Below are 57,671 nucleotides of genomic sequence, written 5' to 3' on the forward strand. Positions count from 1 at the left end.
TGGTCTATGCCTCACGCAAAGGTCAGCGTCTGGTGATGGAAAAACTGATTGAGCATCTGGTCGAGGGCTTACGTGCCCGGGCAGAAGGCCATCAGGGCTATACCATTTGAATTGTGCTTTCATGTTGAGCAGCCAATAAAAAAATCCAGCACTGAGTGCTGGATTTTTTGCTTTGAAATAAAGTGAGCGAATTAGATTTTACCCACTAAGTCAATTGAAGGAGCAAGAGTTGCTTCGCCTTCTTTCCATTTCGCAGGACATACTTCACCTGGGTGAGCGTGTACATATTGCGCTGCTTTCACTTTGCGAAGCAGTTCAGCTGCATCACGACCAATACCACCGGCATTGATTTCAACGATCTGGATTTTACCTTCTGGATCGATCACGAAAGTACCACGATCTGCCAGACCTTCAGCTTCAATCAATACTTCAAAGTTTTTCGCCAAAGTCCAGGTTGGGTCGCCGATCATTGGGTACTGGATTTTACCAATTACGTCAGAGGTATCATGCCAAGCTTTATGGGTGAAGTGCGTATCGGTTGATACACCATAAATTTCTACGCCCATTTTCTGGAATTCAGCATATTGATCAGCAAGATCGCCTAATTCAGTTGGACAAACAAAAGTAAAGTCAGCAGGATAGAAGAATACAACCGACCATTTACCTTTCATGTCCTGCTCGGACACTTCCACAAATTGACCCTTGTGGTAAGCAGTGGCGTTGAATGGTTTGATTTCAGTATTGATTAAACTCATGAGACCTTTCCTCGTATATTGGTGAGATTGTTCATTCGATGAAGATAGAATACGAAAATTTTTTAAATAGGTAAAACCGTAAGTTTTTATAAAAATAATCGCTTTTCTAGATTTAAGATTTCTATGAGAATTACTGATCTGATTGATTTGCTCAATATGGAGCCTAGAATTTTGAACATAAGCCGAGCAGTTGAAATATAATTTTTTGCAACTTAGATTAGCAATGATAAAGCTCTGAGCTCTATCCAAACTAAACAAAGCAAATTCAAGACATAAAAAACCCACCGGATTCAGGTGGGTCTTGGATGAAGATTTACCGTTCTGATAAGTTAAAACGGAAGATCATCATCTAAATCAGCTGCAGGCGCTGCTGTTGGTGCAGGTGCAGATTTCGGTGCAAAACCACTCGGGTTATTGTTGCCATAACCGCCACCCTGATTGTTGTTGAAACCGCCTTGCTGCGGCGCTGAACCATAACCCGACTGCGGATTATTGCCGTAACCGCCACTTTGGTTGTTACTCGCCTGATTATTGTTATTAAAACGTGGCTGGTTAAAACTGTTGTCGCCCTGCTCGCCTTGTGAACGATTCGAGTCCAGCATCTGCATTTGATCACCACGGATTTCCGTTGTATAGCGCTCCTGACCATTTTGATCAGTCCACTGACGGGTACGTAATGAACCTTCAATATATACTTTAGAACCTTTACGCAGATATTGCTGCGCAATTTCGCCTAAACGGTTATGCAACACGATACGGTGCCATTCCGTTTGTTCTTTACGTTCACCGGTACTTTTATCTGTCCACGAATCGCTAGTGGCGATCGAAAATTGAGTGAGAGAACCACCATTTGCAAAAGTTTTGGTTTCCGGATCTTTACCCAAAGTACCCACTAAAATGACTTTATTTACACCACGCATTTGCTGTTTACTTCCTATATATTTCTGTATTTTACTTTATAAGAGTTATGCTTAAATGGCTACCTCTTTACCTAACAAGTGCGTTAATTGTTGTCGCGAAGCATCATCAATCTGCTGTTTATCGACTTTTATATAGGCAACTTGCTGTTCAGCCATCACCACGACTTCTTCAATACCACGAATCGCCAAAAGCTGAGAAGTCCATTCGTCAGTTTGTCTGCTTTCCGGCAATCGCAGTACCAATGAGGACAGATAACGCGGCTGAGCCAGACCAAAACTCATCAGCAGCCAGATTATCGCGATCCCGGTCAGGATACTCCAGCCCATCGAGGTATTATTGAGCAGCAACAATTGACCACCGATCATCCCACCAAAGAAGGCACCCAAAAACTGGCTGCTGGCATTCACGCCCATTGCCGTCGCTTTAGACTGGATCGGTGCAGCTTTAGACAGCCAGGAAGGCAATAAGGCCTCCATCACGTTAAAGGCAATAAAGAACAGGCCCAGGCCAATGAGCAAGATATATTTGGATTCAAAACCAAAGACCATCACCATTAAACCCAGAATAATACCGCTAATCGCCACCAGAAAAATCGCGCGCATTTTGTGGTATTTTTCTGCCAGAATGATACTCGGAAAAGCAAAGAACAGACTTAGCACCAACAGGGGTAAATAGACCAAGCCATGACTGGAAAGCGGCAGATCTGCAAACTCGATCAGCTGCGAAGGCACATAAATAAACATGGCTGTGAGCAATAAATGCAGGGTAAACACAGATACATGCAGACGATTCAGATCGCCAATCTGGAGCACCTGTTTCAGTTGGGTCAGATAACCCTGTTGAAAGTTTTTATGATGCCGCGTGACTTTAGGCACCATAAACAGCATCGCAATGGCAGCCAATCCCATCACCGTAGTAACCCAGAACAATCCCGAAATGCCAACCAGACCTGTCAGCCAAGGCCCGAGACTAAATGCCACCACAAAAGACAGACCAATACTCATGCCCATGATTGCCATGGCTTTCATGCGGTTTTCTTCACGCGTGACATCGGCCAGCAAGGCCATGACGACAGCGGATACTGCGCCACCACCGGCAATGGCACGACCGATAATCACGCCATAAATGCTGTCAGACATGGCTGCAATCGCACCACCCAAGGCAAACAGCAGCAGTCCTAAAACAATCAAAGGCTTACGGCTGTAGCGGTCTGCAATCAGGCTAAATGGTATCTGTAATAAGGCCTGAGTCAAACCATAGACCCCGACCGCCAAACCGATCAGTGCAGGCGTTGCATCGTCATAGGCCTGCCCTGCCACAGAAAACACCGGGATAATCATAAACAACCCCAACATGCGCAGTGCAAAAATACTGCTCAGGGCAAAGGTTGAACGACGTTCTAAAGCATTCATCATAAGTTATGGCGATTGGGTTAATTAATCTGGAGCCCAGATTATAGGACATTCAGCTCAGGAAGAAGACATGAATTTTATTTGAAATAAAGATGATGCCGATCTAAAAATGAAAAAGCGCAGCCGGAGCTACGCTTTTCAATCAGGTACAGCGCTTTATTTTTCCAAGATGGCCTGACGCTTTTTATACTGGATTGAAGCGATCACTGCCCAGACAATGAAGGCGACACCGATCAGACCGGTAACCACTTCTGGTACATGCAGACCGGTTCCGCTGGCAATCATAATAAAGGCCAGTGCACCAATCGCATAATGCGCTCCGTGTTCCAGATAGATATAGGCATCCAATGTGCCCTGTTCGACCAGATAAATGGTCATGGAACGCACAAAGATCGCACCAATTGCCAGACCCAGCATGATGATAACCACGTCTGAGGTAATCGCAAAGGCACCGATCACGCCATCAAAACTGAATGAGGCATCCAGAACTTCTAAATACAGGAAACCACCAATACCGGCTTTCACTACACCCGTCGGTACACCATTTTCATCATGACGAATCGCATTGCCTTCTTCATCGACTTCCGGTTCACCGCCGAGCATATGACTGAGAACCTGCACCCCGATATAAATCACGATACCCCAGATCCCGGCCATGGTCACTGCCAGACGCTTGGCTTCATCGACATTGGCTGCCATGATTAACAAGGCCACCAGTGCAATAAACACCGACATCGCCGGCACATTGGCCAGATTGGACAGACGGCGTTCTACCCGTCTGAACCAGTGCGTGTCTTTTTCTTCATCCAGGAAGAAGTTCAGGAATACCATCAACAGGAATGCCCCACCAAAAGCTGCAATTTCTGGATGATGCGCCATGAGACGGGCTGAATATTCTTTTGGATCATTCAGGGCCAGACGTACCACTTCCATAAAGCCCAGGTCTGCAGTCACTGCTACAATGACCACCGGGAAGATCAGACGCATCCCGAAGACTGCAATCAGAATACCGACTGTCAGGAACAGCATTTTCCAGAAATGATCCCAACCCCGTAGGACTGAGGCATTAACAACCGCGTTATCAAAGGACAACGACACTTCCATAATCGCCAGAATAGCGGTGATGGTTAGCGCTGTGAGCATGGTTTGCAGGCCTGCTTCAGGACCATGGGTATAACCCCAATACGCAGACAAACCAAGACACACGATCGAAAATGCAATCGAGAAACCAAAATGTTTCAACATACACAACGACCTTGGATAAATTAAATAAATGTATGGCTGCGAAAGAGCAGCAATACGAATAGGAAAAGTTAAGCTAATTATGAAACTTTTAGCGCATAAACCAAAGCACTTCCTGAGCTGTTTTATCTTATTTTCTGTTTTTAAAATTTGCCGATCTTTTAAACAGCCCGATCTTTGCTATAGTGCCGCATGGTTTAACTTGAACTGCGAAGGATTTTCAGCATGAGTTTTTCACAAGAGCTATGGCAACGTAATCTCGGGCTTTATCAGAAGACCCTGGCCCTGCCCTTTAATCAGCAACTGGCGCAAGGTACTTTAAGCCGTGAAGCCTTTAGTCATTATGTAATTCAGGATGCGCATTATTTACTGGCCTATGGCCGTGCACTGGCCGTGTGTGCCGCCAAAGCTTTTGAAGCGGACGATGTGATCCAGTTTGCCGAGGCAGCCAAAATTGCAATTGTAGTGGAACGTAGCCTGCATGATGGCTTTATGCAGGATTTTGGTATTAGCAAAGAGCAGTTTGAAAATACCCCGCTAACTCTGGCATGTCATCACTATACCTCTTACCTGACTTCAACCGCCTGGTCAGAAAGCTACCCGGTGGTGCTGGCCTCGTTGCTGCCTTGTTTCTGGATTTATGCCGAAGTTGGTAAAGATATTGTCGATAACTCTGCGCCGAATAATCCGTATCAAGCTTGGGTGGATACCTATTCAGGAGAAGAGTTCCATACTGCAGTGCGTAATGTGATTGCGACCGTTGACCGTGTTGCGGCGCGTGTCGATGCCGATACACTAGAAAAAATGCATGCAGCTTATACCCATGCTGCCCGTCTGGAATGGTTATTCTGGGACAGTGCCTTTGAGCAACGCCAGTGGCCTGGTCTGGATGAATAAGACAGACGAATAAAAAAGGCCCTGTTTAAGACAGGGCTTTTTTTGTCATAGCCGTTCAAAAAAATTTCTGCTGTCATAAACCCATCATAAAAACGGCTTAGTCTGAAAAAACAAGGATAGAACGGGCTGGTACGCTAGATCTAGATATAAGCCCAAAATTGCCGAACAATAATTAAGAATAATTATCAATTAATAAAATCAAACCCGGAAAGAGGCAGATAATATGGACACTTTAGGCACCGAAGCGATTCGGGCATTTTTTACCCTGCAATGTTGCTGGTTCAACAATGAAGAAATCTATCTGGAACAAGGCTGTCCAGATTGTGGTTCGGCAGCGATTTATCTGATCTATCACACCAACACGCATATTCAGAAACATTTACTGAAATTTATTGAAAAGTATCGCTGTCATCAGGCGCAACGTAACGATTTGCTTGACCTGGATTTTTTCCAAAAAGACTATGAGGACTTTCTTTACATTCTGGAAAATGAAGTCAATTTTTATGCACGTTTGCATCATGATGTGCCACGTGACCGCTGCTTTGAAGAGATCGAGTCTATCTTTGAACGCCACTATACAGTGGCTTGCTAGGTATTTAGCTTGTACATGATGATTGTGAAGATTTAGACAATCGACTGTTGTGTTTCTTAATGTTGTGATGAATTGACCAATCACCGACATAACTTGACGTTTAAAATACTTTTATTTGCACTTGAACATTTTTCATCCGGTATCATATAAGGGTTTTTGATGAATATTCTAGGATCCTTGCATGAGCCAAAGCCACATCCGTATTCGAGGCGCACGTACCCATAACCTGAAAAATGTGAACCTTGATATACCACGCGACAAGTTTGTGGTGATTACGGGACTGTCTGGTTCAGGTAAGTCCTCGCTTGCCTTTGATACCTTATATGCCGAAGGTCAGCGCCGTTATGTGGAATCGCTGTCTGCCTATGCCCGCCAGTTCCTCTCCCAAATGGAAAAACCGGAAGTCGATTCGATTGAGGGCTTGAGTCCAGCCATCGCCATCGAGCAGAAATCGACCAGTCATAACCCACGCTCTACCGTGGGAACCATTACCGAAATTTACGACTATTTACGTTTACTGTATGCACGTGTCGGTACACCGTTCTGTCCGGAACATGACCTGCCAATGGTGGCACAAACAGTCACTGAAATGGTCGATGCAGTCAAAGCACTGGAAGAAGGCACTGCTCTGTTATTGTTAGCACCGGTCGTGCGCGAACGTAAGGGCGAATATACAGCCTTGTTTGAACAGCTGCAGAGTCAGGGTTTTGTCCGTGCCCGTGTCGATGGCGAGATCATGGAAATTGATCCACCACCAGAACTGGACAAAAAGAAAAAACATACCATTGAAGTCGTGGTCGACCGCTTTAAAGTCCGTGATGATCTGGGTAACCGTATTGCAGAAAGTTTTGAAACTGCGCTGCGCCTCGGTGGCGATATTGCGATTTTATCCTGGATGAAGGATGAACATGATGATCGGGTATTTTCTGCCAAGCATTCCTGCCCGGAATGTGACCGTGCTGTCGCCGAACTGGAACCGCGTTTATTCTCGTTCAATAACCCTTTTGGTGCCTGTCCGGTCTGTGATGGACTCGGCACCCGCAGTCATTTTAGTGCCGATAAACTGATTCCCAATCCTGAAGTCAGTGTCAGTCAGGGTGCGATTCGTGGCTGGGATCGTCAGCGTCCTTATTATTACGGCATGATCCAGAAAGTCGCCGAGCATTTTGATTTTTCTTTAGAAACGCCGTGGAATGAACTGGATGCCGACATCAAGAAAAAATTCCTGTACGGCACCGGCAAAGAAAAAATTGATCTGAGTTATATCGATGAGCGTGGCCGTCGTCATAATCGGGTGATTCCGTTTGAAGGGATTTTGCCGCATCTGGAACGCCGCTACCGTGAAACTGAAAGTAATTATGTGCGTGATGATCTGGCGCAGTATCTGTCCAATGCTGCCTGCGATGCCTGTGATGGTTCACGGCTGAATGAAATCTCGCGGAATGTGAAAATTCTGGACAAGACCATTGCCGACATTACCCGCATGTCGATTGGTGATGCCGAAAGCTATTATCAGGACATTAACCTGGAAGGCGCACGCGGAGAAATCGCCGATAAGATTTTCAAGGAAATCCGTGAACGTCTGCACTTCCTGGTCTCAGTCGGTCTGAATTATCTCAGCCTGTCGCGTTCTGCCGAAACATTGTCGGGCGGTGAAGCACAGCGTATTCGTCTGGCTTCCCAGATTGGTGCCGGCCTGATGGGCGTGATGTATGTGCTGGATGAGCCTTCAATTGGTCTGCATCAGCGTGACAATGACCGTCTGCTGCAAACCCTGATCCGTCTGCGAGACTTGGGTAATACCGTCTTGGTGGTCGAGCATGATGAAGATGCAATTCGTGCCGCCGATCATATTATTGATATTGGCCCGGGTGCAGGTGTACATGGTGGACATGTGATTGCTGAAGGGACTTATGATGAAATTCTGGCCAATCCTGACTCGCTGACCGGACAATATTTATCTGGCAAGTTAAAAATTGAAGTGCCGAAAAAACGGATTCAGCCACCTAAACCTGAAGAACAGATCAAGCTGATGGGTGCATCTGGGCATAACCTGAAAAAAGTCGATCTGACCATTCCTTTGGGCATTATGACTTGTGTTACCGGGGTATCGGGTTCGGGTAAATCGACCTTGATTAACCGGACATTGTTACCTTTGGCGGCGACCCAACTGAATGGTGCAACCACTTTAACATCGGAAAAGTTTGAATCGATTGATGGCTTGCAGTTCCTCGACAAAGTCGTCGATATTGACCAGAGTCCGATTGGACGAACCCCACGTTCCAATCCGGCCACTTATACCGGTTTATTTACCCCGATTCGTGAACTGTTTTCACAAACTCCGGAAGCCAAAGCACGTGGTTATGCTGCGGGTCGTTTCTCGTTTAACGTGAAAGGTGGGCGCTGTGAAGCCTGTGAAGGCGACGGCATGATCAAGGTGGCGATGCATTTCCTGCCGGATATGTATGTACCGTGTGATGCCTGCCATGGCAAACGTTATAATCGTGAAACGCTGGAAGTGAACTATAAGGGCAAGAATATTTCCGATGTCTTGCAGATGACCGTTGAAGATGCCATGCATTTCTTTGACGCCATTCCCGTCATTCACCGTCGTCTGGAAACATTGCATCAGGTCGGTTTGGGTTATATCCGTCTGGGTCAGTCTGCGACCACGCTTTCCGGTGGTGAAGCACAGCGTGTCAAACTGGCACGTGAACTGGCCAAACGCGATACCGGTCAAACCCTGTATATTCTGGATGAACCGACTACGGGTCTGCATTTCCATGATATTGCCAAGCTGCTGGACATCCTGCATCAGCTACGTGATAAGGGTAATACCATTGTGGTGATTGAGCATAATCTGGATGTGATTAAAACTGCTGACTGGGTGGTAGATTTGGGACCTGAAGGTGGTTCGGGTGGCGGTATGATTGTCGCGGAAGGTACGCCTGAACAAGTCGTGAAAGTGAAAGCATCACATACGGGTAAATTTTTGAAGCCGTTGTTGAAATAAGCTATACAAGATTTATCAGCCCTTCTTTTATCAAGGAGGGCTTTTTATTTTTCATGATCCTATTGAACGATATTTCTTCAGCCAATTGTGCCAATATTTGATCATCTACCTTTTTAGCATCATGAGATGAGATATAACCTTCATAGGCATCAAAATACTTATCTATTGAAGAATGAATTGGCTGCCAGTTTTCATGCGTCTTTTTAGTCTGATGCATTGGAAATAATTTGGCATGAACATGGTCAACTTAAGGCTAAAGATCATCCAAATTAAATCACATGACTGGCAACATGGATGTTGCCCGTTTGACTGTGCTAAAGGGACTTAGCATCATTCGAACAAATGCATTTGGCTACTTTTGTGCAGTCAAAAGTAGAGAAGGAATCTTTTAGACTAAACCTCAGCCACCACATTCCGTCCCTTCGCTTTGGCTTTAAACAAAGCATCATCTGCATTGGACAATAAAGCTATCCAGGAGCCAGCACCAATGGCAACCCCGATACTGACCGAAACCTGAATCTCGTCTCCTGCTGCAGTCACAATATGACGCTCAGCCACTTCAGCCCGGATTTTATCAGCCACAATCAGTGCCTGCTGCATCTGGATATTTTCAATCAATACCAGAAATTCATCGCCGCCATAACGCACCAACAAATCTGTAGCACGGACATTGGCCTGTAAACGCTCGGCCACCAGTTGAATCACCTGATCGCCAATAATATGCCCATATTGATCATTCACCTGTTTAAAATGATCAATATCAATAATCATCAAACAGGTCTGGCTCAATTGACCCGGCTGATTTTCCATAAAGCGGATATATTCTTCCAACGCAAAACGGTTGGCCAGCCCGGTCAAAGAATCGGAATGAGCAATATTTTTTAAACGGAATTCTAGCGCATCGCGTTCTTGCAACATTTGTTGCAATTTCTGAATGGCAGCGAATAAGGAATCAGAATGATTCACTTCACGCAGCCGCATATCAATTTTCTGACGACCCGAGTTTTTAGACAAACTCAACAACATGCGGCGTGCCTGAATAAGTGGCAAAAATACTTGTTTGCGTGCAAAGATCATGGTGGAAATCGCGGTCAGTAATGAAATCAACGATACCAACACGCTCCAGATCAAACGCTGCATATTGCTGTTCATTTCCTGAATAGCGGCATCTCTGCTGTATTGCAGCAGATAAGTTTGCAGGTCTACCACAGTCGCAAATTTATCTACGATCGCTTCAGTCAGCTCTGTTCCGCTCAAACGGTAGTCACGTTGCTCCAGACTGTCACTGATCAGCTCACTCACAATCGGTAAGCCTTGCTGAATAAACTCGGTTTCTACCCGCCGATGTAAACGGATGAATTCCTCAGTCTTATCTTGAACAGGTTGAATGGTATCAATCAAGGCCCACAAATAACGCACCTGATGTTGGGTCTGTAAAGAGCGGGTAATATTTTCAGTGGGAAGCGGAGCTTCAAAAGTCACATGTGCCATGATAGACGAGGCCACACGACCGGCCTGATCACGTAAATCTGATAAAAATAGAATCTGGCTAATATAGTTATTCAGAGGGGTCGATGAGCTATCTGAAGCCACCGCCACGTCACGCAAAAGTTCACGGCAACTTTCCCAGGCAGCAAACATCGCCAGAATCGCCTGATCAAGTTCCTGAGCACTGCGCAGCTGACGCGGCATCTGGGTATAAGCATCAACCTGTGCACGCCCTTTTTTCAAACTATTCTCAAGCTGTGAAAGTTGCTGACTCAGGTTGTTAAACCCGACCTCCGTCAAGACATCCGCGGTCTGGGACAATTGCCGATCCACCTGTTGACGATAGCTGATTAACTCTTGCTGATGCTGGGCAAATTCCTGCACCGAACTGGACATGGCTTTATTGGCAGGCGCACGCTCACGCGAAATTTTATTCGCCAGATCAGCGACCTGCTGTAAGGCATTCAATTGTTGATAAGTTTGTCTGGATTTTAAATAACTTTGACTGCTACTCACAATTAAGGGAATACAGATGCAAAGTAAACATAAAATAATAATCGACATCGACCAGTACAAACGTTTACTGATCCACTCAGAGCGTAAGGTATTCATGCTGTTGTATTACGCCCCAATATGACAAGCAAAGCTAAATAGATTGATTATTATACAAATAAAATGAAATACTCTTAAAGTAGGTATTCAACTTAGTTAATGTTTTTTCTATATTTTTTTGATTTTAATTTTTAAAAGCGCTACTTTTTAAATTCAGGCTAAAGTTTTATGGGTTTTATCCTACAAAAAATACAACACAAATACAGGACTTTTAAGCATTAAAAAAAATATCAAAACTTGCTTTCCGCACTATTTACACATGCAACAATTGGGTGCATAATGCACCGCATTAGGGCGAGTTAAATTATTCCTCAGCAGATATTTTAGTTTACCCGCAAATTTTGGCGAAAAAACCCCAGTTTTCTATGAAAACTGGGGTTTTTTTTAGTGCTTATATTTTTAGGTCATCTATTAATGAATTAATATGCACCATTTTAGTGCTTTATTTTTACTATTTTTATTGCTGAAGTTCATTGCTACAGAACAGTTTCTATCTTAGAAGATGAGTAGAAAGTAAATAAAAAGTGCGGATAAAAAAAAGCCCAACCTTGGGGAAAGCTGGGCCAATAAAAAAATTGTGGAGAATCACGTTAAATCATGATGAAACATCAACTTTAACCTGATACTGATATTATGTAAAAATCTATTAACAATGTAAAGCCGATTGGCCTAGTCGGAATTAAAAAGTATCACATTTTGGTTCAAAAAAGAGACACCTATTACAATTCTAGAGAAATTCTGCATTAAATTTGTACAATTTATAATAAAGCGTGATGAATTATATAATTCATCTTATATTTTTTGACATATTTATGAATTTATCTTTAAAACATAAATTGAATTTGGCAATAAAAGAAATCAATTCAATCGAATTAATGAATTAAATTATCCACACATTTTCTTCTTAATCTTTGACGTAGTGTTCTATTTTTAAGCTCTAGCTTTTTGTTATAAAACAAATTTTACATAAAATTCAATTTCAAGCTAAATAGATGAATATTACACAAAACTAATACATTATTTTAAGACGAAAAAATACTAAATTCGAAGTGGATTGACTTAATAAATTGTTACAATACAATACGTTCTATGTTGTACATCTTTTGTAACAAAATGGTAAATATCATGAAAAAACTAGGTTTAGCCACTGCTGTATTATTAGCGATGACCGGTGCTCAAGCATATCAATTCGAAGTTCAAGGTCAGTCAGAGTACATCGATAACACTGCAAATGACAAAGACTTCACTGGTGCTGTTCAAGGTACTTATTACTTCAAAGATGTAGATGCGTCTAAAGGTCCTTTAGCTGAAGCTGCTTTCCTAAACCAAGCGTCTAATGTTGCTCTAGCGTATAGCTATGGCGAAAATGGTCAAGAAGAAGCTGGACGTTCACGTACTGTAAATCATACTTACGGCGTGAAAGGTGAAACTTATATCCCAACTAAAGTTGTGCCTGTTTATGCAAGCGCTTCTTATAGCCATACAATTGCTGATAGCAAAACTGCTAACACAACTGACGATCAAGGCGATCGTTATGCTTTAGAACTTGGTGCTTTAGTTGCTCCTAACTTCTTGGTTGCTGTGGGTTATACCAGCGTTGCTGACCAGACTTCTTATGACGCTTTCAACATCGTTTCTAATGGCGTTGCTAAAGCTGCTCTTGAATCTGCAACAATTAATGAAGACCAAGATGCAATCACTGCACGTACTAAATACGTAGGCGCGATTGACGGTACAAACATGTCAATTGGTTTTGAATCTGGTTTAGTTTATGGTGAAGACACTGCCTACAACCTAGGTACTACGCTTTTCCTTAACCCACAGTTAAGCGTTGGCGCATCTTATATGGAATCTAGCTATGCTGGTTCTCCAGACAAAGCTTGGGGTGCGAACGTAAACTACTTCATCACTCCTGCTGTTGCAGTTGGCGCAACTTATGTAAATGCTAACTACGAAGCAAATCTTGCGCAAAATGCACAAGTACGTGACACACAAACTGTTGGCGTAAATGCTAAATTCCGTTTCTAATTTTTAATTAGATGCTGAATAGAAAAAAGGACGCTTGATGCGTCCTTTTTTATTATTGCTTGATTTTCAGATTTAGATACGCTTATTCCGGTGTACGTACCAGACTTAAGAAGTGCAAATGACGTTCATATTGGTCAATGATGTCCTGTAATAGATCTTCTTGCGTCCATTCCATCACATCATAGCCCTGCCCGCCTTCTCTTAAAAAGACTTCTGCCTGATAGGAATCTATGCCCGCATTCTCCAGTTCAGACATAAAGCTTGGACTTAAAGTCTGGGTGGCATTGACCTGATAGATAAAATTAATTTCATCCTGATGATCAACACGGAGCTGTATACCGTCTTCTAGCGGGCTAATCGCCACGTGTAATCGGCGCCGTTTCAATTCACTTTGAAAGCTGAGAAATGCCTTATTCACTGTATTGTGAATATACTGCTGCACCTCTTCCTGAGTGTGCGGATAATGCATAATCAGGCCTAATCGCTGTTGCCAGCTGCGTGGATTCTGGATTGCACGCGGGGTGATCCGTGCAGCTTGCAGCGCATGCATTTTGGTGACATCCAGATGTAAGGCTTTGATTAATCCCCAGCACATCAGCAGCATAATGAATGTAAATGGCAAAGCACTCATGATCGTGGCCGATTGCAAAGCCTCTAAGCCTCCTGCCAGTAAAAGGATGATAGCCAGTAAAGCCATGAGTACGGTCCAGAACAGACGCTGCCAGGTCGGTGAATTTTCACTTTTTGCTGTCAGATAATCAGTCACCAATGCTCCTGAATCGGCAGAAGTCACAAAGAACAGCATCACCAGTAAAGTCGCAATGATACTGGTCACTGAGCTGAAAGGCAGATTAGCTAAAAATTCGAATAGAGCCACAGAGGAATCACGTTGAACTGCTTCTAGCAAGCTGGTATTGGCTTCATGCATAATGCTATACAGCGCAGCATTGCCCATAAAGCCCATCCAGATCAGGGTAAAGCCCGTCGGGATCAGCAATACACCCACGATAAATTCACGAATACTGCGCCCTTCCGAGACCCGGGCAATAAACATCCCGACAAATGGCGACCAGGAAATCCACCAGGCCCAGTACATGATGGTCCAGCCCCCAATCCAGCCACTTGGCTGATAGGCATACAGATTAAAGGTCATACTGAACAGATTTGAAACATACTGGCCGGCATTCTGAATAGTCGTCTGTAACAGATAGATACTTGGACCTGCCACAAAAACAAAAATCAGCAACAGCAGTGCAAGTACCAAATTTAGTTCAGATAAACGTTTAATTCCTTTGTCTAATCCAAAAAATACGGAAGTCGCCGCCATGGCACTGACCACAATAATCAAAATGACCTGAGTACTGGGTGCCTGTTCAATGCCAAACAAATAGTTCAAACCTGAATTGATTTGGGTCACCCCGAAACCAAGCGTGGTGGCCACACCAAATACCGTACCAATGGTGGCAAAGGTATCGACGCCATCTCCAATCGGACCATAGATCTTTTGACCAATCAGTGGATACAAGGCCGAACGGATTTTTAAAGGCAATTGATGCCGGTAAGCAAAATAAGCCAAGGATAGGCCAACAAGCGTATAAATAGCCCAGGCATGTAAGCCCCAGTGGAAAAAGGTGACCCGCATAGATTGTTGTGCAGCCAGTACAGTTTCCGGTTCACCGGCAGGTGGCGTGACATAATGCATCACCGGTTCGGCCACGCCAAAGAACATCAGTCCAATCCCCATTCCTGCGGTGAATAACATCGCAAACCAGGAGGCACTGCTATATTTCGGCTGGCTATGGTCGGGTCCCAGTTTGATTTTGCCCATATCCGATAGGGCAATATAAACTAGAAGGATGAGAAATATCGCCACCGACAATACATAGAACCAGCTAAAGGAGGTGGTAATCCACTGGTTCAGTTGCTGGGTGAAAACTGAAAAAGCATCGGGTGCAAATACGACCAACGCTAAAAATATCGCAATAATGGCGACAGTACTAATAAAAACATTTGGATTGATATTGGCAAACCAGGATGGTTTTGTGGAAGGCATACCTCCTCCATTTTTTAAAAATTGGATCGACAAACAGCGTCAAATAATTATTGGTAAGGTCAAAATGATCAGACAGATTCAGTCTATGGAAGCTAGATCTCCTGCTATTTTAGGATGTTACACAAAATAAAGCCGTTAAGTTACTGTAACCAATACAATAAAAGGATGAACTTCATTACTCAGGCGGGTTTTCTCTATTTTTCACGTTCTTTTTATGAGGTAGACGTGCGATATATTGCAAGGCAATTAAGCGGGATACAATCAGCGCCAGATACATCACCCCGACAAACATCTGGATAATTGCCAGCATCCGTGCCAGCGGACTGACCGGCATCACATCCGACAAGCCCGTGGCGGACTGGACACTAAAGCTGAGAAAGATCAAATCCAACCAAGGCTGATGGGCTTGCAAGTCAGGATCTGAAAAGCTGTAAGGCACCCATAACTGGCAGACACTATAAAGAAAAGCAAAGCCCCAGGCCAGTAAGGTAAATACCGCTCCAGCTGCAAAGAGTTCATCTTTGGTAAGATAGCGGTCATGAAACATATAACGCAACAGGCCATAAGCAGCACTAAAATATGCACTGGCTTCAAACAGATTCGCCGTCACATAGACCCAGGTATAGCGCAGGCCCAAAACAATCAGTGAAGAAAATAGAATTGCGCCGGCCACAAAGCTGAGTCCTAAAATGGTAAACATCGGCGTCTGGCGAATGACCTTGGCAATGACCAGTAACACCAGGACACCGAGCATCCAGGTGATTGCCCGATAGGGCAGGTTTTCATAACTCAACATGGACAAGATCAAAATCAGCAATTGTAAACAAAGCAGCCATGCTGAGGGCAGATGGGTAAAGCTGTGCCAGAACTGCTGCAAAGATTGCTTCATACTACCCTTCTTGTTTGTCTAGTCATGCGCGCATGTATTATTATTTTATCAGGCTTAACATAGCATGATTAAAGCAGTATATAGCTGTACGATTTGTATGCAAAGATTGAAAAAATCAAAGCAAAATCTAGCGCACCCAAATTCAGTATGGCGCTTGCTCTAAAAAATTTGGAGCATAAGGGCATAAAAAAAGCCCCTGACGGGGCTTTTTTTAGCGTAGCGGAGATCTTAGTGATCCGATGCGCCTGAGATACCGATACCGGTTTGTGAACGTACAAACTGAGCATCAAAGGCTTTGCGTTCTGCTTGAGCCTGTGCTGAATTATCTGTCACAGAGAACAACCAGCAGCAAAGGAATGACAATGGCATCGCAAAAATTGCAGGGCCATTGAACGGGTTCACTGGCGTATCAGAAATACCCAAAGTATCGACCCATACTGCTTTAGACAGCACAATCAAGGTTACTGCGGTTACCAGACCTGCAACACCACCAATCACGGCACCACGTGTCGTCAAGCCTTTCCAGAACATAGACAGCACCAGCACCGGGAAGTTGGCACATGCCGCAACCGAGAATGCCAGACCGACCATGAACGCTACGTTTTGTTTCTCGAACAGAATACCGAGAATCATCGCGAAGATCGCAAGACCTAAAGTTGCAATTTTAGACATGCGCAGTTCAGATTCAGGTGTAGTTTGGCCTTTTTTCAAGACGTTGGCATACAAGTCATGCGAAATTGCTGAGGCACCTGACAGGGTCAAACCTGCAACCACCGCAAGAATCGTTGCAAATGCGACTGCAGAAATGAAGCCCATGAACAGATCACCGCCCACTGCATCAGACAAGTGCACCGCAGCCATGTTATTACCACCAACCAGCTCCAGCTTGCCAGTCAATGCCATTTTCGCAACATCAAGGAATTGCGGGTTGTTCGATACATATAGAATCGCACCAAAACCAATGATGAAGGTTAAGAGGTAGAAATAACCAATAAAACCTGTAGCAACCACCACTGATTTACGTGCTTCTTTGGCATCTTTTACCGTAAAGAAACGCATTAAAATATGTGGAAGACCCGCAGTACCAAACATCAATGCCAGACCTAAAGAAATCGCATCAATTGGATTAGACGCTAAACTACCTGGACCCATGATTTTGGTTGCATCGGCAAGACTCAGGTCATGCACTTTTGAATAAACACCAATTGCCTGTTCAAACATGTTGGTAAAGCTAAAGCCCACACCTTTCATGACCATAAATGCCATGAAGGTCGCACCGGACAATAACATGACTGCCTTGATGATCTGTACCCAAGTGGTCGCCAACATACCGCCGAACATTACGTAAGCCATCATCAACAAGCCAACGATCACAACTGCAATATTATAGTTTAGACCGAATAGGAGTTTGATCAGCTGACCTGCACCGACCATCTGTGCAATCAGGTAGAACGCCACAACGACTAACGAGCTCAAAGCCGCCAGAGTACGTACCGGTTTCTCCTGCAAACGGAAAGAAACCACGTCTGACAGGTTATATTTACCCAGGTTACGCAAACGCTCTGCGACCAGGAACAATACGATCGGCCAGCCGACCATAAAGCCCAGTGAGTAAAGCAAGCCATCAAACCCAGACAGGAATACCATCGCGGAAATACCCAGGAAAGAAGCTGCTGACATATAGTCACCGGCAATCGCCAGGCCATTCTGAAAACCGGAAATACCGCCACCGGCCGTATAGAAGTCTTTGGTGCTGGTGGTTTGTTTCGCTGCCCATTTGGTAATGAACAGTGTTGCACCTACGAAAATCACAAACATGATAATTGCAGGCCAGTTGGTTGGTTGCTGTTCTGCTGCACCCAAGTCAGGACCAGCGAAAGCCATACCTGAAGCCATAAGGGTGGTCGCCAGGGCAATAAGAGAATTCCATTTCATCTTAACGTGGTCCTTTTTCATGAGCGATTGCTTCAACTTCACGGATTGCTTCTTCGGTCAATTGATCCAGTTTGTTATTGGCAATGTAGGAATACACACCACACAAGAGAAACGACAAAACAATGATGCCCAGACCGAGTGGAATACCCCACGTGGTCACACCACCTGAAAGTGAAGACAATAGAAACTCTTTGTTATAGCCGACCAAAAGCATGAAGCCGACATAAACGAATAACATGATTGCCGTAAGCGTCCAGCTAAGACGACTTTTCTTGGCAACCATTTCTTTGAATTTTGGATTTTGTAGAATGCGATCTACTTGTACCTCATCCATAATTACTCTCCTGAAGCCCAACCTTGGGCTGCCTATTTTTTAATTCGAATTATCACTGTTGCAAGTTAACAATAATCGTAGGTGCTTGTAATTTAGACTTTGGTCGTTAAAAAATGACCAATTTAAACTGCAGCGTTCATGATGCGCTATCATAGCGGCATGCTCAGCACACATCAGGCTATATGAACAGTTGGCTCATCATAGGGGTACTTGCCCTCTATATCGCATTGCTCTTTATCTGCGCTTTTTACGGGGAAAAACATGCCAGCCGGCTGAGTACCCGTGGGCGCATGCTATTGTTTAGTTTAACTTTAGGGGTGTACTGTTCATCCTGGACCTTTTATGGCGCTACCGGCGCTGCAGTACGGGAAGGCATTATTTTCCTGCCGATCTATCTTGGCCCGCTGTTATTCGTTGCCGTCGGTTATGATATCTGGCGCCGATTAGGACGGGTACGACAGCATCATGCGATTTCCTCAATCGCGGACTTTGTCGCGGCGCGCTATGGTAAAAGTGGCCCGCTAGCATCGCTGGTCACCATTCTGGCAGTGGTCGCGATTGTGCCTTATCTGGCCTTACAGCTACGCGCCATTGCCCTGAGTGCCGCAGTCATTCTGGAACCATCTGCCGGAATTGCCAACACCACCAATGGGGTGCTGTTTTTGACCGGTGTACTGGCCATTCTGGCGATGATCTTTGGCACCCGGCAGATTGCCAATACTGAACAGCATGGCGGTCTGATGCTGGCCGTGGCCTTTGAATCCTTTGTCAAGCTCTTTGCCCTGCTGGCAGTCGCCTGTTTCTTTATGTTTGAAGCACCAGGAAATATGGCACAGATCAGCACAGATATCAGTACCACCTTCCGTGATGTCCAGCTGTTTGGGGTTCCGCAAAGTTTCTGGGTTCAGACCTTGCTGGCAGCTCTGGCAGTTATCTGTCTGCCACGCCAGTTCCATGTGGCAGTGGTGGAGCTGCGTGATGAAAAACATATCCGCGGTGCACGGCGCTGGTTTGCGGTTTATCTGATTCTGACCACGCTGGCGATTATTCCGATTGCCAGCTGGGCATTGCATGCGGCGCCGCAATATCTGGCAATTCCAGATGTGGCGGTCCTGTCCTTACCCCTCAGCTATAATCAGGACTGGCTCACTTTATTGGCATTCTTGGGCGGCTTTTCCGCATCTACCGGGATGCTGCTGGTGTCTTCTGTGGCACTTTCCATCATGCTCAGTAATGATCTGATTATGCCAGCGCTGTGGCGTTTAAAACTGATTTCGCGACATGATAAACGCTTGCCACTGGTACTGAAATTTACCCGCCGGATCTGTATTCTGGGCGTGATGTTGATGGGCTTCCTGTTCTTCAACTTCTTTAATGATATTGATCAGCTTTCTGTTTTTGGCCTGTTGGCCTTTAGTGCGGTAGCACAATTCGCCCCTGCCCTGATCGGTGGCCTGTACTGGCGCGGTGGTAGTAAGCAGGGCGTATATGCGGGTCTGTTGACCGGTTTTGCCTTGTGGTCCTATACCCTGCTATTTCCCACCATTCTGCGCAGCCTGCCAGAAGCCTATCACCGCTTTAGCCAAAATCTGCTCACTAACGGCCCTTTTGGCTGGAACTGGTTACGTCCTGAAGCGCTGATCGGTTTCGAATCGTTTGATCCGCTGACGCATGGGGTGGTCTGGGCACTGGGCCTGAATACAATCCTATATATTTGGGTCTCGCGGATTTTCCGTCCGAGTATTGCCGAACAGATTCAGGCTGAAAGTTTCTTCTATTATGAAACCAAGCCACTGCCATCGCAGAGTCCCTCAACTGAAGTCAGTTATTCGCATCAGGATGTGGCGCGTTTAAAAGTCGGCGATCTGATTACCCTGGCCAAGCGCATTACCGGTGAAGGGCCCACTACCCGCGCTTTTCAGCAATTTTGTACCCAAAACAGTGTCGAACTGAATGAAAATAGCAGCGCCAATGGCATGTGGTGGCGTTTTACCGAACAATATCTGGCCGGCACCATCGGGGCAGCTTCGGCACGTACCCTGCTGACCACGGCCATGGTCAATAATGGTCTGGCCTTGGGTCAGGTCGCCAACATTCTCGATCAGGCCTCGCAATGGCAACGTTTTAACCAGAATCTGATCATGACCATGATTGATCACATGACCCAAGGGGTCAGCGTAGTCGATGAAAACATGTGTCTGGTGGCCTGGAATAATCAGTATTTAAAACTGTTCGATTATCCGACCGATATTGTCTATGTCGGCTGTCCAATCGCGGATCTGATCCGTTATAACGCCGAGCGTGGTGAATGTGGACCAGGTTCGGTCGAAGAACATGTCCGCAAGCGGATTCACTGGATGCAGGTCGGCAGTGCCCATGAATTTGAACGGATTCGTAAAGATGGCCGGGTCATTCAGATGCGTGGTAATCCGATCGAAGGGGGTGGTTTCGTTACCACTTTCGCCGATATTACTGCCTTCCGTGAAAATGAAGCCGTCTTGGAAGCCCGGGTTCAGGATCGTACTCAACAGCTGGCCGATGCCTTGTCCGAACAGCAACTGGCGCGTGAACAAGCCGACAAAGCCAATATGTCGAAAAGCCGCTTTATTGCCGCCGCCAGTCATGATCTGTTGCAGCCGATGCATGCGGCGCGTCTGTTCAGTACTGCCTTGGAACAAAGCGTGCAAAATGACGAAGACCGCAAGACCTTGCAGCAACTGGATCGTGCCCTGCATGGTGCAGAAAGCATGCTGTCTGCGCTACTGGATATTGCCCGACTGGAAGGCGGTACCATTCAGCCGAAACGTCAGGCCTATCCGCTACATGACCTGCTCAGTGATCTGGAACTGCAGTTTAAATCCATTGCGGCACAACGTGGCATTCAATTCAGTGTGCATGATGCGCAGTTCTGGATTGATACCGATCCACAGTGGATTCGCCGGATTATCCAGAACTTTGTCAGTAATGCGCTGCGTTATACCGCCAAAGGTAAAGTGATGGTCGGGGTCTTACGCTCCAGTACCAAACCGAATCATATCCGCATTGGCGTCTGGGATACCGGACCGGGGATTGCCGAAGAACAACGTATCAAGCTGTTTCAGGAGTTTGAACGTTGCGGCCATACCTCTCCATGGGGTGAACAGGGCCTTGGACTGGGTCTGGCCATCGTGCAACGCATGACCAGCATGCTGGACTATCCGGTGCATGTGTATTCGGCGCTGGGCAAAGGCTCCTGTTTTATGATTGAAGTGCCTGTCATTGCAGCACCCAAAGTCGTCGCTGCACCTGTTCAGGCCGTACCACTAAAAACCAAGGCGTTTAAAATCCTGTGTCTGGATAATGATGAAACCATTCTGGAAGGGATGGCGACCTTGTTGAGCAAATGGGGTTATCAAGTCTTTAAAGCCACCGAACCAGAGCAGGCATTGAGGCTGATTCAGCAGGAAAATATTCAGGTCTGGCTGGTCGATCAGCATCTCAATCAGAACAAGATCGGTTTAGACTTTATTCTGGAACAGCGCCGCAATGATGTTCCGGTGGCGCTGATTACTGCCGATTCCGATCCGGAATTGCCACAGCGCCTGAAAGAGCTGAATATTGTATTGCTGAAAAAACCACTGAAACCTGCATCCTTACGATCATGGTTATCCGGACTGAAAATTTCTGATTCCTAAGATTGTATTGCATTCATGAATGCCCATTTTAAAGCTTAAAATGGGCATTTTTTATACTCAACTGCCACAGAAAATCACCTAGCTTGCATAAAATTTATTCTAATGTGCTAAAAGCAGCAAATATGCCGAAAATACAGCCGAATAAATTGACCAAAATGTTCATTTTCTAATTCACCATGGCAAAAAATGACCAATCTGTACCTGTACAGCAGTACACTTATTTACAATTAATTATCTATTTGTTTTAACTCATAATTAAAGGGTAATTTTCCAGCACTATAACTTTAGTCGTATTTTTTATCAGCTATGCTTGGCTCTAAAAATAGAGGAATAAGAAACGATCAGTTTCCATCTCATACATGCCTTGATTGTTTGGGTAGCTGATCTTTCTGCATATCGGAGTTCTTCACATGAACATAGATCAAAACCATGGCCTGAATCAGGCCCAGCAGTTCCACCGTCAATATGGCGCCAATGCCTTATTGCCAAGCATTGACTGGGCACAGATCTTTAAATACAGCAAGCTGAATGATGCCCAGTATCAGGCGCTGGAAACGCTGTATCAGAGTGCAGTCCCGCTGGCACTGCAAGTTTTTGATGAATTACATTTTGATGTCTTTGAACCTTATGCTTACAAGCCGCAAGGACTGGGTCTGTTTGAACGGATTGCCGAGCAGGAAGACAAACTGCTTCAGTCTTTAGAAGCTGAAACGGCGGATCTTCCGGTGCAAACTCGTCATCAGATCTGGAGCATGTTGCTGCGTGGTGGTGCCGTCCTGGTGTTTAAGGCCTGGCTGGGTAAAGTCAAAAACGAAGATAACTGTCTGGATACCAGCCAGTTTGACGAGCTGTCTGATTTACTATTTATTAAAACCTGCCCGCATGAGCTAGCGCAGCGTTTACATGTCGATCCGAACACGCGCGATGATCATATCTTCCTGATGTATGACAATGAAGTCTATCTGGACCGTTTTAACAGTCTGGAAACGGCTGCACTCTTTGTCGATCTGGGTGTTTATGATGCGACTTTCCTGAGCCTGCGAGATGATCGCGTGGCCGAATATCTGAAATCCAAGGGTTATGTCACCGAAGATCAGATCGATGAATTGCAATGTGCCTTAAATCCATTATTCTGCGATGATTTCACCCGCAAGCAGGATTATATTGCTTAATATATGCATGCTTTTTCACTGAATTATTCAGATAAAAAAAGACCTCCAAGGAGGCCTTTTTCCATGCGGATATACAGAACTTACATTTTCCGGTCTTCAATATTCAGTGCATTAATGGCCAATACCGCTTGTGTCCGGTTTTGTACGCCAAGCTTACGGAAAATTGCAGTCACATGCGCTTTAATGGTCGCTTCTGACACGTCCAGTTCATAAGCAATCTGCTTATTCAGCAAGCCTTCGGCCACCATCATCAATACTCGGAACTGTTGTGGGGTCAAAGACTGGATCCGTTCCGCCAAAGCCGTTTCATCGGCAGCACGCGGGTCAAAGTTCATGTTGGCTGGCAGATTTGGCGGTAACCAGATCTCACCTTCCAGCACTTCGCGAATCGCTTCACCAATATGGCTTGGATGGGCAGATTTTGGAATATAGCCCATGGCACCATGCGCAATGGCACGCTGGATAATACTGACTTCTTCATGCGCAGACACGACAATGATCGGCAGCGACGGATATTGCGCGCGGACGTGTACCAAGGCAGAAAAACCTGATGCGCCTGGCAAATTTAAATCCAGCAGCACAAGATCAGGCTCGGGGCCATTTTCTAGACGTTCATAAAATTCATTGACTGCCGCAGTTTCATGAATCTGGGCTTGTGGCAGGCTATAACGTACAGCCTGAATCAAGGCATGACGAAATAGTGGATGATCATCAACGATTAAAATATTCATAGGCAACGTGAGAGAGATCTTGGCACGGTAGCCCCTATTCTAACCACACAACCCGGTTAAGGATATGCAAGACTCTACAATTTTTAAAATAATATGCAGTTTTTCTTCAAAATCACCATTTTTCGCGGTATTTCAATAATTATTTAATTCTCATCACTTTTTTATATATAACGTATTCCTAAATTAAAAAGCTTAGCTATATTCAATATAAATCTACATATCAAAAACTTATATTAAAATTAATGCTTATAAACCAGGCTTTTTTCATATATCGAAAAATCAGATAACTTTTCAGCTTTTCGTTATTTTACAGCCCGGCACTGAATCGGGATTAATAAGGACATTCCGAGATTACTCCTATTTTTCAGGTTCTAAACATGTCTAATTTTAATGCGCAAAAACCCTTAAATATTGTTGCCGTATCGGGTGGTTTAAATCATCCGTCTAAAACAGAAGCCTTGGTTCAGGCCATTATTGATGAACTGGGTGAAGCGACACCAATTCATGTACATTTTATTAAATTTAGTGAAATTGGTTCGCTCCTGGGTGGTGCGATTTATCGTAATCAATTACCGCAGCGCGTTCAGGATGATCTGGCCGCAGTCGAAGCTGCAGATGCGCTGATTGTTGGTACACCCGTATATCGCGCTTCATTTACCGGCTTGTTTAAACATTTCTTTGATTTTGTCGAGCAGACTGCACTGGTCGATGTACCGGTACTTTTAGCGGCTTCAGGTGGTAGTGACCGACATGCGCTGGTGCTCGAACATCAATTACGTCCATTATTCAGCTTTTTCCAGGCTCAGACTTTACCGATTGGCGTGTATGCGACTGATCGTGATTTCACTCCTGAATATACCATTCACAGTGAATTGCTCCGCGATCGTATTACCCTGGCAGTAGCACGTGCCCTGCCTATTCTGGAATGGGCACCGGCCAAAGGACAACGTGCCGAAGTCATTAAAGCAAAAACCCAACAGGCCAACCAGAACTTGAGCATCAATAAACAAATCGAACAAGAAGAAGTGTTGCCCTCTGCGGCTGTACCAAGTCTGGATGCAGCAGAATCCCGCTTGCACAGTAAAAAATCAGCGCAAACGCAAGTTGCTTGATCAGCGATTTTCACTTCGAGGGTTGAAATATGTCACAACAGCAAATACAGCAAGACATCAAATTTGCATATTGGGTTCCGAATGTCAGTGGCGGTTTTGTCGTCAGTACCATCGAACAGCGTACCGACTGGAGCTATGAATATAACGTGCGTCTGGCACAAGCAGCAGAAAAAAGCGGTTTTGAATATGGCCTGACCCAGATTCGTTTTGCGTCAAGCTATAGTGCAGAAAACCAGCATGAATCTGTCAGCTTCAGTCATGCCTTGCTCGCACAAACCAGCAAGATCAAGTTAATTGCAGCAATTTTACCCGGGCCGTGGAAACCTGCGCTTGCGGCAAAACAATTGGCCAGCATTAACCAGCTCAGCAATGGCCGGATTGCGATTAACGTGGTCAGTGGCTGGTTCCGTGGCGAATTTGATGCGATTGGCGAAGCATGGCCAGAGCATGACCAGCGTTATGCCCGTTCAGAAGAGTTTATTCGCAGTTTGCGCGGAATCTGGAATACGGATCACTTTAATTTTGATGGCAAGTTCTATCAATTTAAAGACTATACCTTACGCCCACAACCGCTCCCGGATAAACCGGTCGAGATTTTTCAGGGTGGCAGTTCACGTGCGGCGCGTGATATGGCTTCACGTGTTTCAGACTGGTATTTCACCAATGGCAACACGCCTGAAGAGCTGAAAAAACAGATTGATGATATTCGCGAAAAAGCCCAAGCCAATAATCACACTGTGAAAATTGGGGTCAATGCCTTTATCATCGCACGTGATACTGAAGAACAAGCCAAAGCGGTTTTACAGGAAATTATTGATAAGGCCAATATCAAAGCAGTGAAAAATTTTGCTGAAGCGACACGTGAAGCCGGTGCCTCGACAACTGAAGGCGAAGGCAACTGGGCAAAATCAAGTTTTGAAGATTTAGTCCAGTATAACGACGGTTTCAAGACCAATTTAATTGGCACACCGCAGCAAATTGCTGAACGTATTGTGCTGTTAAAAAATATTGGAGTCGATCTGGTGCTTTCCGGTTTCTTGCACTGTGTTGAAGAAGTTGAATATTTTGGAGAAAAGGTGTTGCCATTGGTGCGTGAGCTAGAAGCACAACAACAGCAGGTTGTGCAGGCTAAATCCGCTTAAATCTAAGTGGTGCTTATGCCCAAATATTATAATAATGACGGCACATTGCAAATTTTCCCCTCAAGGCTCGGCTTGAGGGATTTTTTATCCGGACAGAAACCCAGCAGTCCAGTAAAGCGCTAGCCGGATTTAGCTTTCCTGCCTACAATGGGATGCAATTGCAAGAATAGACGTTTAACTATGTATACCGGTATTGTCCAAGGCCTGGAACAGGTCATCGAGATTCGCAAAGGCGATGGTTTTATTACTCTGTTGGTCAGTGATCAGCACAGCTTTTTTGCAGATGTGTTTATTGGCGCCAGTGTGGCAGTAAATGGTGTCTGTCTTACGGTGACCACGATTGACCGGGCGCAGAAACAGATTCATTTTGATATTTCCAATGTCACCTTGGCGCTTACCACCTTGAAAGCCTTAAAAATTGGTGATGAAGTGAATATTGAACGCTCTGCCAAAGTCGGTGCAGAAAACGGTGGACATAATCTGTATGGCCATATTGAAGGCAGGGCTAAGGTCATCCAGATTGAAGCTCGCGGTGAAACCCTGCATATCGATTTACAGATTCCAGAGGGCAATATCAAGTACTTCTTCCTAAAAGGCTTTATCGGGCTAAATGGCTGCAGCCTGACCGTGAACCGTGTCGATCGTGCCCACAGTGAAATTTCGATTGACCTGATTCCGGAAACCTTGCGCCTGACCACCTGGAAGCACATCCAGGTGGGCGATACAGTGAATTATGAAATTGACCAGATGACCCGTACTTTGGTGGATACTTTGGAAAATATTTATCAAGCCAAAGCTTAATGGTACAAAGAGACTGGTACGTGCAAAAATCAGTCTCCTATCATATTAATATTTTAATACTATTCCATCGGTAGCAGATTGCCTAAAATGCAGGCTAACTCCCTGATTTAAGAAAGTACCATGCATCTGATCTGGTTTCGCCAAGACCTTCGAATTCAAGACCATGCCGCTTTGTGGCATGCCACTCAACAAGGCCCCTGTGTGGCTTTGGTGGTGCTTTCTCCTGAGCAATGGCAGTTACATCAAGATGCGCCGATTAAAATCAATTTTTATCTGCGACGACTACAGGTTCTCAAACAGCAACTAGAACAACTGAATATTCCTTTAATTGTGCGAGAAGTCAGCTTGTGGCGTAATCTTGCTGATGAGATGTTAGCACTCTGCCAAAACTTGCAGATTGATAGCGTGCATGCGCATATTGAAGTTGGGGTCAATGAACTACAGCGTGATTTCAAGGTTCAGCAACGACTGGAACAGCAGCAGATTCGGGTCGAGCTGTATCATGATCGTACCCTCTTTCCATTGGCGAGTATCCGCAATCAGTCCAATCAACCCTATCAAGTCTATAGTGCCTTTAAGAAAAAATGCTATGAGCGGCTGATTCTCGATGTGCCTTCTGCTTATCCTGTGATTGCGTCTCAGGACTTGCTCGAATTGCCTGTAGAGCTGACACATTTTGATCTGGAAAAGTTTGCGGGTCGCTATTCAATAGAAAATTCTGAAAAACTTTGGCCCGTAGATGAAACTCATGCCCTACAGATGCTGGATGATTTTATCGAAGACCGCTTAAGCAGCTATCAAACAGATCGTGATATTCCAGCGCTTAATGGCACCAGTCAACTCTCGCCTTATTTAAATATCGGTATTCTCTCGATCCGCCAGTGCATTCAGGCGCTGTTTAAACAACATCATGGCTATTTCCAGATCGATGATCTCGGTCAACAAACCTGGCTGGATGAACTGCTGTGGCGTGAGTTTTATCAGCATACCCTGTTCGATTTTCCCCGCGTTTCCAGACATCGCCCGTTTAAAGAAAATACCGATAAAATCCAGTGGCGGCATGCACCTGAAGATTTGGCAGCCTGGCAACAGGGCCAAACCGGGATCCCGATTGTAGATGCCGGGATGCGGCAGCTACTGGCCACCGGCTGGATGCATAATCGGGTGCGCATGATTACCGCAATGTTCCTGTGCAAAAACCTGCTGATCGATTGGCGTTTGGGAGAAAGCTGGTTCATGCAGCAGCTGATTGATGGTGATCTGGCAGCCAATAATGGCGGATGGCAATGGTGTGCTTCGACGGGTATGGATGCGGTGCCTTATTTCCGGATTTTCAATCCGGTCAGCCAGTCACAGAAGTTCGACCCGAATGGGGATTATATCCGTCAGTGGGTGCCTGAACTGGCGCATCTGGATGCCAAAAGCATTCATGAACCCTATGCCAAAAACCCTGACCGTGAACTGAACTATCCAAAACCGCTTGTGGATTTAAAATCTTCCCGTGTCCGGGCAATTGAGGCTTTTAAGCAGCTTTAAAAAAGACCCGTCATCTTAAAAAGAATAAAACAGCTTCTCATATAGAGGCTGTTTTAATATTGGGATTAGGAATAAAAACTTGGATCAGGCACTTTTCCGGTCAGCACCCATTCTCCCACTTCCTGATATTTATAATCCACCGGATCATGCAAGGTTTGAGTCCGAACATTACGCCAGAACCGGTCCAGATTCAGTTGTGCAGTCGTTGCTCGTGCACCCATGACCTGAAAAATATTCTGGGTGATATATAAAGAGCTATTGGTCGCGGCAATTTTGGCGGTGGCAATCGCAATCGAGACTTCACCACGCTGCTCGGCAGTCAGATCAGGGCCGATATTCCAAGCTTTCTGCAAGGTCTGAATGGCTTGATCTGCCAATAAACGCACGCTTTCCAGCTGCACATAAAACTCGGCAAAATGCTTTTGGGTAAAAGGATCATTCACTGCATGTTCAGCCAAGGATTTTGACCAGGCTTTTTGGGTTTGTACGGTCTGTTTGGCAACTTCAAAAGCCCCTTCGGCGACACCGAGAAACATATGCACAAATATCAGCTGCGCAATCAATGAACGTAAACTGGAATACGGCGTACTCAGTGGCCCCGGATTGAGCAGCAATTCATCCCGGTGAATGTTGACCTGTTCAAAATGACTGGTGCCGCTGTCAGTCTGGCGCTGGCCCATATTGTTCCAGTCGCCTAGAAAGCTCACACCCTGTCGCTGGGTAGGAATCACGCCAATCAGCAATTTTCCTGCTTCGTTATAACCTGAACACAGCAACATATCCGAATCGATCGAACCAGAACAAAAGCTTTTATCACCATGGAAAATATATTCATGTTCTGAGACTTGAGTTGCCGTGGTACGACGATCCAGCGGATTGAGAGTATTGCCCCAGAACAGATTATTTTGGACAGTCTGTGCAAACCATTTGCCATATTGCTCGGGTTGGGAAAATAGCTGTACGGTGGCAATCAATAAATGATGAAATCCATAAATATGCGCCAGAGAGCTATCGACCTGCGCCAGGGTCTGAATGGTTTTAAAAATTGTCCGCCAGTCTGCACCCTGTCCACCATAGGCAACAGGAATAGACAAGCCGAGCAGACCACTGTTACGGATCAGGTCTCGTTCATGCTTGGGATTACCGCCCTGCTTGTCTCGCACTGCGGCAGTTTGGGCAAATTGTTCTGCCAGTTTCTGGGCAATATCGACAGGAGATTGATCTAAATATGGTGATCGTACATTCATTATTTTAACTCATGTTCAGCATGTGGGCAGCTTAGCAGATCAAGACGTTGCGCTATATTCGAAAGCATGCAGAGCTTATTCCTGATCTAAAAATACCGGCTGCGTGCAGCCGGTATTTTGCTTGTGGACTTTAGCTATTTTTAACGATGATTGGCTTGTACTTCTGCAATCAGATGATCCACCACTTGTGGTTCAGCCAATGTCGACGTATCGCCCAGGCTATCCAGCTCATTGGCTGCAATCTTTCTCAAGATCCGGCGCATGATTTTCCCTGAACGGGTTTTGGGCAAAGCGGGTGCCCAGTACAGCGCATCAGGTGTCGCCACTGGCCCCAAAATCTTGCGCACCCAGCTCACCAGTTCAGCACGCAATTCATCTGAACTGGTCACGTCGGCCTGTAAGGTGACAAAGGCACAAATTCCCTGCCCTTTAATGTCATGCGGCATACCCACCACAGCAGCCTCAGCCACTGCTTCATGCGCCACCAGCGCACTTTCAACTTCAGCTGTGCCTAAACGGTGTCCGGACACATTCAGCACATCATCGACCCGGCCAGTAATCCAGTAATAACCGTCTTTATCGCGACGCGCGCCATCTCCGGTAAAATAAGTACCCGGATAAGTCGAGAAATAGGCTTCGATAAAACGTTCCGGATCACCCCAGATGGTTCGCATCTGGCCCGGCCAGGAATCTTTAATCACCAGATTGCCTTCAGCTTCGCCTTCCAGCTCCTTACCATCCGCATCGACAATCGCAGGTTGTACCCCAAAGAAAGGCCGTGTTGCAGAACCCGGTTTCAAATCAGTCGCGCCTGGCAATGGCGTAATCATAAAACCGCCGGTTTCCGTCTGCCACCAGGTATCAATGACGGGACAGCGACTTTCACCGACCACGGTGTAATACCAGTTCCAGGCTTCAGGATTAATCGGCTCACCCACCGAACCTAGAATTCTCAGGCTGCTGCGGTCACTTTCCCGCACAAAGGCATCACCTTCACGCATCATGGCGCGGATGGCTGTCGGTGCGGTATAGAGAATGGTGACGTTATGCTTATCGACAATGTGTCCGGTACGCGCCCAGCTCGGATACTGCGGAACACCCTCGAACATAAGAGTCGTGGTGCCATTCGACAATGGGCCATACAGCACATAGGAATGTCCGGTAATCCAGCCGACATCTGCGGTACACCAAAAGATATCATCCTGTTTGATGTCAAACACTTCGCGGAAACTGCAATTCACATAAGTCAGATAGCCGCCCGTGGTATGCATCACGCCCTTGGGCTTGCCGGTCGAACCTGAGGTATACAGGATAAATAGCGGATCTTCGGCATTCATCGGTTCCGGTGGGCAAATGTCATTCACCGACATGATTTCCATGTGATACCACAGGTCGCGCCCCTCTTGCATTTCAATCGGGTTGCCGGTGCGATGCACCACTATTACATTTTGAATGGAGTCTGTACCAGCCAGTTTCAGAGCTTCATCAACATTGGCTTTTAGCGGAATCGGTTTCCCGCCACGCATACCGGAATCGGCCGTAATCACCATTTTGGCCTGACAGTCTTCAATCCGGCTGGCCAGAGAATCCGGTGAAAACCCACCAAATACTACGCAATGCACCGCCCCGATGCGTGCGCAGGCCAGCATGGCAATCGCGGCTTCAGAGACCATGGGCATGTACAGCATCACCCGGTCGCCTTTAGCAATGCCATTTTTTTTCAGCACATTGGCGAAACGGCAGGTTTCGTCATGCAACTCGGCAAAAGAAATAATCTTGTGCCGTGAAGGATGATCCCCTTCCCAGATAATGGCCGGCTTATAGGGATGTTCTTTCAGATGACGGTCCAGACAGTTGGCGCTGACATTGAGCTGACCATCAGCAAACCATTCAATTTTAAAATTGTCGGGATCGAAACTGGTATTTTTGACTTGGGTAAAAGGCTTGATCCAGTCCAGACGTTGTGCCTGTTCTGTCCAGAATGCTTCTGGCTGCTCGATGGAATGTTGATAACGTTCGAAATACTGGTCTTCAAGCGTGCGTGCTGTTTTTTTAAAATCTTCGGGTACTGGATAGATCTCTTGCATATGTCACTTCCTTGATTTTGTTCTATCTCATCACGAGAGGTTAATGCTGTGTTGTTGATTGTTTTTTATGCATAATGGCAGTATGGCCTGCTTATTTCGAATCCGGCAATCATGCTTTCGTCGTAGATTATTTATTCAAATTCAAACAAAATAAAGCACAACTTACAGTACAGAATATTCTGCATAACTGTGTATGATCTGTAGCAATGCCCTTTAAAAAATAGAATTTAGCTCTCGCTCTTATTTCATTTTGTTCAGTTCAGGATCATATTTATGAAATCGCCAGAATCTCCCTATTTCACCCCTCCCGCTTTAGTGGCAACGGATCATCCCTTGTCGATAAAAGGCCGTTTCGGGCGTCTGAGTTTTATTGCGTGGTCAGCATTTCTACATTTCATCTTCCTGTTTAGCAGTATTGCGCTGGGCTTAAGTATTGATATTGTGAATATTGCAGTCCATTCAATGGATTCTAACTGGCTGCTTTCACTACAAGGCTTGGCCGGTATCGGCGTGCTGATCATGATTCTGGTCTATGCCTATTTCGCTTTAGTGGTGACCGTTCGCCGTTTGCATGACATGAACCGCAGTGGCTGGTGGGCGCTGCTGCTGTTGCTGCCCTTGGTGAACATTTTTGTATGGCTTTATATCGTTTTTGGTTCGGGAGATCGCGGCATAAATGACTACGGTCCTGCGCGGATGACCCTGCTCTGGGAAAAGATGCTGGCCTGGCTGATGATTGTCCTGATACTACTGAGCCTATCTGGGTCGCTGGCTTTATTGGGTTATATGAGCGGTGGAGAACAGCCACATATCCCGCCTGAGATCATGCAAAAAACCACACAATATTTTTAACAGCCGTCTGCTTATTTTTAGGAAATATCCATTCCTGGCGGATAGCGCTTCTTAATTTTTTGCTCAACATCAGGCAAAATAGGCAAAATTTAAATGATGGAATTTTTGTGGCAGAGCAAAATAATACCTTAAGCCAGGTCACTGAGGGCACCACGGAGTTGTTGCATCAGGCAACTGAAAAAACCACCCAGACCGTGATTGAACATACTGCCAAGTACAACGATGCCTATAGCACCATTGACAAGATCATGGAAGGTTTCTGGGAGCGTGTGCCTTATTTCTGTATTGCGCTGGTGGTCATTGTCATCTTCTGGCTATTGTCAAAACTGTTTAAGTTTTTTGTGCGCAAAACTTTAGAGAACCGCTCTTATACCCGCCAGAATCTGGTATTGGTCCTGAACCGTGTCGGCAGTACCTTTATTATTTTCTTTGGTGTTTTGATTGGACTGGTCATTGCCGTGCCTGGCTTTACCCCGGGTCAGCTCATGAGTGCCCTCGGGATTGGTTCAGTCGCCATTGGTTTTGCCTTCAAGGATATTTTCCAGAACCTGCTTTCTGGTGTGCTGATTTTACTCGGTGAACCATTCAAGATTGGCGATGATATTATCGTCAATGGCATGGAAGGCACAGTCGAAGATATCCAGATCCGTGCGACTTTTTTGCGTTCACCGGATGGCCGCCGTATCGTGATTCCCAATGCCACGGTCTATACCAGTGCCGTGACGGTAAACACGGCCTATACCCGCCGTCGCTGTGAGTTTGTAGTGGGTATTGGCTATGAAGATGATATCCAGAAAGCCAAAGACCTGATTACCGCCATTTTAGATAAAGACCCGACCATCCTCAGTCAGCCGGGCTTTAGTGTCAATGTCACGGCGCTGGCTGATTTTTCCATTACCTTAAAAGCGCTCTGGTGGGTCGATACCACTGAGACAGGCACAGGAACCTCAATCAGTGCGGTGCAGGAACGCGTGATTCAGGCGTTTGCCGAACATCATATTTCAATTCCTTATCCGGTACAGGAAGTCAAAGTCTATCGCGGCGAAGGCAATGAAGATGCCTCAGCTCGTGCTAAACAGACGACCTAGGACATAGGGAATCACGGTTTCAGTGCGGAGAATACGGTTGCCCAGACTCACAGCCTGACAGCCGTTTTTAACCAGTAAATCTACTTCATACGGAATGAATCCGCCTTCCGGGCCGATGATCATCGTACAAGGATGCGGAATCGCAAAAGGCATGGATTGTTCGGCATAAGGATGTGCCACATAAGCGGGTCGGTCAGCCGTAATCAAGCCTGGCAAAATATCTTCAACAAAAGGTTTAAAACGTTTATACAGCTCGATTTTCGGAGCTATTGTATCCCCGGCCTGTTCCAGTCCCAGCTCGATATAATGATTTAACTGCTGTAAAAATGGGGTTTGCCAGTAGCTTTTATCGACGCGATAACTATGCAGTAAAATGATTTTTTCCACGCCCAAAGTGACACTGTCCATGATCAGACGGCGCAGCACTTTCGGCCGTGGCAAGGCCACAATTAAAGTTACGGGTAATTTTTTTGGAATAGCATCTTCTTGAAGCGGTTTTAGTCGCACTGCTTTTTCAGAAATCTCGACAATCTCGGTGAGATAGCGCTGACCTTCCAGCACTCCCACTTTTAAGGTATCTCCAACTTGAATCTGCACATGCTGCTGTAAATGTTCCAGTTGACGTTTCGATGAAATCGTCCAGAGATCCGATTGTGTTTGTCGATGGTCAAGAAGGACAATATTCATAGAAGATTTTATACCGAAGAACTGTTGAATGACCTCTATCCGCTAGAGGGTGGCGACATGGATGTCGCGCGTATCCCTGAGGGATAAGGACATCCCTTCAGTGATACAAAAGATTTTTGCTACTTTTCATCTTTGAAAAGTAGGCTAGATAAGCCAGCTTAGAAATATTGAAAAAACTTCAATCCACACAGCCTAACGACGGCATCCTTGCCGTCTTGGTAAATCCAATATCTGTTACTTATCAATATCAATTAAAGATACTGATCAATCACCTGAATATGCTTGGCAAGCGATCCCGTATTTAACTGCATAATTCTCTGCGCTGCTGTATTTAAACGTTGTGCCTTGATTTGATCTTGCAAAAGTTCCAGCAATACCTCTGCCGCCTGCTGCGCATCCTGCACAACTTCTACTGCATCTGCTTGAACGAATTCATCGACAATGGTCTGAAAATTAAAATAGTTTTTGCCTAAAACAGTCGGTACATTCAAAGCAATCGGCTCCAGAATATTATGCCCGCCACCCGGCTCATTCAGTGAGCCACCGACATAACAGGCCTGACTCAAAGCATACCAGAGCCACATTTCCCCCATCGAATCCGCCAGATAAACCTGGGTATCTGCTTCAATGTTCTGGGCCAAACTACGGCGCTGAGTTATTAAATTTAAACTCTGTGCAGCCTGAAACACCTCATCAAAACGTTCCGGATGACGGGGTACGACGATACATAAAAGTTTTGGGTTGCTATCTAAAGCCGATTTTAAAGCGCTTAGAATTTCTTTTTCTTCAGGCGCATGGGTACTGGCCAGTATCATAATTTTGCGACCTGCCAGTTGCCATTCTTGCTTCAAGTTTGCAGCATGTTCTACAAAACTTTGTGGTGCAGTAATATCAAATTTGATATTGCCCAAAACCTGGGTTTTTTCGGCGGTGATCCCCAACTCGATATAACGCTGCTGGGTGGCAGTATCTTGTGCCAAAAGCTGACTTAACTGCTGTAGCATGCTCCGGGTCAGACCTTTAACCCTGGCATAGCCCTTGGCCGACTTTTCCGAAAGACGCGCATTTAACAAAATCGTGGCTACATCAAACTCTGGTGCCTGATCCAGCAGATTCGGCCAAAGCTCGGTTTCCATCAGCAATAACAGTTTTGGCTGATACTGCTGATAAAAATCACGGATCAGTACTTTCTGATCAGCAGGTAAATAGACCGCTTGAAATAAATCCAGATAAGGTGCTTTTAAAAAAAGTGATTTGGCCCGTGCCTGACCGGTTTTGGTGGTATTGGTGACCAGCACCGGATGACCCGATTTTAAATAATGTTCGATGAGAGGCTGGGCAGCATTGGTCTCACCGACCGAGACCACATGAAACCAGATGGCATGCAGATTTTTGGGCGGCTGAAATGGGCCGAAACGTTCTGTCAGTTCTTGTTGTAATTGTTCAGGATCGGTCGCACGTTTACGAATACGCGATTGATATAAGGGTTTAATCAGAGCTAACGCTGCGTTATACCAAAATGGAGTAGCCAAATGCGCCTCGAAACAGATTCAATCGACAAAATATAACAGAGCCACATCGACATGTTAATCGATGTGGCTCATTTTTAGATTATTCTACAGTAGTTAAAGCGTCTGCTTCAGCCAATGTCGGATAATCAATATAGCCTTCTGCGACATTGGTTCCGATCATATTTTCCAGCTTTAGTTCATTTAGCGGTGCATCTTCGAGTAGGCGCTCGTATAAATCCGGATTGGCAATATAAGCCTTACCAAAAGCTACCGCATCTGCTTTGCCTGAAGCCAGCAATTCAATCGCATCGTCACGACTTAAACGCATATTGGCCATATACGGCACGCCGTTTGAACGCTGTTTCATATACTCCGAGATACTGTCTTCCGCCAGATATTCACGGGTAAAGAAGAACGCGATCTGGCGCTTGCCCAACTGTTCCATCACATAACCAAAGGTTTCACGTGGATCATTGTCGCCCATATCGTGTTCATCGCCACGCGGTGCCAAATGAATTCCGACACGGCCTGCACCCCAGACATCAATCAGTGCATCCATGACTTCCAGCAGGAAACGGGCACGGTTTTCGACTGAACCACCGTATTCATCTTCACGCTGGTTGGTCTTGGTTTGCAGGAACTGGTCAATCAGATAACCATTGGCGGCATGCAGTTCAACTCCATCAAAACCGGCAGCTTTGGCGCAAATTGCCGCCTGTTTATATTGTTCGGTAATCGCATGAATTTCAGAAATTTCCAGCGCGCGCGGCAACACATAAGGACGTTTTGGACGTAATAAACTGACATGACCGGCCTGTTGTACACTGCTCGCCGATACTGGCGTTTCACCATTTAACAGTTCTGGATCAGACACACGGCCCACATGCCACAGCTGCGCCACAATCAGGCCACCTTGGTCATGTACCGCTTGAGTCACCTGCTGCCAGCCTGCTACCTGCGCATCAGTAAAGAGACCAGGAGTATTGCGGTAACCATTGGCTTCTTCAGAAATCACCGTGGCTTCAGAAATGATTAAACCGGCACTTGCACGTTGTGCATAGTATTCGGCCATCATTGGCGTTGGTACGCGGTCGTCAGTTGCACGACTACGGGTAAGCGGTGCCATGATGACACGGTTTTTAAGTTCTAACGCGCCGAGCGTTAAAGGAGAATTTAATTCAGCCATCGGTACTCCCACCTGTTGGATTAAAGGTGTTGTTGCATATAGACGATATATTGCTGAATCAAAGCTTCATTACGCGAGAAATAAGACCATTGGCCATGCTTGGTCGCGGTGATTAACCCGGCCTGCTGCAAGACAGACAAATGATTGGACATGGTGGACTGAGAGACTTGCCCTAACTTTTCAATCTGCCCTGCACAGACCCCGCGTTGAAAGCCGCCACACTCTTCCACAGACAGATATTGTTCTGGCGATTTCAACCATTCCAGAATCTGCCGGCGTATCGGATTGGCTAAGGCTTTAAAAATTAGATCAAGATCCATAGGTACATCACAATCTGTGGCGTAACAAAACTTGTTTCAGCATCTAAACCGATTATATCGCATTTTATCGATTTATATATCGATAAATTTAGATATAAGAGTCACAGTCTGTACTAACTTGGTTACGCCAGCTATTTAAACGATTTCTTACAAGCCCTGTTTCAAGCTTGCTTCGATAAATTTATCCAGATCGCCATCCAGAACCGCGCCGGTATTGGAACTTTCGACACTGGTACGTAAGTCTTTAATACGTGAATCATCCAGAACGTATGAACGAATCTGGCTTCCCCAGCCGATATCAGACTTGGTATCTTCCAGCGCTTTTGCAGCATCATTACGAATTTGCATTTCACGTTCATAAAGTTTGGCGCGTAACTGCTTCCAGGCATGGTCGCGGTTGGCATGCTGTGAACGCTGGTTCTGACAGGCCACTACAATCCCGGTCGGTGCATGCGTTAAACGAACCGCAGAATCCGTTTTGTTAATATGCTGACCACCGGCACCCGATGCACGATAGGTATCGGTACGCACATCTGCCGGATTAATTTCGATCTCAATATTGTCATCGACTTCAGGCGAAACAAACACAGCCGAGAATGAGGTATGACGACGGTTGCCCGAGTCAAATGGCGATTTACGCACTAAACGATGTACGCCTGACTCGGTACGTAACCAGCCATAGGCATATTCACCGTCTACACGAATCGTGGCTGATTTAAGCCCTGCAACATCACCGTCCGATTCTTCCATGATTTCTGCTTTAAAGCCATGACGTTCAATCCAGCGCAGGTACATCCGCATGAGCATGGATGCCCAGTCCTGCGCTTCAGTACCACCCGAACCGGCCTGAATTTCTAAATAACAAGGATTAGGATCCATCGGATTGTTGAACATACGACGGAATTCAAGTTTAGCCAGTTCTTCTTCAGCTGTAGTCAGTTCAGCCTGTACATCTTCCAGTAAGCCTTCATCATCCGCTTCCACTGCCAGATCAAGCAAGGCCTGCGCATCTTCCAGCTGTGTGGTCAAACCATCCAGCACATTTAATACGTTCTCAAGTTCGCCTTTTTCTTTGGCCATTGCCTGAGCACGACTCTGGTCATTCCAGATGGTGGGATCTTCTAATTCACGCAGGACTTCTTCTAAACGCTCTTTTTTCAGATCGTAGTCAAAGATACCCCCGTAGTGTTTGACCACGTTCGTTTAAGTCTTTTAATTGGTTTAGATACGGATTAATTTCCACGTGAATTACTCTCAATCAAAATTAGGCACAAATTATTTAGCCCCATATTATAGCACAGTCTATTTCTGCTATTTCAGTGTGATGGATCCAGTCCAAAGCTCGAATGTCATCCCAATTTAGAGTTATGTTTTCGTCAGGAAATTTTTGACAATTGAATCGGTTATTAAATGTCGTTTTGATCTGAAGCTTGATCGGATTTCGCATCTCGCATTCATTATCAAAATATACTTTTTCATTTGATTTTATCGTCTAAAAACACCTACCAAATTGAATAAAAAATCAGCAAATTCAATACATTCCACAATATCTACACAGTTTTAATAAAACACTACATTATAAATTTAATTCTATTATTCAGTTACTTATTTAGAAAAGATTACATAAGATTACGCTATTCACATTGCTGTAACTTTCCTTTGATTGACGATCTTTGAAATTGCTCTAGACTGAAAGTTGTAACAAAAAGTGTAATGTTTTTAACTAAAGATTTGAGGGGTAGTAACCATGAAAAAATTAGCGATTGCTTCGGCACTACTTTCAGCAATAGCAATGACAGGTACAGCAGCACATGCTTACCAGGCAGAAATTGGTGCATCAGCAGGAGTAATTGACCCGGATTTCGGCGGAACTAGCGGTTCTTTCGGTGTCGATGGTAAATATTACTTCAATCCAGTTCAAACACGTAATTCACCATTAGCAGAGGCAGCGTTTCTTGATCGTGCCAGCAATGTAAGTGCTCAATATCAATATGATGAAATCGGTAATGATGACCGTCATCGTTACGGCGTAGGCGCTGAATATTTTGTACCAAATTCAGACTTCTACCTAAGTGGTAATGTTGGTCGTGATGATGTTAAACGCGACGTTGGCCCTAACTCTGATCAAACCGTTTATGGTGCTGAAATTGGTTACCTTCCAGCACCGGGCCTATTAATTGCTGCCGGTTTAAAAGGTTATGATAATGACTATGATGACGGCGTAGATCCAACATTACGTGCTAAATATGTGACTACACTTAGTAATGGTAAAGATATCAACCTGGAAGCTGGCGCAGGCTTTGGTGATCTAGATGAATACAATCTGGCAGCAGACTATTTTATCGATAAGACACTCAGTGTTGGTGTAGATTATGCAAGTAAAGATCTTGGCCTTACAGATACCAATGAGTTCGGGATCAGTGCTCGTAAATTCATTAACCAGCAAGTGAGCCTGGAAGGTCGAGTTGGTTTTGGTGAAGTAGGCAACAATGATTACAACAAATTTGGTGTAGCAGCGAAATACCGCTTCTAATCTAAAACCCAAAATTAGTCATTTATAAAAAAACCCATCCTCGGATGGGTTTTTTTATTGCACTTTTAACCAGCATTTAGGTATTTTTTGCACATTGACTGGGCGAATATAAACTGTACAATTTGTTACAACTGTTAATAATACAGTCATATTTTTATAACAAAGAGAGAAAATCTAAATGTTTAAGAAACTTGCTCTTGCTACAGCACTTCTTGCTAGCCTAGGAACTGCACATGCTTACCAAGCTGAACTTAATGTAGGGTATGAAAACACTGATATCGATAACCTTGGGGATCTAGATACATTTTTCATCAATGGAAAATATTATTTAAATGATGTTCAAGTTAAGAACTCTCCACTTGCAGAAGCGGCTTTCCTAAATAAAGCAAGTAATATTGGCTTAGGTTATGCAAATGCAAGCGGTGATGGCGATGAAGATATTGATGTGTTTGGTGTAAGTGGTGAGTTTTATATTCCAAATACTCAATTTTATGTAAGCGGTACTATTAACCAAGTTGATTTTGCAGGTGACGATAATACCGGTTATGCGCTTGAAGTAGGTTACCTACCAGTTACTGGCTTGTTGCTAGCAGTAGGTGCCGCAAATGAAAGCGTAGACCCAGTTCAAGTGGCAAACTATGGTTTCACCGCAAATCTTTCAAATGCACTTACTGTAGGTGATGACACTGCATTATCTTTACGTGCCAAATACGTGACTCAAATTGGCAATCATTTCACCAATTTTGAAGGTTTAACTTATATTGGTGATGAAACAACCTATCGCTTAGCTGCTGATCTTTATATCGATCCAACTCTCAGTGTAGGTCTATCTATTGCTGATTCTACTGCAGATGGTTCAGATACACTGTTCGGTATTAAAGCTCAAAAATTCTTTACGCCAACTATTGCAGCAGGTGTAAATTACCACACAACTGACGGTATTGACTCGTTTGGTATCAATGGTACTTTCCGCTTCTAATCATTCCGATTAAAAGTCAAAAAACCGCTCACTCGAGCGGTTTTTTATGGCCTATTGTTCTAAATGGATAATCCGCATTTGCAGGCTGACATTACCATTAAAGACATTTTTATCCAGCTCATACACCAAGCGCGTATCTTTCATCGGATCAAATTCATATTTATCGGCTGCATTGAAGGCGATCGCATCAATCACCTGCCCATTTTCCAAAGCCACGCGTAATTTAAGATGTACATCTTTGAGCCAACGATAGTCCATAATCTTGAAGATCCCTTCAAAAATAGGTGGAGGGAATTTTTGCCCCCACGGACTTAAATGTTGCAGGATATCGACTGTTTCGATCTGGAAAGCCGAAGCGGATAGCTCCCCATCCGTCCATAAAGTCGCAGTGAATAAATCCGCGTCCATCGTAGCAATCAGTGCTTCAAAGACCTGCTTAAATTCAGAAAAATTTTCTTTTTTCAGGGTTAAACCCGCTGCTGCTGCATGCCCGCCAAAATGACTGACTAAATGTGGATATTGCTCCGCCACCTGTTCAATCGCATCACGGATATGAATCCCTTCAATCGAACGCGCCGAACCCTTGATATGTCTCCCATCTTCATCTACGGCAAAGACAATACTCGGACGATGAAACTGCTCTTTTAAACGCCCCGCCACAATACCAATGACACCTTGATGCCAATGCTGTTCAAACATGATTAATGCAGCCGGCAATTCAGTTTCGTCTAGCTGGATTTTCTCAAGTTCGTTTAAAGCGTCCTGCTTGATTTTAGCTTCGACCTGACGGCGTTCAACATTCAGTTGATTCAGCTGTTCAGCCAATGGATAGGCCGTGGCCAGATCAGGTGCCAATAGACACTCGATCCCGATGTCCATGGTTTCCATCCGTCCGGCTGCATTAATTCGCGGCCCTAAGACAAAACCGAGATCTTGCGCTTTTAGACCTGCCGGATCACGTTTTGCAATATCCAGTAGCGCACTGATCCCTGCGCGGCACTGCCCTTGCTGAATCCATTTCAGGCCCGCATCGACCAGAATCCGGTTGTTATAGTCCAGACTGGCGACATCGGCATAAGTACCGAGTGCCACCAGATCAAGATAATGAATAATTTGAGTGGTCGATTTTCCAAGTTTTTTGCGATGGGTCGACAGATTGGCCAGCACATAAAACGCCACCCCGACCCCGGCCAAGGCTTTGCTGGGGAAATCACAACCCAGCTGATTCGGATTGACCACCGCTTCGGCTTCAGGTGTCGGCTTGGTGGTCAGGTGATGATCGGTAATAATCACCTGCATACCATGATCTTGCGCCTGTTTCACTCCTGCATGGCTGGAAATACCATTGTCCACGGTAATCAGCAGATCAGGCGTGAAATTGACGAAAGCCAGATCGGCAATGGCAGCAGTCAGACCATAGCCATACTTAAAACGGTCTGGTACCAGATACTCGACCTTGGCGCCCATATCACGTAGAGCCAGCACCATGAGTGCAGTACTGGTTGCACCATCGGCATCGTAATCGCCGACAATCACGATTTTCTGGCCACGATCAATTGCCTGATCGATCAACTGAATCGCATCCGTCAGGCCTTTCATGGTCGGTGCCAGCAGATGCTTGAGTTTAAGCTCAAGTTCCTGCTCGGACTCCACCCCGCGACGGGCCAGAATTTCAGCCACAAACGCTGGAACACCCTGAAAATTTTCAGGACGGGTCAGAAAGGGGCGCTGTTTGATGTCAAGTTTTGGCATGATTTTTGGCATAATCAAGGCATCAAGCGTTGCAATTGCCATGCACCGTCAATTATCTCATAGCTTAAACGATCATGCAGACGGTTCGGACGGCCCTGCCAGAATTCATAATAATCGGGTTCGAGACGATAACCGCCCCAAAACTCCGGTTTATCCAGCTGTTGCTGATTCGCCACCTGATTATGCAAATCCCAGAAACGCTGTTGCAGCTCTTCACGGCTGGCAATTACCCCACTTTGCGGGGTGCTGATATGCGCAGCAATCTGGCTGTCACGTGGGCGTTTATGATAGTAATCAGTCGACTCCTGTTCAGAAATCTTGATGACTTTACCACTCACCCGAATCTGACGTTCCTGATCCTGCCAATAGAACAATAATTCAGCATACGGATTTTCGGCCAGATCCAAACCTTTTTGGCTGTCATAATTGGTATAGAAGTCATAGCCGGCTTCAGTCGCCCCGCGCAGTAATACGGTACGCACATGCGGACGACCTTGAGCATCCGCCGTTGCCAATGACATGGCATAGGGTTCATGCAGCTTCGCTTCTAGTGCATGGTTAAACCATTGCAAGAACTGCATATGCGGATTCGGGTTGACCTGCTGTTCTTGCAGCTCGCCTTTCTGATAATTCAGGCGTAGCTCACTCAGATCTTTGATCAGATCACTCATTCTTTCTTCCTCTAAGCGGCATTGGCACGTACAGCATCAGCTAATGAATTTGCCAGTGCAGTCACTTCACTTAAATCTTCGCCTTCCACCATGACACGAATCACCGGTTCAGTACCTGATTTACGAATCAACAAGCGGCCACGCCCTTTAAGCTGCTGTTCGGCTTTTTCAAATTCAGCGGCCAAGGCCGGTACTGAATAAGGATCAAACATGGCATCTAAACGCACATTGACCAGGACATTTGGCAACAGTTGAAAATCAGCCACCAGCTCATGCAGGGCTTTCTTCTGTTCAACCATGACTGTCAGCACTTGCAAGGCGGCAATAATGGCATCGCCGGTGGTGCTCTTGTCCAAGGTCAGAATATGCCCAGAAGGCTCGCCACCAATCGTCCAGCCGTTTTCTTCCAGACCTTGCAACACATAACGGTCGCCGACTTTGGCACGTAATAATGGCACTTGAGCTTTTTCCAGTGCCAGTTCCAGTGCCATATTGCTCATTAAGGTACCGACGATACCTGCCGGCTTTTTCGAGCTTTGCGTGGCAAGAATATACAGAATATGGTCGCCATCAATCAGCTTTCCAGACTGATCCACCAGAACTACACGGTCGGCATCGCCATCAAAAGCAACACCTAAGTCGGCCTGATGCTGGATCACGGCTTGTTGCAAGCTTTCAGGATGAGTCGAACCACAGTCTTTATTGATATTTAACCCGGTCGGTTCATTATGAATGGCAATCACACGTGCGCCCAGCTCACGGAACACAGCAGGCCCGACGTTATAGGCGGCACCATTGGCACAATCCACCACAATGGTGAGTTCATTCAAGTCCAGATGATAGGGGAAAGTCGATTTACAGAATTCAATATAGCGACCATTGGCATCTTTGACCCGGATACTTTTACCCAGGCTCGCGGTATCTTCAATGATGAAATCTTGTTCGAGTTCCTGATTGATTTCTTCTTGCAAGGCATCCGGTAATTTCTTGCCTTCCGCCGAGAAAAACTTAATACCGTTATCGAAATACGGATTATGCGAAGCAGAAATTACAATTCCCAGGCTGGCATGCAAGGCGCGGGTCAAATGGGCAATCGCCGGTGTTGGCAGTGGGCCTAAAAGATGAACATAGACGCCAGCCGCATTTAAACCTGCCTGCAAGGCGGCTTCCAGGATATAGCCAGACAAACGGGTATCTTTACCCAAAACCACCAAGGGCTTGGCTTTTTTACTATGACGCTTTAAAACCTTACCGGCTGCAAACCCCAATTTCAGGGCAAACTCAGGGGTAATCGGCAATTCGCCAAACTTTCCACGAATACCGTCAGTACCAAAATAACTCATCTTTATCTCACTTCTTAGCGGATGATTGATCTCACCCATTTTTTCCCTGTGCCACACTTTACACCAAAATAAAAAAGCCGTCATTTGCATGACGGCTTTTAAAAACTTTAAATCACAGGAGATTAACCCACGCGATAGTTGGGTGCTTCTTTGGTAATGGTCACATCATGCACATGTGATTCCGACATACCGGCAGAAGTGATTTTCACAAACTTGGCATTTTGACGCAGGTCTTCAATCACGGCAGAACCGGTATAACCCATCGAAGAACGTAGGCCGCCCATCATCTGATGCACGATATTGCCCATTGGACCTTTGTACGGTACGCGACCTTCAATGCCTTCAGGAACCAGTTTCTCGGCACCGGCTTTAGAGTCCTGGAAGTAACGGTCAGCCGAACCGGTTGCACCCGCCATGGCACCCAACGAACCCATACCGCGGTAGGCTTTGTAGTAACGGCCTTGGAAGAATTCAACTTCGCCCGGTGCTTCTTCAGTACCGGCCATCAATGAACCAACCATAATGGTACTTGCACCCGCACCAATCGCTTTGGCCATATCGCCAGAGAAACGGATACCACCATCCGCGATCAACGGAATCTGATCTTTCAGCGCATTGGCCACAGAATCGATTGCAGAAATTTGCGGCATACCAATACCGGCCACAATACGTGTGGTACAGATTGAACCCGGACCAATCCCGACTTTAACCGCATCCGCACCTGCATCAAGTAAGGCCAATGCAGCATCGCCAGTTGCGATGTTACCGCCAATCACCTGAACTTGTGGATAGTTGGCTTTCACCCAACGTACCCGCTCGATCACACCCGCAGAATGACCATGTGCTGTATCGACAACAATCGCATCGACACCGGCTTCAACCAGCGCTTCAACACGGCTTGGAGTTTCTGCACCGGTACCGACTGCAGCACCGACACGTAGACGACCTAAATCATCTTTACAGCTGTTTGGATAAAGTTCAGCTTTACGGAAATCTGTCACCGTAATCAAGCCTTTCAGCTCTTGCTGATCATTCACCACCAATACTTTTTCAATACGGTGCTGCTGTAATAAGGCTTGGATATTTTCTTTCGATTCGCCTTCGCGAACTGTTACCAGACGATCCTGACCAGTCATGATGTTGCTGACTGGCTGCTCAAGATTGGTTTCAAAGCGTGTATCGCGACCTGTCACAATACCGACCACTTTGCCATCTTTCACCACTGGTACACCACTGATATTGTTGGCTTGAGTCAAAGCAATCAATTCACGTACTGTGGTTTCAGGAGTAACTGTAATCGGGTCTTTGACCATACCCGCTTCGAATTTTTTCACACGGCGCACTTCTGCAGCCTGAACAGCGATATCCATGTTCTTGTGCAAAATACCGATACCACCGTTTTGCGCCATTGCAATTGCCATACGGGACTCAGTCACCGTATCCATCGCTGCAGACACAAGAGGAATATTCAGGTTAATGCCACGGGTCAGGCGTGTCTTTAGAGAGACATCTTTTGGGAGAACAGTAGAATAGGCAGGGAGTAATAGGACATCATCGAAGGTTAACGCGTCTTGAACGATGGTCAACATAACAGTCTCACTGGTAATTTCCGTGCACTATTATAAACAAATATCGACTTAAATTTCATTGCAATTGCAAAATTATTTTTGCATTAAAATAGTTTTGAGGGCTGGATTTTTTCCAGTGAATCAATTTGAGAAATACGACATCAGAAAAGAACTGACCACAGTAGCCTGATGCTTGAACTCAATCCCGATACTTTAAAAAGCTAAAAAGCAGAGCCTAAACTCTGCTTTGGGTCGATTTAGCTGACGTATTCAAAACTGTCATCATTGTCAGCTTCATCATTTTCAATCTGAATAAAAGGCAACATATTATGTGCCAAACGGGCTTTATTGCATTGATCATCGGCGATCTGTACTTCTTTGCAGGATGAACTGCGCAGCTCATACATACCGCAACTGACCTGCTGGCCGATGGTGCCATCCAGTGCAATACAGCGTGGATTTTTTTGATTGGTTCCAGCCATACATGAATAAACTGCTGTTACAGGTTCCGTATAATGCTCAGGCATATGAATCCCTTCAGCCCAGTAAAACGAAACCCTGAAATAGGCGCAGCACGCCCCGCAGCTTAAACATGCATCTGGTGTTGGAACTTGAGATAACATTTCTTATAAGTTCTCATGATCAAAAAAAAGTTTTTTGGAGAAGAAATATAAAAAATGTTGTTTTTCTACACAAGAAAAATTTTATTTTTCTGTGAACTATTCAGGACAGGTAAAAACAGTTTCGTCCATCAGGTCGGTGCCACATTGCAGCGTTTCAATCCAGTCCAGAAACTGGGTGATCTGCTCTTTACCCATAAAAGGCGTGCCATGCTGCGGCACAATCATCTCGATATCCATGCCCCGCACCATGTTCACCCAAAGACGAATCACCTTGTTATTGCACATATAACGCTGATGAAAGCTTTTCATTTTTGGGATATGCGCCGCAAAGTTTTCCAATGGTTTGGCAGCATCATCGACCATCGATGCGCCCATATCTCCCGAAAACAGGATCTTGGCAATCGGATCATAAAACTGGAAATTGCCGACTGAATGCAGAAAATGCGCTGGTACCGCCACAATATTGGCATTACCCAGAGGAATGATCTGACCATGATCCGGGAGCTCGACCAGCCGATCTAGCCAGTTGCCTTTCATCCGGTCACTCATAAAAGCCGAGTTTAAATGTGGCAAGAAACGCGCCCAGAGCTTGGAAGCCACCACTTTGGCATCGGTATATACCAGCCAGCGTGGCATCGAAGTAATGATGTCAGGATCCTGATGCGAAGCCATGACATAATCCAGATTGGTCAACCGGGTGTATTTATTCAGTTCCATGGTTAGCGGAACATAGGTGAGATCACCACCCGGATCGAGTACCGCCGCCCGCTCGTTATCAATGATTAAAAACTGGTTTGCCTGAACGCCTTCACCTTTGACCAGACTGGTAAAACTGATGCATTTATGTGTCCCGTTATCAAACAGGACCTGCGATGTGGTGCGTTCAAAAACCATGTATATATTCCCCGATTTAAATTTAAAAGTGCTGTTTTATACCCATATAACATATAAGTATTTAGTTGAACTTACAATCAATAAAACTGGCCATATCACACTACTTATCAAAGTTTTAAGCTTATTTTAGGCATAAAAAATCCTGAGTTTTTAGCTCAGGATTCATGCAATTATTACTGTATTTTTAAAATAAATAATATTGAAGCAGAGTGGCGACACCAATCACCAGGAAAATGGCCGCGCCAATTTTATGAATCAGGCTGATCGGCAGCCTGTTCGCCAGTTTATCTCCTAGAAATACCGCAGGTGCATTGGCCAGCATCATCCCCAAAGTGGTACCGAGCATCACCCAGAATATACTATCGAAACGTGCTGCCAGCGCGACTGTGGCAATCTGGGTTTTATCGCCAATTTCTGCCAGAAAGAACAAAATGAAGGTTGCAGCAAATACCCCGAATTTTTGCCATTTATTGATACTGGCATTTTCATCTCCGAGTTCATCCGGAATCAGCATCCAGGCCGCCATCGCAATAAAACCAATCGACACAATCCACAGCAACACTTCCGGCCCAATCACCGTGGTGATCCATTGCCCCAATACCGCAGAAAGGCCATGGTTAATCAGCGTCGCCAATAAAATAGCAACTAAAATAGGAATGGGTTTGCGAAAACGTGCGGCAAGCAGCAAAGCCAGCAGTTGGGTTTTGTCACCCATTTCAGCCAGTGCCACAATTGCGGTCGACAGTAAGAATTCATACATGAGGTCTTTCTCTGGCTAGCATCCAATACCAATGACTCACCGCTCCTGCTAGCCAAAATCTGCAGAGTGGTAAATCAAAGGTCTTGCCAACAAAAGAAAGCTTCGAGAAGCTCATTTGGTTTTTTGCTATGATGACCATGTCCGGTTCAGGACAAATATGTTGACCATCACCCTTCTGCTTTGCGCAAAAGGCGGCTACTCCCCAATGAAGTGCGCCAAGTATAGAATCAAATCCATTATTTTTCAATGTGGCAAAAATAAACCCCGCCGAAGCAGGGTCTATGATTGAAATAATCTGATCAGATTAAATCAATAAAGTACGGATATCTTTGAGCAGCTGGGTCAGCTTGTTGGTGAAACGCGCAGCATCTGCACCATTAATCACACGGTGATCGTATGACAAAGACAACGGTAGCATCAAGCGTGGATCAAAGCCTTCACCATTCCAGACGGGTTGCATGGTGGCAGGTGAAATTCCCAGAATTGCCACTTGCGGCCAGTTCACCAGCGGCGTAAATGCAGTACCACCAATTGAGCCCAGGCTGGTAATGGTAAAGTTCGCCCCTTGCAGATCTTTTGGCGACAATTTCTTGTCACGCGCTTTTTGACCCAAGCTTCCCAGCTCAGTGGCAATCTGTTTAATCGACTTCTGATCGGGATGACGCAATACCGGAACCGTTAAACCATCTGGCGTTGCCACCGCGATCCCCATATGGATCTCGTTACGTAGCAGGACTGACTTGCCATCATCGGCCAAGTGACCAGCAAACTCGCGCTCTTCTTTTAACAAGTGCGCAACTGCTTTGATGATGAAGGCCATAATGGTCAGGCTCAGGCCTTCTTTCTTGAAGTTGCCTTTCAGCTCATTACGCCACGCTTCCAGTTCAGTAATATCGGCTGCATCAAACTGGGTCACTTGCGGAATGAAATTATTCAGCGACAACTGCGGAATAGACACTTGTTGCAAACGCGTCAAGGCTTTTTCTTCCACACCACCAAAAGCACTAAAGTCTGGCAATTTTGGTAGACCTGTGGCTTGAGCAGCAGCGGCTACAGGAGCCGCCTGTGGCGTAGTCAGGCGCGCTTTGACATAAGCCTTCAGATCTTCTTTCATCACCCGGGCATTGGAACCTGAAGCCTGAACTTCTGACAATACTACGCCCAGTTCACGTGCCAGTTTACGTACAGCAGGGCCGGCATAGACTTTCGAGTTGGCGACATTCTGCTCTTTCGTCAGCTTGTCGGCATTGTCAGAGGTCGCCACCGCTGGAGTAGAAGATGCCGCAGGTGCTGCTTTGGTGGTCTCTACTGGTGCAACAGCTGCTTTCGGTGCTTCCGCTTTAGCCGCAACAGGTGCAGCCTCTGCTTGCGCTTCAGCTTGAATTGTTATCAGTGCAATGCCTTCAGAGACATTTTGTCCCAGCTCAACATGAATCGCCTTGATCACCCCAGCAGTTGTGCTTGGCACTTCAACCGTGGCTTTGTCTGATTCCACCACAATGATGCTCTGGTCTTTTTCAACCGTATCACCGACAGAAACCAGAATTTCAGCCACAGCTGCTTTGTCTACACCCAGATCAGGCACCATCACTTCAACATCACCCGCAGGTGCTGCTGCAGCTTGAGCCACTGGCTCCGCTTTAGCATCTTGAACTGGCGCAGCTTCAGCTTTTGGCACTTCTGCTGCAACAGTCGGGATCGATCCTGAAGTTTTCACTTTTAGAATCACCACACCTTCTTTAATCGTGTCGCCTTCTTTAATGTCGATGGATTCCACCGTACCTGCAACCGTACTTGGCACTTCAACAGTCGCCTTGTCCGATTCCACCACCACGATGCTTTGATCCACCTCGACTTCATCACCGACAGAGACCAGAATTTCACCGACAGTGGCTTTCTCTACACCAATATCGGGGACTTGCACATCGACCACTTGTGAACTTGCTTGAGCCTCAGGCGCAGCAGAAACTTTTGGCTGATGTGATGCCAGTTCTTGCATGATTTCCTGATCAGGCAAAGACGTCGGCGTATTTTCTGAGGTTTTTTGTGAGGCATCTGCTTGCTGTGGCTCGACCACATCCGTACTGCCATCTTCAGCTTGCAGTTCAATCAGTACAGTGCCTTCAGCCACTTCATCACCCTGGCTGACCAGAATGCTTTTCACTACCCCTGCTGAAGTGCTGGGCACTTCAACAGAGGCTTTATCAGATTCAAGCAGCACGATGCTGTCATCAATCGCAATCGTATCACCGACTTTGACCAGAATTTCGGCCACGGTTGCCTGATCTACACCAATATCGGGAGTCGTAATTTGCATGCTTAGTTCTCCTCTTTGTAGTCAGCAACAGCATGTACAGATGGGGTGTCTTGCGGTGCCCAAGCCACCGGACGATCGGTATCCAGCTCAAACGTCGAGATCGCGTCTTTCACCAGGCGCGGATCAACTTCACCTTCATCTGCCAGTTTTTTCAGAGTTGCTACCACAATATGGGCAGCATCGACACCGAAGTAGCTACGTAAATTACCACGTGTATCTGAACGGCCATAACCATCGGTACCGAGTGCCACAAATGGGCGGCTATCTGGAAGATAGGCACGAATCTGTTCGCTATAGGCACGCATATGATCAGTTGCAGACACCACAATACCTTCGGTACCGCGTAGCTGTTTCGATATCCATGCTTCTTTCACATCCTCAGCCAGTGGATGCAGGCGGTTGTATTCTTCACATGCCATACCATCACGTGCCAGTTCATTGAAGCTGGTCACACTGTAGACATTTGAGTGAATTTGATATTCCTCACGCAGAATCTTCGCCGCCTTGATCACTTCACGCAGGATCACACCCGAGCCCAGTAACTGAACCGTGGCTTTTTCATCTTCTTCCAGTAAGTACATACCACGCTTGATGCCTTCTTCAACACCTTTTGGCATTTCCGGATGCTCGTAGTTTTCGTTCATCACGGTCAGGTAATAGAACACACGTTCCTGATTGACATACATACGTTGTAAACCGTCATGCACGATCACTGCCAGTTCATAACCAAAACATGGGTCATAAGAGACACAGTTTGGAATGGTATTGGCCAGAATATGGGAATGACCGTCCTGATGCTGCAAGCCTTCGCCGTTTAGTGTAGTACGACCTGCAGTTGCACCGAGCAAGAAACCTTGTGCCTGTGCATCACCGGCTGCCCATGCAATATCACCGATACGCTGGAAACCGAACATCGAGTAGTACATGTACATCGGGATCATTGGCAGGTTATTGGTTGAATAACTGGTGCCTAACGCGGCCCAGGCACTCATGGCGCCGGCTTCGTTAATTCCTTCTTGCAACATGTGTCCGTCTTTGGCTTCACGATAATGCATCAACTGTTCTTGGTCTTCAGGCGTATATTTCTGACCATGCGCAGCATAGATACCGAGCTGGCGGAACATGCCCTCCAAACCAAAAGTACGTGCTTCATCTGGCACAATCGGAACAACACGGTCTTTAATTGCTTTCTCTTTAAGAAGCGCAGAGATTAAACGTACCATCACCATCGTGGTCGACTGTTCTTTACCATTTGAACCCGCCAAGACCGAATCAAATACCGAAAGTTCAGGAATCGCCAGTTGCTCGCTTTCCTTCCGACGTGCAGGCAGATAACCACCCAATGCTTCACGACGTGCTTTCATGTATTTCAGCTCAGGCGAATTTTCGCTTGGACGATAGAATGGTACTTCTTCCAATTGCTCATCGGTAAATGGCAGGTTGAAGCGGTCACGCACGTATTTCAAAGAGTTGATTTGCATCTTCTTGATTTGGTGTGTTTTATTGACTGCTTCAATTTCTTCTGACAAACCATAACCTTTGACGGTTTTCGCCAGAATCACGGTCGGTTGACCTTTGGCAGTACAAGCTTCAGCATAGGCAGCAAAAACTTTGTACGGATCGTGGCCACCGCGGTTCAGATTATCAATATCTTCATCGCTTAAATCCTTGACCAGCTCTTTGGCTTCTGGATATTTACCAAAGAACTTTTCACGTGCATAGGCCCCACCTTTGACCTGGTAACGCTGGAAGTCGCCGTCAACCGCTTCTTCCATCACGGCTTTGAGTGCACCAGATTTATCTTTATCCAGTAATGGGTCCCAATGACGGCCCCACACCACTTTAATCACACGCCAGCCTGCGCCGCGGAATAGTGACTCAAGTTCCTGAATGATCTTGCCATTACCACGTACCGGACCATCCAGACGTTGCAAGTTACAGTTCACCACCCAGATCAGGTTGTCGAGTTTTTCACGACCTGCCAGCGAGATTGCACCGAGGCTTTCTGGCTCGTCCATCTCGCCATCACCCAAATACGCCCAAACCTTACGATCTTCTTCTTTGATCAGGCCACGGTTCATCAGGTACTTTTGAATATGTGCCTGATAAATCGACATGATTGGGCCCAAACCCATCGATACCGTTGGGAACTGCCAATAATCCGGCATCAAATAAGGATGCGGATAAGATGGCAAACCTTTGCCACCGACTTCACGACGGAAATTATTCAGATGATCTTCAGTCAAACGGCCTTCTAAAAACGAACGCGCGTAAATACCGGGGGCACAGTGACCTTGATAATAGATCATATCGCCGCCAAAGCTGTCACTGTTGGCACGGAAAAAATGGTTAAAACCGACATCATATAAAGTTGCGGAAGAGGCAAAGCTGGCCAAGTGACCACCGAGGTCATCACCGGTTTTATTTGCGCGCAATACCATTGCCAAGGCATTCCAGCGAACCAGCGCACGAATCCGGCGTTCCATATCCTGGTCGCCCGGCATTGCCGGTTGTTCTTCAACCGAAATCGTATTTAAGTAGGGAGTATTTAAACGCTGAATAGGAACATGCTTTGCAATTGCGCGTTGAAAAAGTTTTTCTAATAAAAATGCTGCACGCTCGGTACCCATGTGTTGCAAAACAGAGTCAAATGCATCTTGCCATTCTTGGGTTTCTTGCGCGTCTGTATCGCCATAAAACGCCATAATCTACAGTTCCTAAAAGCCTAATTTAATGTCTTATATGTACCATATTTGAGACCTCAGCAGGTATGGCTCTGGCTGAATGCGATTTGGCAGTACTATTTAGGAACTAAATGATTGGTGACGTTTAATTACACAACATAACAAAAAATAGTCAATATAGGAGATTTATTATACATTCATTATAATAGTTGGTGATAATATCAGACTTAAAAGCGATTATCTGAAGAACCCTTCAATGTGGGTTGAAGAGCCTTAGCTTAATCGCTTTGAAATGCTTATTGGAGAGATGCTTATGTATAAAGAGCCTAATAGAAATTCAGGTCTATACTTAAGGTAACATAGCCAAATAAGTAGATGGGTTTTTACGTTGACCGTCTTTTACAACTTCATAATGCAAGTGTGGACCGGTACAGCGGCCAGTACAGCCAACGTTGGCAATATGATCACCTGCCTGTACCTGTTCTCCCACACGTGCAATAAGACGTGAAGCATGAGCATAACGTGTTAAATAGCCATTGCCATGATTGATTTCAACATATTGACCATAACCCGTACCCCAACCTGATTTGGTTACAATACCTGGGCCTGTGGCATAAATTGGTGTACCACTTGGCGCTGCAAGATCAAGACCTGAGTGATTTTCAGCACGGCCACCCATGGTACGACCACCGTAATTTGAACTTACGCGAGAATTGGGTAAGGGATGAGCGATCAGCCAGGAATAAGCACTATTTGCAGCAGCTCGATTAGATGAGGTATTTGCATACTTCTGTGCCAGCGTGCGATTGTTAAGCTCAACTGGCTTTTCACGTAGCTGGACATTCAATTTGGTTTGCGCTGGAATATCGATATCATCTGGATGAGTATATGCACCCTGTGCCAGAGTACGCGTCAATTGCTCGATACGATCTGTTGAACCATTTTCTTGATTTAGATTGACTAAATCTGCAAACGCTACCGAAGCAGCTGAAACTGATAAAGAAAATGCCAACAAAATACGTCGCATATGCATAAAAAACCTCTCTAAACTGCTTTAATCGAGTTCCTTGAAGATCTCTATCCTTGATATCCACTAAAAGAAGCGCATAAGATTAAGACATAAACATGTAGGAATTATGTATGTCGGAACCTGTCAACGTTTTTCAACAAACCAGAAAACAGATAAAAACAGGAAACTTTTCGTTTCTCTCATCACAAGTTGCTGCCTGGCAGAAACTTACGAAACTCGTACAACCGCTATTGCCCCAACCGGAACGCTGGCAAGTTGTGTGCTATCAAAATGGTGTGTTAACGATTACCGGTGAAAACCAGGCCATGATCAGTCAATTGGCCTATCTTCAAAAGCAATACATTTCACAACTCTCTCAAATAAATGAATTAACAGATCTTACAAAACTTCAAGTTTGTTTGCGGAATCCTTCACAAACGCAACCTGTTGCAGCAACACCTGAAAGAGCCTTAAATGCAGAAACACAGGAATTACTTCGTGGTGCAGCTGACTTTATAAGCGAGCCTAAGCTTAGCCAAGCTTTGCTACGTTTGGCAAGCAATAAAAAGTAACATAGCAATCAAATGTAATAAATTAGAAAAGCAGTATTATGCGACACATGTCACACTATTGACGCAATAACTAAAACATAAAGACACAAACACAATGACTTATGTCACATTCACATACATGATTGGACAATTGGCCTCGTCATCAAATGTTACAATTTCATAGCAGCTTGGATCACTTTTCACATTGCGCAACAGCTGATTATTCAAAGCATGTCCAGATTTATAACCATCAAATTTGGCAATGATCTGATGTCCAAGCAGATACAAATCCCCGACTGCATCCAAAATTTTATGGCGTACAAATTCATCAGAGAACCTTAGACCCTCTTCATTCACCACTCCGGTTTCATCCACACCAATGGCATTCTCCAAACTGGCTCCCAGTGCCAGATTATTGGCTTTGAGATAATCCAGATCTTTCATAAAACCAAAGGTACGTGCTTCACTAACCTCATAAACAAAAGTTTCAGTCGAGAAATCGATACTGGCGGACTGATGTTCTTTTTTAAAAGCAGGATGATCAAAATCAATGGTGAAATTCAGCTGGAAGCCATGGTGCGGACTAAAAATGGCACGCTTATCATCAATCAGTGCTTCAACCGGTTTAATAATCTTGACGAATTTTTTCGCAGCATCCAGTTCTTGCAGACCACCTTGCATGAGCAAATAGATAAACGGGCCTGCACTGCCATCCATAATCGGCACTTCCGAGGCAGAGACTTCGATAATCAGGTTATCAATTCCTAAACCGGCAATCGCACTCATGACATGTTCAATCGTACCGACTTTGGCATTTTCCTGAACCAGATTCGAGCACATGAAAGCTTCCTGAATCAGCATCGCATCGGCAGGAATGTCGACCGGCGGATTCAGGTCAATACGACGAAACACAATTCCCCCATCGGCATGGTGCGGCACAAAGTTAATCATGACTTTTTGCCCACTGTGAAGACCGATTCCGCTCGCTTTCACGATACGTTTCAGGGTACGTTGTTTCAACATGCTTCTTTCATCTGTTCATCAATAAAACCGCTATACGTTAGCATATTTGGCCATTGAGAAAAAACAAAAAGGTGGCTTAAAAGCCACCTTTCCTGTGTAATCATGGTAAACACATGATGTTACATGTTATTTACGCTGTTGATTCTTAAGATAATCCTGAATACTCATTGGCGTTGGACGCGGGCTTGAAACTGATGCTGCAGCATTCGCTGGCGTAGCGGTTTCATGCTGTTGGCGCTGAATCGCTGGTACATCATCATCTTCTACCACAGCCTGTGAGGCTGCTGCTGGGCGCGTTGCCTGTACATTGGTACGTTTGGTCGGTTCAACTGAATCCGCTGCATGACGGGTTAAACCCGTTGCAATCACGGTCACACTGATTTCATCACGTGCATCCGGATCAAATACCGTACCGTAGAACACCTGACCTTCATCCAAATCGACAATCTGGTTAACAACATCGGTGATTTCTTCAATTTCACCGAAAGTGACATCATCGCCACCCGTTACGTTAATCAGAATACCTTTGGCATTCATGATGGTTACGTTATCGAGTAATGGGCTACGAATAGCCTGTTCAGCAGCCTGACGGGCACGGTTTTCACCACGGCCTAAACCAACACCCATCATGGCATAACCACGAGTACTCATCGCTGTTTTCAAATCGGCGAAGTCAAGGTTAATATGACCCGGACGTACCACAAGATCAAAAATACTGCGTACCGCATTCAGTAGCACATCATCCGCTTTTTTATAGGCATCTTTCATTGAAATATCACGGAAGACTTTCAATAAACGCTGATTTGGAATGATAATCAATGAGTCGACATGCTGCTCAAGCGCTTCAATGCCTTTTTCCGCAGATTGTAAACGGCGCTTGCCCTCAAAGTTGAATGGCGTCGTCACTACACCAACCGTCAGGATACCCATTTCTTTGGCAATTTCAGCAACCACTGGCGCAGCACCCGTTCCGGTACCACCGCCCATACCCGCAGTGACAAAGACCATATCGGTCCCTTCAAGCTGCTGGCGGATCAGTTCACGGCTTTCTTCTGCTGCAGTCTGACCCACTTGCGGATTGGCACCTGCACCCAGACCACGGGTACTTTGCTCACCCAGCTGAATTTTAAATTCGGCTTCCATGCGATCGAGTGCCTGCTTGTCCGTATTGGCACAAACAAACTTTACGCCCTGGATATCGGACTGCAACATGTGTTGTACAGCATTACCACCCGCACCGCCTACACCAAACACAGTGAAACGGGCTTGACCATTGCTATCGCTATGATCGTCTTCGAAAAATTCAAATGAGGCCATGACCTATAAAATTCCTAATTCATAATTGGCAGTCACTAAGCCCGTACACTGCCTTAATCTTAATAAAATTGTTTTTAAGAATGCTGCTCATGCGTTAACTTGTCAAGTACAAGCCCGATTAACTACATCTTCTCAACAATATTCACAATAAAAATCGACTTAAAAGATTGATTTCAAGGTGTCATTAAAGCCAGACCAAGCCCGCTTGACGCGCTGAGTTAACGATAATCGCTCTACATCATCCTGTTCTACAATCGTGTCTTGAGTATCACTCTGACTAAACATCAGCAAACCCGCGACCGTACTATATTGCGAACGGCGTAGCGCTGC

General features: G+C 45.6%; 46 protein-coding genes and 1 riboswitch (2 of these 47 cut by a window edge). Of the genes, 16 read left to right on the forward strand and 30 right to left on the reverse strand.

Features of this window, described 5'->3' with window-relative positions; translation table 11 throughout:
* Positions 1–110, forward strand: partial view of a LysR substrate-binding domain-containing protein gene (locus FTU44_RS08905; protein ID WP_179999594.1) — the 3' portion only. The gene continues 814 nt to the left of window position 1, outside the view; 110 of the gene's 924 nt are visible here — the last part of the coding sequence; its start codon lies beyond the left edge, outside the window; it ends in the stop codon at positions 108–110.
* Positions 111–191: 81 nt separating this feature from the next.
* Here the strand turns inward: FTU44_RS08905 and ahpC are convergent, their stop codons facing one another.
* From ahpC to FTU44_RS08925, 4 genes are all read right to left on the reverse strand, one after another.
* On the reverse strand, positions 192–755 hold the full coding sequence (gene ahpC / locus FTU44_RS08910; protein ID WP_005095146.1) for an alkyl hydroperoxide reductase subunit C: 564 nt from the start codon (positions 753–755) through the stop codon (positions 192–194).
* A gap of 329 nt (positions 756–1,084) precedes the next feature.
* The gene (gene ssb / locus FTU44_RS08915; RefSeq protein ID WP_005095120.1) at positions 1,085–1,675 is read right to left on the reverse strand and encodes a single-stranded DNA-binding protein; all 591 of its coding nucleotides are present in this window, start codon (positions 1,673–1,675) and stop codon (positions 1,085–1,087) included.
* A gap of 51 nt (positions 1,676–1,726) precedes the next feature.
* Positions 1,727–3,091, reverse strand: a complete 1,365-nt coding sequence (locus FTU44_RS08920) for an MFS transporter (RefSeq protein ID WP_179999592.1) — start codon at positions 3,089–3,091, stop codon at positions 1,727–1,729.
* Between the two features lie 153 nt (positions 3,092–3,244).
* Positions 3,245–4,333, reverse strand: coding sequence for a DUF475 domain-containing protein (locus FTU44_RS08925; RefSeq protein WP_159138372.1), 1,089 nt, complete (start codon positions 4,331–4,333; stop codon positions 3,245–3,247).
* A 222-nt stretch (positions 4,334–4,555) separates the two neighbouring features.
* On the opposite strand from FTU44_RS08925, the gene tenA reads away from it, so the two are divergent.
* From tenA to uvrA, 3 genes are all read left to right on the forward strand, one after another.
* The gene (gene tenA, locus FTU44_RS08930; RefSeq protein WP_159138373.1) at positions 4,556–5,227 is read left to right on the forward strand and encodes a thiaminase II; all 672 of its coding nucleotides are present in this window, start codon (positions 4,556–4,558) and stop codon (positions 5,225–5,227) included.
* A gap of 223 nt (positions 5,228–5,450) precedes the next feature.
* Entirely contained in the window at positions 5,451–5,819 is a 369-nt protein-coding gene (locus FTU44_RS08935; RefSeq protein WP_180050203.1) for a hypothetical protein, read from the forward strand.
* 181 nt (positions 5,820–6,000) lie between these two features.
* Positions 6,001–8,832, forward strand: a complete 2,832-nt coding sequence (uvrA, locus tag FTU44_RS08940) for an excinuclease ABC subunit UvrA (RefSeq protein ID WP_180050206.1) — start codon at positions 6,001–6,003, stop codon at positions 8,830–8,832.
* Between the two features lie 393 nt (positions 8,833–9,225).
* Here the strand turns inward: uvrA and FTU44_RS08945 are convergent, their stop codons facing one another.
* Positions 9,226–10,932 (reverse strand): diguanylate cyclase, encoded by a 1,707-nt coding sequence (locus FTU44_RS08945; protein WP_179999588.1) that lies wholly within the window; start codon positions 10,930–10,932, stop codon positions 9,226–9,228.
* Positions 10,933–12,045: 1,113 nt separating this feature from the next.
* Between FTU44_RS08945 and omp33-36 the strand changes: the two genes are divergently transcribed.
* Positions 12,046–12,960, forward strand: coding sequence for a porin Omp33-36 (gene omp33-36, locus FTU44_RS08950; RefSeq protein ID WP_005173194.1), 915 nt, complete (start codon positions 12,046–12,048; stop codon positions 12,958–12,960).
* 82 nt (positions 12,961–13,042) lie between these two features.
* Here the strand turns inward: omp33-36 and FTU44_RS08955 are convergent, their stop codons facing one another.
* The 4 genes from FTU44_RS08955 to FTU44_RS08970 form a co-directional block, all read right to left on the reverse strand.
* A complete protein-coding gene (locus tag FTU44_RS08955) occupies positions 13,043–15,013 on the reverse strand; it encodes a choline BCCT transporter BetT (protein WP_180050209.1) in 1,971 nt (656 codons plus the stop codon).
* Positions 15,014–15,188: 175 nt separating this feature from the next.
* Positions 15,189–15,902 carry an ion channel gene (locus FTU44_RS08960; RefSeq protein WP_005095099.1) on the reverse strand — a complete coding sequence of 238 codons (714 nt, stop codon included), beginning with the start codon at positions 15,900–15,902 and terminating at the stop codon, positions 15,189–15,191.
* 228 nt (positions 15,903–16,130) lie between these two features.
* Complete coding sequence (locus FTU44_RS08965; protein WP_180000219.1) at positions 16,131–17,837, reverse strand: cation acetate symporter; 1,707 nt, start codon at positions 17,835–17,837, stop codon at positions 16,131–16,133.
* Position 17,838: 1 nt separating this feature from the next.
* The gene (locus FTU44_RS08970; RefSeq protein WP_004890697.1) at positions 17,839–18,171 is read right to left on the reverse strand and encodes a DUF485 domain-containing protein; all 333 of its coding nucleotides are present in this window, start codon (positions 18,169–18,171) and stop codon (positions 17,839–17,841) included.
* A 182-nt stretch (positions 18,172–18,353) separates the two neighbouring features.
* Here FTU44_RS08970 and FTU44_RS08975 point away from each other — a divergent pair, with 182 nt between their 5' ends.
* The gene (locus FTU44_RS08975) at positions 18,354–21,845 is read left to right on the forward strand and encodes a PAS domain-containing hybrid sensor histidine kinase/response regulator (RefSeq protein ID WP_100534520.1); all 3,492 of its coding nucleotides are present in this window, start codon (positions 18,354–18,356) and stop codon (positions 21,843–21,845) included.
* A 410-nt stretch (positions 21,846–22,255) separates the two neighbouring features.
* The gene (locus tag FTU44_RS08980; protein WP_005173201.1) at positions 22,256–23,017 is read left to right on the forward strand and encodes a hypothetical protein; all 762 of its coding nucleotides are present in this window, start codon (positions 22,256–22,258) and stop codon (positions 23,015–23,017) included.
* 80 nt (positions 23,018–23,097) lie between these two features.
* Here the strand turns inward: FTU44_RS08980 and FTU44_RS08985 are convergent, their stop codons facing one another.
* Entirely contained in the window at positions 23,098–23,748 is a 651-nt protein-coding gene (locus FTU44_RS08985; RefSeq protein ID WP_004281370.1) for a response regulator transcription factor, read from the reverse strand.
* 377 nt (positions 23,749–24,125) lie between these two features.
* On the opposite strand from FTU44_RS08985, the gene msuE reads away from it, so the two are divergent.
* The 4 genes from msuE to FTU44_RS09005 all read left to right on the forward strand — a co-directional run bounded on the left by msuE (position 24,126) and on the right by FTU44_RS09005 (position 28,339).
* Positions 24,126–24,860 (forward strand): FMN reductase, encoded by a 735-nt coding sequence (msuE, locus tag FTU44_RS08990; protein WP_005095088.1) that lies wholly within the window; start codon positions 24,126–24,128, stop codon positions 24,858–24,860.
* 29 nt (positions 24,861–24,889) lie between these two features.
* Positions 24,890–26,002 (forward strand): dimethylsulfone monooxygenase SfnG, encoded by a 1,113-nt coding sequence (gene sfnG, locus FTU44_RS08995; protein ID WP_180050212.1) that lies wholly within the window; start codon positions 24,890–24,892, stop codon positions 26,000–26,002.
* A gap of 180 nt (positions 26,003–26,182) precedes the next feature.
* The gene (locus FTU44_RS09000) at positions 26,183–26,803 is read left to right on the forward strand and encodes a riboflavin synthase (protein WP_005095084.1); all 621 of its coding nucleotides are present in this window, start codon (positions 26,183–26,185) and stop codon (positions 26,801–26,803) included.
* Positions 26,804–26,923: 120 nt separating this feature from the next.
* The gene (locus FTU44_RS09005) at positions 26,924–28,339 is read left to right on the forward strand and encodes a deoxyribodipyrimidine photo-lyase (RefSeq protein ID WP_180050214.1); all 1,416 of its coding nucleotides are present in this window, start codon (positions 26,924–26,926) and stop codon (positions 28,337–28,339) included.
* Positions 28,340–28,404: 65 nt separating this feature from the next.
* Here FTU44_RS09005 and FTU44_RS09010 read toward each other — a convergent pair whose 3' ends face one another.
* Both FTU44_RS09010 and acs read right to left on the reverse strand, forming a co-directional pair.
* The gene (locus FTU44_RS09010; protein ID WP_180050217.1) at positions 28,405–29,586 is read right to left on the reverse strand and encodes an acyl-CoA dehydrogenase family protein; all 1,182 of its coding nucleotides are present in this window, start codon (positions 29,584–29,586) and stop codon (positions 28,405–28,407) included.
* A gap of 140 nt (positions 29,587–29,726) precedes the next feature.
* Positions 29,727–31,673 carry an acetate--CoA ligase gene (gene acs, locus FTU44_RS09015; protein ID WP_005095078.1) on the reverse strand — a complete coding sequence of 649 codons (1,947 nt, stop codon included), beginning with the start codon at positions 31,671–31,673 and terminating at the stop codon, positions 29,727–29,729.
* Positions 31,674–31,946: 273 nt separating this feature from the next.
* Between acs and FTU44_RS09020 the strand changes: the two genes are divergently transcribed.
* Complete coding sequence (locus FTU44_RS09020) at positions 31,947–32,525, forward strand: DUF805 domain-containing protein (RefSeq protein WP_159516479.1); 579 nt, start codon at positions 31,947–31,949, stop codon at positions 32,523–32,525.
* A 107-nt stretch (positions 32,526–32,632) separates the two neighbouring features.
* Positions 32,633–33,613 (forward strand): mechanosensitive ion channel family protein, encoded by a 981-nt coding sequence (locus FTU44_RS09025; RefSeq protein ID WP_100329503.1) that lies wholly within the window; start codon positions 32,633–32,635, stop codon positions 33,611–33,613.
* Here the strand turns inward: FTU44_RS09025 and FTU44_RS09030 are convergent.
* The 5 genes from FTU44_RS09030 to prfB all read right to left on the reverse strand — a co-directional run bounded on the left by FTU44_RS09030 (position 33,587) and on the right by prfB (position 38,560).
* On the reverse strand, positions 33,587–34,300 hold the full coding sequence (locus tag FTU44_RS09030) for a 16S rRNA (uracil(1498)-N(3))-methyltransferase (protein ID WP_100534525.1): 714 nt from the start codon (positions 34,298–34,300) through the stop codon (positions 33,587–33,589). The genes FTU44_RS09025 and FTU44_RS09030 overlap by 27 nt on opposite strands.
* A 251-nt stretch (positions 34,301–34,551) precedes the next feature.
* Complete coding sequence (locus tag FTU44_RS09035) at positions 34,552–35,832, reverse strand: 3-deoxy-D-manno-octulosonic acid transferase (protein ID WP_180050220.1); 1,281 nt, start codon at positions 35,830–35,832, stop codon at positions 34,552–34,554.
* A 79-nt stretch (positions 35,833–35,911) separates the two neighbouring features.
* Positions 35,912–36,997, reverse strand: a complete 1,086-nt coding sequence (locus FTU44_RS09040) for an alkene reductase (protein WP_005173209.1) — start codon at positions 36,995–36,997, stop codon at positions 35,912–35,914.
* 20 nt (positions 36,998–37,017) lie between these two features.
* Complete coding sequence (locus FTU44_RS09045; protein WP_005095064.1) at positions 37,018–37,317, reverse strand: helix-turn-helix transcriptional regulator; 300 nt, start codon at positions 37,315–37,317, stop codon at positions 37,018–37,020.
* Between the two features lie 147 nt (positions 37,318–37,464).
* Positions 37,465–38,560 (reverse strand): peptide chain release factor 2 gene (gene prfB, locus FTU44_RS09050; RefSeq protein ID WP_100329506.1). Its coding sequence is split into 2 segments (ribosomal slippage): positions 37,465–38,487 and positions 38,489–38,560, totalling 1,095 coding nucleotides; the frame shifts between segments, so codons are not numbered across the junction.
* 504 nt (positions 38,561–39,064) lie between these two features.
* On the opposite strand from prfB, the gene FTU44_RS09055 reads away from it, so the two are divergent.
* A complete protein-coding gene (locus FTU44_RS09055) occupies positions 39,065–39,850 on the forward strand; it encodes a putative porin (protein WP_159138382.1) in 786 nt (261 codons plus the stop codon).
* A gap of 178 nt (positions 39,851–40,028) precedes the next feature.
* Entirely contained in the window at positions 40,029–40,829 is an 801-nt protein-coding gene (locus FTU44_RS09060) for a putative porin (protein WP_179991927.1), read from the forward strand.
* A 51-nt stretch (positions 40,830–40,880) separates the two neighbouring features.
* Here the strand turns inward: FTU44_RS09060 and recJ are convergent, their stop codons facing one another.
* The 10 genes from recJ to FTU44_RS09110 all read right to left on the reverse strand — a co-directional run bounded on the left by recJ (position 40,881) and on the right by FTU44_RS09110 (position 54,474).
* Positions 40,881–42,581, reverse strand: coding sequence for a single-stranded-DNA-specific exonuclease RecJ (recJ, locus tag FTU44_RS09065; protein ID WP_180050239.1), 1,701 nt, complete (start codon positions 42,579–42,581; stop codon positions 40,881–40,883).
* Positions 42,582–42,595: 14 nt separating this feature from the next.
* The gene (gene pdxH, locus FTU44_RS09070; RefSeq protein ID WP_159138384.1) at positions 42,596–43,252 is read right to left on the reverse strand and encodes a pyridoxamine 5'-phosphate oxidase; all 657 of its coding nucleotides are present in this window, start codon (positions 43,250–43,252) and stop codon (positions 42,596–42,598) included.
* A gap of 11 nt (positions 43,253–43,263) precedes the next feature.
* Positions 43,264–44,595 (reverse strand): phosphoglucosamine mutase, encoded by a 1,332-nt coding sequence (gene glmM, locus FTU44_RS09075; RefSeq protein WP_074383868.1) that lies wholly within the window; start codon positions 44,593–44,595, stop codon positions 43,264–43,266.
* A 122-nt stretch (positions 44,596–44,717) separates the two neighbouring features.
* The gene (gene guaB / locus FTU44_RS09080) at positions 44,718–46,184 is read right to left on the reverse strand and encodes an IMP dehydrogenase (RefSeq protein ID WP_005095051.1); all 1,467 of its coding nucleotides are present in this window, start codon (positions 46,182–46,184) and stop codon (positions 44,718–44,720) included.
* A gap of 236 nt (positions 46,185–46,420) precedes the next feature.
* The gene (locus tag FTU44_RS09085; protein ID WP_074383866.1) at positions 46,421–46,786 is read right to left on the reverse strand and encodes a YkgJ family cysteine cluster protein; all 366 of its coding nucleotides are present in this window, start codon (positions 46,784–46,786) and stop codon (positions 46,421–46,423) included.
* Positions 46,787–46,882: 96 nt separating this feature from the next.
* The gene (locus FTU44_RS09090; RefSeq protein ID WP_074383865.1) at positions 46,883–47,680 is read right to left on the reverse strand and encodes an MBL fold metallo-hydrolase; all 798 of its coding nucleotides are present in this window, start codon (positions 47,678–47,680) and stop codon (positions 46,883–46,885) included.
* Positions 47,681–47,864: 184 nt separating this feature from the next.
* A complete protein-coding gene (locus FTU44_RS09095) occupies positions 47,865–48,440 on the reverse strand; it encodes a TMEM165/GDT1 family protein (protein ID WP_159516485.1) in 576 nt (191 codons plus the stop codon).
* Between the two features lie 88 nt (positions 48,441–48,528).
* A riboswitch (yybP-ykoY riboswitch) is annotated at positions 48,529–48,656 on the reverse strand.
* A gap of 88 nt (positions 48,657–48,744) precedes the next feature.
* On the reverse strand, positions 48,745–50,757 hold the full coding sequence (locus tag FTU44_RS09100) for a 2-oxo acid dehydrogenase subunit E2 (protein ID WP_180050223.1): 2,013 nt from the start codon (positions 50,755–50,757) through the stop codon (positions 48,745–48,747).
* 2 nt (positions 50,758–50,759) lie between these two features.
* The gene (gene aceE, locus FTU44_RS09105) at positions 50,760–53,462 is read right to left on the reverse strand and encodes a pyruvate dehydrogenase (acetyl-transferring), homodimeric type (protein WP_180050226.1); all 2,703 of its coding nucleotides are present in this window, start codon (positions 53,460–53,462) and stop codon (positions 50,760–50,762) included.
* A 328-nt stretch (positions 53,463–53,790) separates the two neighbouring features.
* Entirely contained in the window at positions 53,791–54,474 is a 684-nt protein-coding gene (locus FTU44_RS09110) for a M23 family metallopeptidase (RefSeq protein ID WP_005173245.1), read from the reverse strand.
* A 107-nt stretch (positions 54,475–54,581) separates the two neighbouring features.
* On the opposite strand from FTU44_RS09110, the gene FTU44_RS09115 reads away from it, so the two are divergent.
* Positions 54,582–55,022 carry a DciA family protein gene (locus tag FTU44_RS09115; RefSeq protein WP_180050229.1) on the forward strand — a complete coding sequence of 147 codons (441 nt, stop codon included), beginning with the start codon at positions 54,582–54,584 and terminating at the stop codon, positions 55,020–55,022.
* A gap of 99 nt (positions 55,023–55,121) precedes the next feature.
* Here the strand turns inward: FTU44_RS09115 and lpxC are convergent, their stop codons facing one another.
* The 3 genes from lpxC to ftsA all read right to left on the reverse strand — a co-directional run.
* On the reverse strand, positions 55,122–56,024 hold the full coding sequence (gene lpxC / locus FTU44_RS09120; RefSeq protein WP_005095032.1) for a UDP-3-O-acyl-N-acetylglucosamine deacetylase: 903 nt from the start codon (positions 56,022–56,024) through the stop codon (positions 55,122–55,124).
* Positions 56,025–56,150: 126 nt separating this feature from the next.
* Positions 56,151–57,341, reverse strand: a complete 1,191-nt coding sequence (gene ftsZ / locus FTU44_RS09125; RefSeq protein WP_005095029.1) for a cell division protein FtsZ — start codon at positions 57,339–57,341, stop codon at positions 56,151–56,153.
* Positions 57,342–57,500: 159 nt separating this feature from the next.
* A protein-coding gene (gene ftsA, locus FTU44_RS09130; protein WP_005173256.1) for a cell division protein FtsA crosses the window boundary here: on the reverse strand, positions 57,501–57,671 show its final stretch. 1,092 nt of this gene lie beyond the right edge of the window; the window shows 171 of its 1,263 coding nt (coding positions 1,093–1,263); the start codon falls outside the window, past its right edge; it ends in the stop codon at positions 57,501–57,503.

Origin of the sequence: Acinetobacter sp. YH12105, from assembly GCF_013419095.1 — a bacterium.
GTDB lineage: Bacteria > Pseudomonadota > Gammaproteobacteria > Pseudomonadales > Moraxellaceae > Acinetobacter > Acinetobacter pseudolwoffii.

Coding starts and splice junctions, on each gene's coding strand:
- omp33-36 (WP_005173194.1), top strand. CDS start 12,046: ATGGTAAATATCATGAAAAAACTAGGTTTAGCCACTGCTGTATTATTA.
- FTU44_RS08980 (WP_005173201.1), top strand. CDS start 22,256: ATGAACATAGATCAAAACCATGGCCTGAATCAGGCCCAGCAGTTCCAC.
- FTU44_RS08925 (WP_159138372.1), bottom strand. CDS start 4,333: ATGTTGAAACATTTTGGTTTCTCGATTGCATTTTCGATCGTGTGTCTT.
- sfnG (WP_180050212.1), top strand. CDS start 24,890: ATGTCACAACAGCAAATACAGCAAGACATCAAATTTGCATATTGGGTT.
- FTU44_RS09115 (WP_180050229.1), top strand. CDS start 54,582: ATGTCGGAACCTGTCAACGTTTTTCAACAAACCAGAAAACAGATAAAA.
- FTU44_RS09055 (WP_159138382.1), top strand. CDS start 39,065: ATGAAAAAATTAGCGATTGCTTCGGCACTACTTTCAGCAATAGCAATG.
- ftsZ (WP_005095029.1), bottom strand. CDS start 57,341: ATGGCCTCATTTGAATTTTTCGAAGACGATCATAGCGATAGCAATGGT.
- FTU44_RS09010 (WP_180050217.1), bottom strand. CDS start 29,586: ATGAATGTACGATCACCATATTTAGATCAATCTCCTGTCGATATTGCC.
- msuE (WP_005095088.1), top strand. CDS start 24,126: ATGTCTAATTTTAATGCGCAAAAACCCTTAAATATTGTTGCCGTATCG.
- FTU44_RS09005 (WP_180050214.1), top strand. CDS start 26,924: ATGCATCTGATCTGGTTTCGCCAAGACCTTCGAATTCAAGACCATGCC.
- recJ (WP_180050239.1), bottom strand. CDS start 42,581: ATGCCAAAACTTGACATCAAACAGCGCCCCTTTCTGACCCGTCCTGAA.
- FTU44_RS08920 (WP_179999592.1), bottom strand. CDS start 3,091: ATGATGAATGCTTTAGAACGTCGTTCAACCTTTGCCCTGAGCAGTATT.
- FTU44_RS09090 (WP_074383865.1), bottom strand. CDS start 47,680: ATGGTTTTTGAACGCACCACATCGCAGGTCCTGTTTGATAACGGGACA.
- FTU44_RS09085 (WP_074383866.1), bottom strand. CDS start 46,786: ATGTTATCTCAAGTTCCAACACCAGATGCATGTTTAAGCTGCGGGGCG.
- tenA (WP_159138373.1), top strand. CDS start 4,556: ATGAGTTTTTCACAAGAGCTATGGCAACGTAATCTCGGGCTTTATCAG.
- lpxC (WP_005095032.1), bottom strand. CDS start 56,024: ATGTTGAAACAACGTACCCTGAAACGTATCGTGAAAGCGAGCGGAATC.
- FTU44_RS09040 (WP_005173209.1), bottom strand. CDS start 36,997: ATGGCTGAATTAAATTCTCCTTTAACGCTCGGCGCGTTAGAACTTAAA.
- acs (WP_005095078.1), bottom strand. CDS start 31,673: ATGCAAGAGATCTATCCAGTACCCGAAGATTTTAAAAAAACAGCACGC.
- FTU44_RS09100 (WP_180050223.1), bottom strand. CDS start 50,757: ATGCAAATTACGACTCCCGATATTGGTGTAGATCAGGCAACCGTGGCC.
- FTU44_RS09020 (WP_159516479.1), top strand. CDS start 31,947: ATGAAATCGCCAGAATCTCCCTATTTCACCCCTCCCGCTTTAGTGGCA.
- guaB (WP_005095051.1), bottom strand. CDS start 46,184: ATGTTGACCATCGTTCAAGACGCGTTAACCTTCGATGATGTCCTATTA.
- FTU44_RS09000 (WP_005095084.1), top strand. CDS start 26,183: ATGTATACCGGTATTGTCCAAGGCCTGGAACAGGTCATCGAGATTCGC.
- uvrA (WP_180050206.1), top strand. CDS start 6,001: ATGAGCCAAAGCCACATCCGTATTCGAGGCGCACGTACCCATAACCTG.
- FTU44_RS08955 (WP_180050209.1), bottom strand. CDS start 15,013: ATGCCTTCCACAAAACCATCCTGGTTTGCCAATATCAATCCAAATGTT.
- pdxH (WP_159138384.1), bottom strand. CDS start 43,252: ATGAGTGATCTGATCAAAGATCTGAGTGAGCTACGCCTGAATTATCAG.
- FTU44_RS08960 (WP_005095099.1), bottom strand. CDS start 15,902: ATGAAGCAATCTTTGCAGCAGTTCTGGCACAGCTTTACCCATCTGCCC.
- glmM (WP_074383868.1), bottom strand. CDS start 44,595: ATGAGTTATTTTGGTACTGACGGTATTCGTGGAAAGTTTGGCGAATTG.
- aceE (WP_180050226.1), bottom strand. CDS start 53,462: ATGGCGTTTTATGGCGATACAGACGCGCAAGAAACCCAAGAATGGCAA.
- FTU44_RS09110 (WP_005173245.1), bottom strand. CDS start 54,474: ATGCATATGCGACGTATTTTGTTGGCATTTTCTTTATCAGTTTCAGCT.
- FTU44_RS08965 (WP_180000219.1), bottom strand. CDS start 17,837: ATGAAATGGAATTCTCTTATTGCCCTGGCGACCACCCTTATGGCTTCA.
- ssb (WP_005095120.1), bottom strand. CDS start 1,675: ATGCGTGGTGTAAATAAAGTCATTTTAGTGGGTACTTTGGGTAAAGAT.
- FTU44_RS08985 (WP_004281370.1), bottom strand. CDS start 23,748: ATGAATATTTTAATCGTTGATGATCATCCACTATTTCGTCATGCCTTG.
- ahpC (WP_005095146.1), bottom strand. CDS start 755: ATGAGTTTAATCAATACTGAAATCAAACCATTCAACGCCACTGCTTAC.
- FTU44_RS08945 (WP_179999588.1), bottom strand. CDS start 10,932: ATGAATACCTTACGCTCTGAGTGGATCAGTAAACGTTTGTACTGGTCG.
- FTU44_RS09030 (WP_100534525.1), bottom strand. CDS start 34,300: ATGAATATTGTCCTTCTTGACCATCGACAAACACAATCGGATCTCTGG.
- FTU44_RS09045 (WP_005095064.1), bottom strand. CDS start 37,317: ATGGATCTTGATCTAATTTTTAAAGCCTTAGCCAATCCGATACGCCGG.
- FTU44_RS08970 (WP_004890697.1), bottom strand. CDS start 18,171: ATGGATGAGGTACAAGTAGATCGCATTCTACAAAATCCAAAATTCAAA.
- FTU44_RS08935 (WP_180050203.1), top strand. CDS start 5,451: ATGGACACTTTAGGCACCGAAGCGATTCGGGCATTTTTTACCCTGCAA.
- FTU44_RS09060 (WP_179991927.1), top strand. CDS start 40,029: ATGTTTAAGAAACTTGCTCTTGCTACAGCACTTCTTGCTAGCCTAGGA.
- FTU44_RS09095 (WP_159516485.1), bottom strand. CDS start 48,440: ATGTATGAATTCTTACTGTCGACCGCAATTGTGGCACTGGCTGAAATG.
- FTU44_RS08975 (WP_100534520.1), top strand. CDS start 18,354: ATGAACAGTTGGCTCATCATAGGGGTACTTGCCCTCTATATCGCATTG.